Source organism: Enterovibrio makurazakiensis (assembly GCF_050336585.1).
Lineage (GTDB): Bacteria > Pseudomonadota > Gammaproteobacteria > Enterobacterales > Vibrionaceae > Enterovibrio > Enterovibrio gelatinilyticus.
Map to the genome: position 1 here is coordinate 1 of NZ_JAKJSE010000026.1, position 57,671 is coordinate 57,671.

Below are 57,671 nucleotides of genomic sequence, written 5' to 3' on the forward strand. Positions count from 1 at the left end.
ATTAATAAGTTAATACAGCCAATAAAAAAGTCACACGCATATTATTTATTTTTTCAATCGAAGCCATCGAAATAATTCCTTTTATATATTTTCAATTTTCCTCCTACAATCACCACAGTGAGTGCTTTTTTGGACATTTCGCGGCATGCAATCTGGCATGACAAATGTATGTGGTTCGACTTAATCATTGATAAACAGCCAGTTGACACTTAATAAAGTCTTCACCATGGTTCGAATTCAACAGAAATCGCTTCATCCCCTCAGATGTAGTGAATACAAATTAAGACATACTCTTACATTGGAACCTGAGGCAGGAAAATTAAATAACATCAACCCTTTCATGAACACACGAAGAAACATGAGAGTTTAATTCAATCACTCACCAATTCTCATAACACACGCAAGAATATAAAGGAGATAAATATGTTCAAGCGCACGTTACTTTCAATAACATTAACAAGCCTGCTTGTGGCTGCTCCCGCTTTTTCTCAAGGAGAGCCAAAATCAAATCAATTCTGGTGGCCAGATCAACTCAACCTAGCGCCACTCCGTGACCACGACAATTCCTCCAACCCCTATGGTGAAAGCTTCGATTACGCCACTGCATTCGAAGCCCTTGACCTCAACCAAGTCAAAAAGGACATTGCCACTGTTCTCACCACCTCGCAAGATTGGTGGCCTGCGGACTATGGCCACTACGGACCTTTTTTCATTCGCATGGCATGGCATGCGGCAGGCACCTATCGCGTGAACGATGGGAGAGGCGGTGCTGGCGGTGGTCAACAGCGTTTTGACCCACTCAACAGCTGGCCGGACAACGGTAACTTAGACAAAGCTAGGCGTCTGCTATGGCCCGTTAAGCAAAAATACGGTGCCAGCTTGTCTTGGGCTGATCTCATGGCATTAACAGGCAATGTATCTCTTGAGGCCATGGGCTTTAAAACCTTTGGTTTTGCCGGAGGTCGTGAAGACGACTGGGAGCCAGACCTCGTGTATTGGGGACCAGAAGAGGAAATGCTTGCTGACGAGCGGCGAGACGAAAATGGCAAGCTAAAAGAAGGGTTAGCTGCCGTGCAAATGGGGCTGATATATGTGAACCCAGAAGGCCCAGGCGGTGTCCCCGACCCACTCGCTGCAGCCAAAGATATTCGCCATTCGTTTGGTCGAATGGCCATGAACGACGAGGAGATCGTTGCACTTATTGCTGGCGGTCATACATTCGGTAAAGCACATGGTGCTCACAAACCCGAAGAGTGCGTAGGCCCTGCTCCCGCAGGCGCTGCCGTTGAAGAACAAGGCTTCGGCTGGAAAAACAAATGTGGCACAGGAAAAGGCGGTGATACCGTCACTAGTGGTCTTGAAGGCGCATGGACAGTAACCCCAACACAATGGACGACTAATTATCTCGATAACCTTTTCAACTTCAACTGGGTGTTAACGGAAAGCCCTGCTGGTGCAAAACAATGGATCCCGGATTCAAAAGCAGCAGCGCAATTGGTGCCAGATGCGCACGACCCTCGTAAGCGCCACGCTCCAATCATGTTTACGACGGATATTGCCATCAAAGAAGACCCTCAGTTCCGTGCCATCGCAGAACGTTTCCGTGAAGACCCTGCGCAATTTGAACTGGCCTTTGCCAAAGCATGGTTCAAGCTAAATCACCGTGATCTTGGCCCTCGCGCCCGCTACATCGGTGCTGAAATTCCAGAAGAGATTCTTGTGTGGCAAGACCCTATCCCAGCCGTTGATCACCCTCTGATCACCGAACAACAAGCCAATACCATTAAAGCCAGTATTCTTGCTTCCGGCCTCACTGTTCCCGAGCTTGTAAGAACTGCATGGGCAGCTGCAGCCAGTTACCGAGGCACAGATATGCGTGGTGGCGCGAACGGTGCTCGTCTTGCGCTGGCTCCTCAAAAAGACTGGCCCGTGAATGATCCTAAAGAGACAAAGAAAGTCCTAAACACGCTCACAAACATTCAGGAGAAATTCAACAAAAACGCTGGTGATACCCAAGTCTCTCTTGCCGATGTCATTGTGCTAGGCGGTGATGCGGCGATTGAAAAAGCAGCGAAAGACGCAGGTTACCCGACTGACGTACCATTTACGCCTGGGCGAATGGATGCCACACAAGCCATGACTGATGTCGAGTCCTTTGCTGTGCTCGAACCGACAGCTGATGGTTTCCGCAACTACTATGACGGCACCAAGAACTATCGCTCCCCTGCTGAAATGCTGGTAGAACGTGCAGACTTGCTGACACTAACCGTACCAGAAATGACGGTACTGGTGGGCGGCATGCGAGCCTTAGATGCCAACAGCAACGGATCTGACAATGGCGTGTTTACCAACAAACCAGGCACACTCAACAATGACTTCTTCATCAATCTGTTAGATATGTCCACCAAGTGGTCACCTTCTGCAGACCAAGAAGGTATCTATGTTGGGCATGACCGTACCTCTGGCGACCAAAAATGGACCGCAACCCCCGTTGATCTGATTTTTGGTTCAAACGCCGAGTTACGTTCTATTGCCGAAGTGTATGCCTCAGACAACGCGCAACAAAAATTTGTTGATGATTTTGTTATGGCATGGACCAAAGTGATGAATAACGATCGATTCGACGTAAATTGAGTACTCCTTCACAAAAAATATTACATTCGAGATGATCTTGTCACTTTATAAGCACCGCTAAGCGGTGCTTTTTTCACTCCTCATTTTATGATGCGGCGGAACAACACCCACTCCAACAAACAGTTACCTTTAAGATATAGATAGGCTACAGATGCTCTGCTTAATTTCACAACACTGTTTTGCAGAAGTACCCGTACCCACACCATAACTCTGGGATTAGGATTAAATGGAAACTCGATGTGCAGCATTAAGCATGTGCGTTGAGTCCATGCATTTCAACATTGAGGTCACACAATGTGGAAAGGAATTCGAAGTCTCATTGCTAAGGTGTTCCCTATGACAATCTCAATCCATCCCGCTGTTAACAACGGCGTTCAACACATCGACGTTGACGGATTTGCCGGCGGAAAACTCACGTGCAAATGCGCATCAGATCCTGTCGTCGTTAATGTTTCCGCACAAACCGCATTTAACCATGTCTGCGGTTGTTCAAAGTGCTGGAAACCTGAAAACGCGCTTTTCTCACAGATTGCCGTCGTCTCAAAAGACAGCGTCGCGATCGAGCAAGGAGCGGACAAGCTGCACATCATTGATGCCAACGCTGCCATTCAACGCCATGCATGCCAAGACTGTGGCGTCCACATGGTTGGGCGAATTGAAGATAGTAATCATCCATTTTATGGTCTGGATTTTGTCCATACCGAACTATCAAATGAGCAAGGTTGGTCAGCACCAGAATTTGCCGCATTTGTTTCCTCAATCATTGAAGCAGGTACGCCCCCAGAGCAAATGCCAGCTATTCGTGACCGACTAAAAGAACTTGGCCTCGAGCCTTATGATTGCTTGTCGCCAGCTCTGATGGATATCATTGCAAATCATGTGGCTACGCAACGAGCTGGCGGGTAACAAAGCGCGATTTCCTGACTCAGTAATGACAAATAAATCAGACAGTGCAGACATTTATAATGCACTGTCTGATTTCAATGATTTAATCAAAATATACCCAATCAACCTCAAGATGCAGAGTTCAGGTTGTTTGGGTATATTAGCGCTAACCCCACACTCTTATGAGTCCGGCTTTTCACTAACGCCCAACATTACAAAGAAAAAATACAAAGCCTCACACATACTCTGATTGCCTGATAGGTTTATTGTCACGATTATCAGACAACAAACAACCAATCACTAATGTACAGTTTCTTTGGCACTTCTTTTAAAAGGCAAAGGGACAATGTTCAATTTATTCAAGCAACAAGGTGTTTGGCGAACGCTGATGACGCCCGTCCGCGCCACAGTCACTCTCATAGAACGAATTATTGTTTTCCTCACCGGCTGGATCCGTAGCATTCTAGAAACAGGGGAAATCACCTTCAACCTCGAATCCATCGGTCTTTCAGAGGCTGAAGCTCGCAATAAATGGCGCGATGATCGTGCTGGCGTTATCGCTATGGCTCGGCGAAACCAGATCAAAATTGAACAGGGGCTCCGCCTGCGTGACCTCAATGGTGATTTAGTCCCTCCCTCCAAAGAGCGTTATGATTTTCACGTTGTCATGGGCAAAGGCTATTTTCCTATTGTCGGGAATTTGCTTATTCCCGCCGGCGCAGGAACCTTTCAAGGGCAAGGTTGTTTTGTCAGACGTAAGGCGCTTTTTTCTGCCGTTAAGAGTGTGACCACTCACCCAACCGCACTGTGTCCGATTGGCGGCACTGACAACGACGGACTCCTGACTCAATGCGGATCAAGCCGAATATTTGATTTTGCCGTTAGCGGATGTTTGAAAGATCCAGGAGACGGAGGGAACGGTATTGTCTTGGGCCACACTCCTCCAGAACCCGACATTGCAAAATCAGCACCACCGACATCGCCACAGTATTGGGCGGGTCAGCCCAATAGAACACCACAAAAACGATTTGGCGAACCGCAAGTTTGGTCCGGCTTAACCTCATTTAGACTCAAAAACAGCGCTGGTGACACCGAAATCACCGTTCCAGCCCGAGGCTCTTACAGCACGTCAAAAGACGTATTACTTGATGACACAGTTGATATTCCGTTGGTGAGATGGGTACGCGCATTCTCCGCAGACGGGAAAGAAATCGCACGCTATGCCAACGTGGGAAACACGCTTGCAGGCAAGCCTGTAGGTATCAGTGCCGATGACCGACAAACGACCAGTAACCCCCGCCCACAAGGCGAGACGCGGGTGTACCACAAACCCATTAAACCGTCAGATCAAACAACCACTGTTATTGTTCCAGACGGCCTTCCTTCGGCAACCAAAACCGTTGAAGTCTCTTTCTATCACTATATTTCCCATTACACAGTGTTGTCGCAAATGACACCGTATCTTCCTGGTAACTATTACACCGTTGCACGGGCATCCTACAATGCCTTCGCCAATATTGTGGTAGAACACATGCCTTGGAATGGATTTGTTGGTGTAGATGGCGCTTACAACACACTCATCAACATGATGGCACGTTCGAATGGCCTTGATGGCTGGTTCTTTCCTGGTGGTTACGAAGATTACATGCACAACAGCTTTATAGGTTGCGCAGGCGTCAACAATGTAGGGTGGGCCTTGTTTATGTCGGAGGCGCAGCAAGGAAGCAGAAACCCGGCTGACGCCAATCGTTGGCCAAATCCACAAGGACAGTTAGAAGTTCATCGCAAAATCACCTATATCGCCTCTTCAAACGATCTCGCTAACTTCGATGGTTACGGGAATCGAAATGGTGCCCTGTACATGGGCGCAAATTCAAATTCCATGCAAACGGGAAGCATGGAACATCACTTTGATTCGAACAATATTGACCCATTTGGTAATTCATCAACAAAAGACGAAGCGGATTGGAACCCGATGCGATGGACCAGTCTCGTGGTATTCACCGCGGAATCACGACGAAACGCCATTGTTATTACCAGTACACCGACAGATTCGCGACGGGTCACCTACTGCAAGACGCGACTCACACAAGAGTCCCCCTCTTCAAGTAATCCCGACAGCAACATTTACAGTGGATTAACAGGCAACCACTACTGTCACCCACGTCCTGACGACTTTGGCTCCTTGCTCGAAGTACGCCCACCGTCCATTGCGCACTTGCACCTCACCCCCTATGACGAGAATGAACGCGTAGCAGGCGATCTTCCCGCACAACGTGGTGGCGTTGGAGAACTACAGGCATTATTTTCAGGTACTCGAACCGTATTGTTCCGTCCTTGGATATACGACATCACCCCACTCAAAAACCAACTTCCTTATGGTTGGAAAGTGGTGTTTTCCGCCAAAGATAAAACGCTGCCCGGCGCAGGGAAAGATGTCGCATTGTCAGCAGACTCCATTGGTATCGCAGGGCAACACCAACTTAATACCCTTTACTTCGACACACACACCCACAACTTCAAAGGACGCACCATAGAATCTGGCCGTGTGTATACCGTGTCTGCAGATATTTCGTTTCTTAGCGATCGCTTTGACGACATCAATATGAATTTACTGAGTGTGTCCGCTAACTACCTATTTGATGAGGTCAAAAAAACCTCGGGCACCCCTGCAGAAAAACTGCCAGTGACGCTGCTGGTGATGCCAGCGCGGATTCGGCTTTGGGAAAACGCCAAAGGCGCGAAAAAATTCTATGTGGAGATCCCACTACTGAATACTGACAGCAGAGACGTTTCCTTTCCCGACAACGTTAACCACATGCAATATTTTAAAATTAAGGTCGAAACCGCCTCGGTCGATACATCGCTTAATCGAGATGCTGATCAAGATGCCCAGCAAGACATCATGCAAGAAGATGGTGACATTCTATTGAAAGATGCGAGTGTTACTCAAAGTCGAGATGCCTCAAGCTGATACGATGACATAGGGTTAAGAAGTCGCGCCACTTAGAACTTGGTGCGACTTCGTCTTCTTTCCATGCATACAACAGGATGACACGTATGTTGATCAGATTTAGCTGCAAGGCTTACGCCGATATCACCATGTTTGGTGAAGTTGGCTTACAGATGTTGAAAATGATGGGACACAGCGAAACCGTGCCCGGCGCAATTTTAGCCGAAGATGTTCCTGCTGCTCTGGGTAACCTTTTCGACGCCATTGAAACGGAAAAAACCAAATCGGCGGCTGCGCCTACCAGCAGCGATGAAGACGAAGAAGACAGCTTCATCGAATCTCCCGTTAGTATCGGCCATCGCGCAATCCCGTTAATAGAATTGCTCACCGCTGCGGCGAATGATAAATGCGATGTCATGTGGCAGGATGCGACAAACAGTACGTTTCTTTAGTCGCCGATGCCTCATCGCTAGAGTGTTTGAATAAGATAAAAAGCACCGATGATTTGGTCATCCGTGCTTTTTTTGTTTGTCTCTAATTGGTGCTCTTAGCGAGCCTTACTACGCCCACTTCACCGACTCAGGCAGCGTCTGCTCTAATCCATACAAGTGACGAATCAACTGCGCTTCATGGGTAGTTTCATGTTCCAACAAATACATGAGTAAACTTTCTCGTTCCAGCGTCCATTCATCAACTTGTGATAGCGCACTTTCAAACGCTGCTTCCGAAGACACCAATGCTGCTTGCACATCACCCCGATTTTCGGTGGATGATAACGAACAGGTAAATCCCGCCCAATCCCCCACTGACAATGCGTTTGCATAACTTTCGCGTGCGCCGACAATACACCACATATGCTCACCCACCGTCTTGTTTTTCGACACCTCAAGGTGCGAGTTAAACAATGCTGGGTCGAGTGTTTCTACAAGGTCATTAAGTGATTGAAAGCGCTCTCGAAGATGCTGCAAAACCATGTCTCTCATTGTCTTTCCTTGAGGTCAACTAGCCAAAACCACCATCAATCATAAAGGCTGAATCGTCAGATAAAACAAGAATATTACGAGAGTGTCCCGGACTTCGACGAAACTCTCACCTCAATTCCGTCACCGGTGTACACGGTCGCCCTTGTGCATTCCCGCTAGATGGTCACAGGTTCGTCAAATGCTTTGCCCCACAGTTTTAGCGTATAACTTCTATATGCTGGTACGTAGTAAGGGTCGCTTTCAATGATAGCCTTAGCACGATCAAAGCTCTCGACTTCCATGATCCAGAGACCACCGACGAACACGCCTCCCTCTTCATCTTTCAAACCGCCACCCACCAAGATTTCCGATTGGTTAGCTTTCAGAAAATCCAGATGGGCTTGCCCATGCTGCTTACGGTGCGCAAGCATCTCGGGTGTATCGGTGAATACTGCGACAATTCTCATGCATCTCTCCTTAGTGGGTGTCGGTGTTCGGCGTTTTTCCCATGCCATAATCTCTCACCACATCCGCAACCCGAATTCGGTAATCACGAAACAATCGATCCTTCCCTTCTTGCTGCGCAATTTGGTGCTGTAAATGCTCGCGCCACTGCGAAATTGCCGCTTCCGTCTCCCAGAAAGAAAGCGACAATATCCGTCCTTCCTTGGTCATGGATTGAAAGCGCTCGATAGAGATAAATCCTTCCACTGCCTCCAGCGACTCTCGTAGCGATGCCGCCATATCAAGATACGCTTTTTTGTGTTCGGGATAAGGTTCAACTTCAAAAATTACCGCAATCATTTTTTAACCCTCACATCTTGTTTGTAGGTCGCTTCCACAACCCGAATAAACGATCGTTTCTCTGAGACGATAAAACGCTCTTTATTGGCAAACAGAAAATTCCGCTTACCCGCTTGGTCTGAACATAATCGCTCTCGGTAAGCTTCGTACTCGGCAAGGCTAGAAAAAGTGATCAGCCCAAAAGCCACATCATTTGTCCCCTCGTGAGGTAAAAAGTAACCCAACAAGTCGCCACCACATTGTGGAATAATCTTGCCCCAATTCTTGGCGTACTTTTCAAACTGACTCAGCTTGAAAGGGTCAATTTTGTATTCAATCAAGCACGTAATCTTCATCACTGACGTTCCTCTGCAATCCATTGAGCCACCAGCCTAACGCGGCAAATTGGCGCATGCTTCGACCGCGGTCGAAGTAAACTGGGCTTTCTGTTGCTACCCTTCTTTCATGACATCCCTTAAGCGCAAACGCACTCGGACGCGAATCATGGAACCCAACATCACACACATCGCCTCGCTGATTGCAGATGACGCCCGGTCAAAAATGTTGATTGCCCTGCTTGGCGGCAAGGCATTAACCGCGACCGAGCTTGCGCTAGAAGCGAATATTACGCCGCAGACTGCCAGCAGCCATTTGGCAAAATTAGTGGTGGGGGATTTATTGGTCGTAAGAAAACAAGGTCGGCATAAATATTTCCAGCTGGCAAACTATCAAGTCGCTGAGTTACTAGAACAACTAATGAACATCACTGTGCCACTCACCATGGTGCCAACAGGCCCAAACGACCCGAGTCTTCGTCATGCTCGAGTCTGCTATGACCATCTTGCCGGAGAAGTCGCGGTCCGTCTTTACGATGCTCTCGTGGCGCAAGACCTCATTGTCGATGCCCATATTGAGGCCACGCTCACTGAGCAAGGAAGGCAGTTTTTTCAATCACTCGGTGCCGATATCATCGAGCTTGAAAAACAAAAGCGGCCCTTGTGCAAAGCCTGTATAGATTGGAGTGAACGACGAACGCATTTGGCAGGTAGTCTAGGGAAATGGTTATTGAATGACGCGTTGGACAAAGATTGGTTAGTGCGGATACCCGACTCAAGAGTCGTCACACTAACACCTTCGGGCATTAGGGCGTTCTCCAAAATCTACAATATCCAATTGAGTGTTGTACCTTGCAAGACAGGCTGAACATCACTTCGTTTATTAAGGAACTCTTCACCGTGCATGACAGTTACTGTGTGTCGCAATCACGTTGTTTCGTATAACAAATAGTTAACCTAACGCATTGACATCTCATCTACTCCATATAAATATGATTGCATGAAAATCAATCATAGAACGCCACGAGTACGAATTATCATCATTCCATAGGAATGGTGGGATGCTTGGCGCACGGTATATTTTACGAACCCACCTTCTCATCGAGGTGGGTTTTGTGTATCTGCCTCATGGGAATCATTTCACGTTAAGGAGATAACATGAACAAAGTCGCCGTTTTCGGTAAACCGGGCAGTGGTAAATCCACCATGAGCAAAGCACTCTCTTCGGCAACGGGCATTCCACTACATCCCCTTGATGCCATCGTATACAAGAAAAACGGTGAGTTTGTAGAACGCCAAATCTTTGATAAAGCGCATGAAAGCATAATCTCTTCAGATCAGTGGATAATCGATGGGCTTGGTCCGTTAGACTCCTTTAACAAGCGCTTAGAAGCCGCAGACACCTTGATCTATATTGATCTCCCTTACCCAACCAGCTATTGGTTTGTCACTAAGCGTCTTCTTAAAGGGCTGTTCGTGAAACCCGAAGGTTGGCCTGATGGGAGTTCAGTGCTTAAAGGTTCATTAGGCAGCTATAAGTTTCTTAAGCTTTCCCCTAAATTTTGGAATGATGATTTCACCTCTCAATTAGAAAGCTTATCGAGCCATAAAACCGTGCATATCATTCGAACTGCTTCAGCGCTAAACGCCTTTGTTGCGGAACTCAAAAAGCCCCAAGCAATCCATAGCTAAATCCCCCTCGTTCACAAACAGAAAATCAGCCCACATGGGCTGATTTTTTGTAGCAATCAATGTATGTCAGGAGGTTAGAAGCTCCGCTACATCAAGTCAGCTTTATCCGCGTCAGCTATTTGCTTCTGCGCTTTGCCTGATTCCACCTGAAGCAAATCAAACCACTTCTTGCCGTCTTCTACGTTCTCTTGGAACCATGTATAAACAGGCGCTGCAGATTCTTGAAACTTGGCTTTTTCAGCAGGAGTCGGAACATACAAAGTACCGCCAGATTTCTTGAATGCTTCATACGCAGCAATAGATTTACGCTTCGGTGAGGCAAACGTCGCTTGTTGCAGTGCGCGGAAACCATCAACAATCACTTTGCGCAATTCCACTGGCATATCCAAGAAAGCTTCATTGTTCATGTACCACAGTGCTGACATGTATGCATGACCATCCAACGTGACATATTTCAGCCCTGCTTCTGGGAACTTCATACCCATGATGTCAGTGATACCGTTTTTCGACCCTTCAACCACACCCGTCTGGAATGACGTGTAAAGCTCAGGCCACGGGATTGGGGTTGGGCTCGCGCCGAGTGCTTTCACGAGCTCTTGTGGCAAATCAGCCACCACGGTGCGGATCTTCAACCCTTCCAAATCACTGGGTTGCTTCACGGTACGTTTGGTGTTGGCAAAGTTGCGCCAACCGCCCGTATTACCGATCGCCATGAGGCGAAGTTTGTCATCGGTATCTGCGAGAATCGCTTTACGCAGCTCACGCACAAAATCACCTTGGAACACCGCTTCTGCCGTGCGGTCATCAGGAAGTACATAAGGCAAATCCAGCACCTGAATGTACGGGAACATGTTAGCCGCACCGCCAGAGGTAGATATGTAAACGTCGACAGAACCGTCTTCAACCGCTTGGATACATTCAGTACCGTTGCCACACAGTTGCGTACCAATGTACAAATCGACCTTAATTTTTCCGTTAGAGTGAGCCTCTACAAAGTCTTTGAAAACAACTAAACCATCATAGTCTTCGTCGTTTTCATTGGAATTCGCCACAGCACGAAGGTTAAAGTCTGCCGCCATTGCGGGAACAGACAACGCTGCGGTAGTCATGAGTCCCGCCAACAGTGCCAGTGCACTTCCCTTAAATGCTTTACGCACCTGATTTACTGTTTTATTCATACTTCACCTTTCACTTCCGTGATCCTCAGCTTTCGCTGCACTTGTTAAGGTAAGAACTCACGTTCTCGCTGGTTAATGTCCCTCTGTCACTACGCCAAACCCAACCAACGTGGGATTGTCATAGAGATAGACGGGAAAAACGTAATGAGGAAAATCACTGCCACTTCAACCGCTAGGAACGGCAATATGGCGCGTGACAATGTTTCAACTTTCACACCCGATACACTCGATGCCACAAACAGCACTAAGCCCATAGGAGGCGTCGCCAAGCCCACCGTGAGGTTCACACTCATGATGATGGCGAAATGCACAGGATCGATGCCCAAGCTAATAAATACTGGAGAGAGAATTGGCCCCAAAATGATGATGGCTGGCCCTGCATCGAGGAACATTCCAACAATGAACAACAGAATGTTGATAAGAAATAGGAGTATCAGCGGGTTCTCACTGATGGTGAGCGTCCACGCGGCCATTTCTTCTGCCGCATGAGAAAGCGACACCACGGTTTTGAACGCCAGTGCGGCGCCCACCAGCAGTAAAATCACCGCCGACGATTTCGCACTGTTGGTGAAAATCTCAGGAATGTCCTTCAACGAAATAGTTCGCAGCACGAACATGCCAACTACTAAGGTATAAAGCACTGCCACTGCTGAGGCTTCTGTTGGTGTAAAGATACCGCCCAGAATACCGCCCAGAATGATCACGGGGGTCAGCAACGGCCAGAACGCTGATTTCGTTGCACTACCGCGTTGTCGCCACGTCGCTTTTTCACTGGCAATGGGTAAATTCTGACGCTTTGCCATCGCCGCGATAAGCAGCATCAAGCCTAGGCCAATCATCAAGCCTGGAATCACGCCCGCTGCAAACAGGGCTGCAACGGAAATTTCCATGGTGTAAGCGTAAATAATCATGATGCCGGACGGCGGAATAATCGGACCGATCACAGACGACGCCGCGGTCACCGCTGCTGCAAATTTTCGCGAGTAACCGTTCTTTTCCATCGCGGGGATCATCATTGAACCAATTGCAGAGGTATCTGCAACCGCGGAGCCCGATAAGCCCGCAAACAGCATGCTCGACATGACATTCACGTGCGCAAGGCCACCACGTACGTGTCCAATAAACGATTGGGAGAAATTCACCAAGCTTAATGTGATGCCGCCACGATTCATTACTTCACCGGCGAGCATGAAGAAAGGAATGGCCATTAGCGGGAAAGAATCTATACCGTTGTAAATATTGCGGAAAAGCAAGGGGATATCACGATCCATACCTTCGACGTAAAGCATGATACCCGGTGCTGCCAACAGGGCGAAAAATACGGGCATGCCGATAAGCAGCAACACCAAAAATAGGGGTAAAAAGAAAATCAACATTTACAACCACATCCTTATGTCAGTCATTCTTTTTGCTCATCCTTATTCTGCAGACGCAGTTTGAGGCGTCTCTTTTCGCTCAAGAAACGTTTTAAGAAACAATTCGATATTGGCAAGCAACATGGTGCCAAAGCACACAGGCATAGCGAGATAGATCCAAGCGCGCTTTAAGGGGAAAGAGGCTGCACGAGTACGAAAACCACGATCAAAGAATTCAATGGCGACCACAAACAATTGCACGAGCACTGCAAAGGCCAACGCCAACAAAATGATTTTGATGATACGCGCCACAGAGAAGGGCACGTAGTTATAGAGCATGTCGATGGAGACAAACATGCCTTTGCGGTAGGCATTGCCTGCGACCAGCGCCATCATCCAGATCATCAACGCACGAGCCACTTCTTCCGGCCAAGGTAGCGCGGAATTGAACACGTAACGGCACACCACTTGTAGCAAGATACTGGCGACCATCAATGCCACTAACACCCATGCTACCGATGCACCAATTTTGCCTATGCGGTCATTAACGTTTTCAAGTACCGCAAGTGTTGACCCCAAAACTGCCATTAGGCGACTTCTCCCACCCGTCCAAATCTGCTGCGTTCAAACACTAAGCCGACACTTTCCTGCTGTGAGCTAAACTCGGTCACTTTTCCCAACAAAATGTCGTGGTCACCTGCAGCAATCACACCGTTTAAGTCACAGTCGAACCATGCCACAGCACCTTCAATAATCGCGCGACCACTTGGCGCACGTTCGATGGGGACGCCATTGAAACGTTCTTCGTGACTATCGCGGCAGAATTTCATGGCTAGCTCTGAATGCTCCACCGCCAACACACTGACGGTGTAACCACCCGACTTCAGTATAGGTTCCTTGGCTGACGAGGTTCGATTGATGCTCCACAGCACAATAGCTGGGTCTAGCGATACAGAATTGAACGACGAACAGGTCAAGCCAAAATCGGTATCATCATGGCGTGCAGTAATCACAGTCACACCCGTTGCAAAACATGAGAGTGCATTTCGTAGTTCGCGGCTCATGCCACCTCCTCCCCGGCAGCTGCCGTCCACATTTCAAACCATGTTTCTCTATCAATCGTCACTTTCAAAGCATCACTCGCGCTACGAATACGTGACAAGTTATTGGTGCCAAGCACGGGCAAAATACCGGCAGGGTGAGCAAGCAACCATGCCGTCGCGACAGCATCAATACCGACACCAAATCGCTCCGCTTCACGCTCTAGAATCGGTTTCACGCGCAAAGCCGCTTCTCCATTTCCAAAGAGTTCTCCACCCGCAAGCGGTGACCACGCCATGGGCGATACACCGTATTGCTGCATGAACGCCAAAGTGCCATCGGTGAAGCTGTCGCGTGTAAGCAAATTCATTTCGATCTGATTCGTGACGAGGGGATGAGACATGCCTGATTGCAGCAAATCCCAATCCCAGCGTTGGAAATTCGACACGCCCACCGCTTTCACCAACCCTTCGTTCACCAATGCATCTAGCGCCTGCCCTGTTTCATGGTGATCCATGAACGGGTCTGGTCGATGTATCAACAGAAGGTCCAGATGATCGGTATGAAGGTTTTTCAACGACTGCGTCACTGATTGGCGAATGTGCGCGGCAGACGTGTCATAGTGTTTCACGCGACGATCTGGGTAGTTGTCCGATAGCAACATGATGTCGCATTTACTCACTAACTGAATTTGATCGCGAAGCGAAGGGGTCGCTGCCAATGTTTGCCCAAACACGGCTTCACACGAGTAATCACCGTAAATGTCAGCATGATCGAATGTCGTGATACCTTGTTCTAAGCAAGCATCCACTTTGGCGCGGACATGCTCTTCTGACGTGTCACTGTCATCCGATAAACGCCATGCGCCATAAACAATACGGCTAAATGCCGACAGGCTTGGGTGAAGTTCGCTGTATATCATTTTCGCTCTCCTACACCCAACGGTGTTGCTGGCGTGGTGGCAGGAACGCGCCCATATTCTTCAGGAAGTGAACACGTTTTCAGTTCTGGTAGAATTTTTTGGCCGACAATTTCACATTCGTCTTTGTGTGGATAGCCAGAAAAAATAAAGGCACTAATACCCATCTTTTTGTATCGCTCAATCTTACTGAGCACTTGATCGACACTGCCAACCAATGCCGCACCGCATCCTGAACGTGCGCGTCCTACGCCCGTCCACAAATTCGGTTCAGTGAACCCAAACTGGTCAGATTGATCGCGTTGCTGAGATTGCAGCGCCACCCCGAGACTTTTTGCATCCAGTGCACGCTCTTTGATGGATTGACCAAAGTTATCGTCAAGTTTCGAGACAAGCGATTCTGCATATTCACGCGCTTCTGCCTCGGTATCGCGTACCACCATGTGTACTCGCAGACCGTAATCTAAGGTTCGGTTATGGCGTTGTGCGACTTCGTTGACGGCTCGCATGCGGCTTTCCAGCATGTCTTCGGTTTCAGGCCACATTAAATACACGTCACATTCCGAACCACATAGCTCAAGCGCGTCTGGTGAGTAACCACCGAAGTACAACAATGGGCCGCCGTTTTGCTGATATGGACGCACAGGGTCACTGGCAATTTCACTTAGTTTGTATATTTCGCCATCGTAACGGATTTCATCTTGTGTCCATGCTTGGCGCAAAATATCGACCACCTCTTTCGAACGGCGATACCGAAATGCGCTGTCTGCTTTTTCACCTGGAAAATCAGAAGAGATCACATTGAGTGTTAAGCGCCCCTTCATGATGTGGTCGAGCGTTGCTACTGAGCGCGCCAACATAGCGGGATGCACTTCGCCACAACGAATGGCTGCCAGCATATTGATACGCTCAGTTAGCGGTGCCATGGCGGACGCGAAGGTCAGAGTATCTTGGCCCACTTGATAAGACGACGGACACAATATATTGCGAAAGCCTTGTTGTTCGGCCATCAACACAATGTCTCGGGTATTTTCCCAACTGCTGCGCAGTCGACCTTCTGGCACACCTAAATAGCGATAATCGTCACTGCACAAGGGCGCAAACCATGAAACCTCTGAGGCATCCAGTCCTGCACTTGTGATGGGCACAACACTCATCATCAATCTCCTGATATTCGGTAAATTAGCCAACGCGCTGTTATTAATTTTTGCTTTTATGCGCCCTGTTACTTGAGTACATTCACTCACTTCAATTGCAAATGAATAGTGAATGAATTGTTAATAAATGCTATAAGATACTCAGGAAAAGTAAATCAATAATGAATGAATTAGTTTAAAGTTTTACCTCTATAACAGAAAAACCGTGACTAACTAGCTAATATCAAACTGATTATTTTTTTTGAGAATTTTTGTGATGAGTGAATCAACCCGATTACCCCTGTTCATTCAAATAAGTGAGTTGTTGCGTAGGGAGATTTCTGCAGGCTATTGGTTACCTGGAGAACGCCTACCAACCGAAGCGGAACTGGCCAAGAAGCTCGGCGTTGCCGTGGGCACATTAAGAAAAGCCCTCACTGAGCTTGAAAGCAATGGGCTATTGGAGCGTAAACAAGGCTCTGGCACTTATGTGAAAAACGCACCGGATAGCAGTGCCGTGTATCACTTTTTCCGACTTGAATTAAAAAGTGGTGGTGGCTTACCAAACGCCGATGTTTTGAACCTTGAGCGACATACCAACACCTATGTCGCGTCATTGTTGGGGCTACCCTCTAATGCGCCGCTGTGGCGCTTCAGGCGCTTGCGTAAATTGGATCAACAGCCTGCTGCCATGGAAGAAATATGGATTGATGGTCGCCACAGCGAACACATTCCTCGAGAAGACGTGATTGAGTCTTTGTATGTGTTCTACCGTGAAAAGCTCGGATTTTGGATTTCAAAAGTACAAGACAGCATCACGGTTGATCATGTTCCTGACTGGAAACACCCCGACTTCAAACCGGATGTCGGCAGCGCATGTGGTTATATCGAAAGGCTCAGTTGGTCAAATCAAGATCGCATCGAAGAGGTGTCGTTTACTTGGTACGACCCAGAGACAGTGTGTTACGCAGCGAGATGGACGTAACGCCTATCGCCCTACATCCACAAGATACAGTATCAACAATAAAAACAAGGACGACTGAATGACAGACAAACATCCAATCCGATATGGGATCCTCGGTTGCGGCATGATGGGACAAGAGCACATCCGCAATATCCAGCTTCTCGATCACGCAGAGATCACCGTGTTAGCTGAACCCAACGCAGAGATGCTGGAAAAAGCGCACGCGCTTGTCCCCACAGCTCGGACTGTTTCGGATCTGGATGCCTTGCTGGAAGCTGACGATGTAGATGCGCTCGTCATCGTCACCCCAAATTTTCAGCATGCTGAACAACTGCTAGGCATCATACGTCGTTGCAGCCTCCCCATTTTAATTGAAAAACCCATCTGCACAGACATTGCCGATGTTACGCGCCTCAGTGAAGCCGCTGCCAATTACCCCGCTCCTATATGGGTGGCGATGGAATATCGGTACATGCCACCCATCACGTTATTGCTGTCATTGCTCAATGATGACGATATTGGGCAACGACACCTCTTTTCGATTCGTGAACACCGTTTCCCATTCCTCCACAAAGTGGGGGATTGGAATCGCTTCAACCATAAAACAGGCGGCACGTTGGTAGAAAAATGCTGCCACTTTTTCGATTTGATGCGCCTTATGGCGAACGCCAATCCAGTGCGTGTGTTTGCTTCAGGCAATCAAGCGGTTAACCATCTCGCCGAGCAATATGAAGGACAAGCTCCAGACATCATCGACAACGCCATGGTGACCATAGAATTTGATAACCACACCCGCGCTAGCCTAGAACTTTGCATGTTTGCGGAAGGCTCCCGCTATCAAGAAGAGATTTGCGTGGTCGGCGACAAAGGTAAAGTCGAATGCTTAGTGCCGGGGCCGGGACGCTTCTGGCCAACAGACACGTTAGGTGATGCACCCGTGCCGCAGGTCATTGTGAGTCCACGTGACCCTAAAGGCCCGAAAGTGATGGATGTGCCCGTTGACCCTGCCCTGCTTGAAGCTGGCGATCACAACGGTTCAACCTTCTATCAACACCAGAAATTCCAACGTGCCATTTGGGGAGAACAAGAAGTGGAAGTATCGCTATCCGATGGCTTGAAAGCTGTTGTGATTGGATTAGCTGCGCAAGAGGCCATTGCGTCACACAACGTGGTGACGTTTCACAATGACGGTTTAGGCTTTGACACGCTCTGATTTCTCGCGCTGGTTCAATGTAAATTTATGCAAATGATAATCGTTATCATTGAAATGCACATTGAACTGGCTTATTGTGGGTGAAAGTTAAGCAGTCTTAGCAATACGAGACATCAACCACGAGATCAAGAATGAAAAAACCTACGCCGACCTCGCTTGTCGTTGAATCGACCGAACGAATCACGCCCAATATGCAGCGCATCGTACTGCATGGAAGCGGCCTTGCGCGTTTCCCTGTGGATTGCGAAGGCGGCTATATCAAATTAATGTTTACGCCTGAAGGCAGCACCGATCTCAGCACCCTCGCCGAGGGTGAGCGCCCTGTTCTTCGCACCTACACCATTAGGGCTATCGATTTAAAAGCCCATACGGTCACCGTCGATTTTGTTCGTCATGAAGTGATGGATTGCGGGTGCGGACATGCCGCGCGCTGGTCGATGACCGCCAAAGAAGGCGACACGATTAACATCGCGGGGCCAGGTACCATCCAAGCCATTAACCACGAAGCTGATTGGTTTTTCATGGTGGCAGACATGACGGCATTACCGGCTCTGTCAGTCAAAATTGCTGCGCTACCCAAGCATGCCAAAGGCCATGCTGTGATTGAAGTGTTATCAGAGGCTGATATTCAATACATTGATGCGCCGGAAGGCATGACGCTCACATGGGTGATCAAAGGGCAAAGCGGCACGTTAGCATCCCTCGTTCAAGAACAAACATGGCTCGAGGGTGAAGCGTCAGTGTGGTGCGCCTGTGAGTTCGACACCATGCGAACGCTTCGACAATACTTCCGCAATGATAAAGGCGTGGATCGCGACAACATTTACATCAGCAGCTATTGGAAAAATGGCGTCACGGAAGAAGGCCACAAAGTGGCAAAACGTGAAGATGCAGAAGCAACAGCATGATGCCTGCATACCTAGCACCTGCCTCCAAAGACAAAAAAGCTAGCGCGAAACGCTAGCTTTTTACTCGTCAGGCTCAGTCCCAATATTACTTGCGGTAGTCCAACGCCAGCTTTTCGGCCGCCTGCTTGGCAATCGGGTTCAACACCTCAGAATCTACTGCATCAAACAAGCTTTCTTTCATGTCTAAAGACCAAAAGCGACGAATGTGAGACGCCACCTCATCAATCGTATCTTCTTGCTCTCTGCCATGAACGAGGTTGTCAGCAATCTGGTTTGCCATATCATACAATCGCTGATTTCGGACAAGCTCTCCATGTAATTCATGCGCCATTTATGACTCTCCTTCCTGTGTTGCTGCTGACAAATGTGCTTGCTGTTGCTCGTCGAATTGCTTGAATCTCGCCTGCCAATCCGCCTGCTCTACCGCCACTTTAACTTGAACGGCGGTCACCTTGTATTCAGGACAATTGGTGGCCCAATCAGAATTGTCTGTGGTCACCACATTCGTCCCCGACACGGGATGGTGGAAGGTGGTGTACACCACACCTGGCTGCATACGGTTGCTGATTTTCGCCGGCAACGTCACTTCACCCGCTCGGCTCGCAACACGAACGGGAGAACCGTCATTGATACCACGATCTTCTGCATCAAGTGGGTGGATCTCAAGCACATCTTGTTGATGCCATTGAGAGTTTTCCGTGCGTCGTGTCTGTGCGCCGACATTGTATTGCGACAAGATGCGCCCAGTGGTTAGCAACAATGGGAAGCGTTTGTTCACTTTCTCTTCCGAGGCGACATAATCAGTCACGACAAAGCTACCTTTTCCCTTCACAAAGTTACCAATGTGCATGGTTGGTGTTCCTTCAGGCGCCTCATCGTTACACGGCCATTGAATCGAACCTAGCAGATCCAATTTCTCATAGCTCACACCATGAAACGTCGGTGTCAGCCTTGCGATTTCATCCATAATTTCAGAAGGATGGCTATAGTTCATCTCGTACCCAAGTGCATTAGACAACGCCGCAGTTGCTTCCCAATCCGCTTTGCCTGACAAAGGTGCCATCACCTTACGAACGGGCGAAATACGACGTTCCGCATTGGTAAATGTGCCGTCTTTTTCCAAGAACGTCGCACCCGGCAAGAACACATGCGCGAACTTCGCAGTTTCATTTAAGAAGATATCTTGAACGATCAAGCACTCCAGCGCCGACATTGCCGCCTCTACATGCTGAGTATTCGGATCAGATTGTGCGATATCTTCGCCTTGCACATAGAGTGCCTTGAAGCGGCCTGCCACGGCGGCATCGAACATATTAGGAATACGCAGCCCCGGTTCACTGTCGATCGGAACGCCCCACTCGCTTTCAAATAGCGCACGAACTTCTGGATCAGACACATGACGATAGCCCGGCAGTTCATGTGGGAATGACCCCATATCACAACTGCCCTGCACATTGTTTTGACCGCGTAGTGGATTCACACCCACGCCTTCACGACCGAGATTCCCCGTCGCCATGGCAAGATTGGCAATGGCCATTACCGCAGAGCTACCTTGACTGTGTTCCGTAACGCCTAATCCGTAGTAAATCGCGCCATTACCCGCTTTGGCATACAGTCTTGCCGCTTCGCGGATCAACATTGCTGGTACACCGGTTGCCCCTTCTAATTCCTCGGGAGAATAGGAAGCTTGGGCGATGAATTCTCGCCATTTGTTATAGGCGTCCGCCTCACAGCGCTCTTCGATGAATGCTGTTGCTTCCAACCCTTCACTGACGATCACGTGTGCTAGCGCATTCAGCACTGCAACGTTAGTTCCGGGGCGCAGTTGTAAGTGGTATTGCGCACGAACATGTGGTGCATTCACTAAGTCTATTTCGCGTGGGTCAATAACAATGAGCTTCGCCCCATCGCGTAAACGGCGCTTAAGCTGAGAAGCAAACACAGGGTGGCCATCTGTTGGGTTCGCGCCAATCACGATCACCACGTCGGCTTGTTGAACCGAATCGAACGTTTGTGTCCCTGCCGATTCACCCATCGTGGTTTTTAGTCCATAACCGGTTGGGGAGTGGCACACTCGGGCACAGGTATCAACGTTATTGGTGCCAAATCCCGCCCGAATAAGCTTCTGTACCAAATAGGTTTCTTCATTGGTACAGCGAGAAGAGGTAATGCCGCCGAGCGCGTTCACACCATGTTGATCTCGAATATTAGTCAGCCGTTGGGCGGCAAACGCGATGGCTTCATCCCAACTGACTTTTTTCCAAGGTTGGTCGATAGAGTCTCGGATCATTGGGTCGAGCACGCGATCCTGATGCGTGGCATAACCAAAGGCGAAACGCCCCTTCACGCATGAATGTCCTTGATTGGCTTTTCCATCTTTGTTGGGAACCATGCGCACAAGCTGGTCGCCGCGCATTTCTGCTCGGAATGAACAGCCAACGCCACAGTAAGCACAGGTTGTGGTGCGAAAATGGCTCGGCGTGCCTTGCTCAATCACACTGTTTTCCGTCAGGGCTGCGGTAGGGCAAGCTTGAACGCAAGCACCACACGACACACATTCCGACTCCATAAAGTTGCTGTCCCCTGCAACGATACGAGATTCAAACGCACGACCATCGACAGTGAGCGCATGTTGCCCTTGGATCTCTTCACAGGCACGCACACAGCGCGAACACACGATGCACTTACTGGTATCGAAGGTGAAATATGGGTTCGACGTGTCTTTTTCCATATTCAGGTGGTTTTCACCGTCGAATCCATAGCGAACATCACGAAGCCCAACAGCACCTGCCATGTCCTGCAATTCGCAGTCACCATTCACGGCACAGGTCAGACAATCAAGCGGGTGATCGGAAATATACAGCTCCATGACGTTACGGCGTAACTTCTGCAGAGCAGTGTTTTGCGTGGTGACCACCATGCCTTCCGCAACGGGTGTGGTACATGAAGCAGGCTTACCGCGCATGCCTTCAATATCCACAACACATAATCGGCACGATCCAAACGCCTCTAGGCTATCTGTTGCACACAATTTCGGAATTTGAATGTTCATGGTAGCGGCTGCACGCATCACGGATGTGCCTTCAGGCACAGTGACAGGCCAACCGTCAATCGACAACGTGATGGCTTTTAGATCTTCACCCTTGATTTCGGGTGTACCAAAGTCTTTGCTGTCTTGTTCAATGGGAATGTAGAACTCAACCATTGTTTTGCTCCTTGCCGCACTGTTCGTGCTGGCACAACTAGATAATCGAAATCCTATTGGTCTGGCTGTTCAGCCAGTCCAAAATCAAGAGGAAAATACTTCAGGGCACTTTTGACGGGATAGGGCGTCATGCCTCCCATGGCGCACATGGATCCTAGCTCCATGGTTTCGCACAGTTCGCGCAATAAAACCTCACGCTCCGCCTTGGCTTCGCCCGTCTCTGCCATCAGTTGATCTATTACTTCAACGCCGCGCACCGCACCAATTCGGCAAGGTGTGCATTTCCCGCAAGATTCAATGCTGCAAAATTCCATGGCAAATCGCGCCATCTGACTCATATCTACCGTGTCATCAAACGCCACAATACCACCATGACCCAACATGGCTCCCTTGGTGGAGAGTGCTTCGTAATCCATGTCGGTATGCCACTCGGACACGGGCAAATATGCCCCCAGCGGTCCACCTAGCTGAGCGGCTTTTAATGGCCTTCCCGTTTTGCTGCCACCACCAAATTCGTACAACAATTCGTGAATAGAAACCCCAAACGCCAGTTCGAACAAACCGGCTTGTTTAAGGTTACCTGCCAGTTGAACGGGTATAGTGCCGAGCGAGCGACCTTGTCCGAAATTTTGATAATATTCAGCGCCTTGTGCCATTATTGTAGGAACCGACGCCAGAGAAATGACATTGTTAATCACAGTCGGTTTACCAAACAGCCCTTCAATGGCGGGTAGCGGCGGTTTGTTTCTTACCAATCCTCGCTTGCCTTCCAAGCTCTCCATTAGTGACGTTTCTTCACCACAAATATAGGCGCCAGCACCGACCCGCAATTCGAGATCAAACGAACAATGGGAACCCAAGATATTGTCGCCCAGATAGCCTTTGTCCCTCGCGATATCAATAGCTTGTTGGAAAATGTCGCAGGCCTTAGGGTATTCAGATCGCGTGTACACATAGCCATGGTTGGCTCCAACAGCGAGTGCACAAATGATCATGCCTTCAATCAAGGTAAACGGGTCACCTTCCATCAACATACGGTCAGCAAATGTCCCCGAATCCCCTTCATCAGCATTGCAAATGACATACTTCTGACGATCATTTTGATCCGCTACCGTTTGCCATTTAATCCCTGTAGGAAACGCCGCACCGCCTCGCCCACGTAGACCGGAGGTTTTTATTTCATCCAAAATACCTTGCGAGGTGAGCGCGAGGGCTTTATCAAGCCCGACAAAACCGCCGTGCTGTTTGTAATCATCAATATCTAGCGGGTCGATAATGCCAACACGCGCAAACGTTAGCCGTTGTTGTTTTTTCAGGTAAGAAATGTCTTCGGTGAGCCCAAGGCACAACGCGTGGTTTAACCCAGCGCTGCCCTTGTCATCTGGGTCAAAAAAGCGAAGTGCCAGCAAGGCATCAACGTCATCTGGCGTGACGGGGCCAAACGCGACACGACCTTGCGCGGATTCCACTTCTACCATTGGCTCAAGCCAAAACAAACCACGAGATCCGGTACGAGTCACCGCAATGTCTTCACCCAAATTGGCGGCACTATGCAAGATATGATCAGCAACTAAATCGGCTCCTCGGGAAACCGATGATGTATCCAGCGGAATATAAATGCGATAACTCATGGTAACTGCACCTCGATAACCTGTGTCAGAAGACCATTGAGCAAGAGATCAAACTCCTCGTCCGTCATCTCGCCATAGATTTGGTCATTCACTCTCACTGATGGAGAATTCATGCAGTTGCCTAAGCAATACACTGGCTCTAATGTGAAATTGTTATCCGTTGTGGTTTGGTGATAGTCGATACCTAATCTTGAGCACGCGTGTTGTTCAAGCGATCTTGAACCCATCGACTGACAGGACTCGGCACGACATATCTGAATAACATTTGCACCCGGCGGGGAATGTCGAAACTCATGATAGAAACTAATCACACCGTGCACATCAGCATCCGACAGATTTAGTCCTTTTGCTATCACTGGCACAGCCGAAGGAGGCACGTATTTCAACGTCCCTTGTATGTGATGAAGAACGGGCAATAACGCTCCAGCCTTAGACTTAAGCGCATTGATAGCCTCGTTAACAGCGGCGTGTTCCTGTTCAGTCAGTGAACTTGATAACGCACCACTGGATGGTGAATGCGACGCAGAGTATTCCATTTGCCTTCCTTGCTAAACAAACTCGTCCTCCTTAGTGTAGTGGCATTTCACCTACCTCCTGTTCACGAAATGAGACCATTTCTGGCCATTTTCCGCCCCATTCACACCACCTCCCCCCACATCAATTGACTAATAAATCAGCACTTTTTCATCTAACCAGTCACAGTTTGGCCAATTATTACTCAATAACAATTGACAGTTTACGCAGCAAGATAAAAACTAACTTTTGTTTACTTTATAAGCAGATGTTAGGTGAGGTTTAAATGACAAACCGCGAAGACCAGATACTGCAATTGATCAAAGATGATCCCTTCATTCAGCAGCAGCAAATCGCTACCTTGTTGAATATCAGTCGATCTTCGGTTGCCGTACACATCATGAACATGACGAAAAAAGGCTTGATCCGTGGTAAAGGCTACATTGTCGACCAGAAGCGATATGTCGTGGTCATCGGTGGGACAAACATTGATGTGGTCGGTCAGCCTCAGTCTGAACTGATACCTCGAGACTCTAATCCTGGGCGAGTTTCCCATTCACCAGGAGGTGTAGGGAGAAACATAGCCGAGAACTTGGCGCGGCTAGGCACTGACGTCAAATTGATTTCCGTGGTTGGCGATGACACCTATGGCAATCTTGTGTTGAGTGAGACACGACGTGCAGGTGTCGATACACGCACGGTAAATATCCTCGAAGGGCAAACCACGTCGACCTATTTATCTTTGCTTGACCATGACGGTGACATGCTTGCTGCCGTTTCGGATATGTCGATCCTTGATAAATTAGACGTATCCATTATTGGCCGACATGCAGAGATGATCCGCCATGCCGAATCCATCATTGTGGACACAAACCTCAGTGAAAGCGTCTTGGCATATATCTTCAGCAATTTTGGCGATCAAGCTATCTATCTTGATACCGTATCTGCAACCAAAGCGATGAAAGCACGTCCTTACCTAGCCCATATTCACACGCTGAAACCAAACTTGATCGAAGCACAAATGATTTCTGGCCTGCCCATAGAATCCAAATCCGATATCAATAAAGTGGCCGACTGGTTTATTGCTCAAGGCGTGAAAAGACTTTTTCTCAGTATGGGCGCTGATGGCATTCTATTCCGTACTCTACGCCACGAACGGCTGATTCAAGCGCCGAGCACCACGATCATCAATGCAAATGGCGCAGGAGATGCTTTCTTAGCGGGTCTTGCCCATGCCCAAGTAAACGGGATGCATGAAGATACCGCCGGTGATTTTGCGATAAATTGCTCAGGACTCGCCATGGAACACATCAACACGATTAACCCTGATATCACCGAACTTTTGGTACAACAACGCATGGAAGGCGAAAAATGCTAAATCCTTATATTGATATTCACCCAGACGTTAAAGCCGCGATAGATTCGGGACAACCCGTGGTCGCACTCGAGTCCACCATTATTTCCCATGGCATGCCTTACCCAGAAAACGTGCAAACCGCGTTGCGTGTTGAACAAGCGGTTCGCGACAACGGAGCCGTGCCAGCCACTATCGCGATATTGAAGGGGCGACTAAAGATCGGACTTTCTGAAGACGAAATTACTTATCTTGGTCAGCGTGGCCTCGATGCCATCAAAACCAGTCGCCGAGACATTCCGTTTGTTGTGGCTAACAAGCAAGACGGCGCCACAACCGTCGCATCCACGATGATTTTGGCAGACATGGCGGGTATCAGAGTCTTTGCAACGGGCGGTATTGGCGGCGTACATCGTGGCGCGGAGACCAGCTTCGATATTTCCGCAGATCTAGAAGAACTGGCACAAACCAATGTGGCTGTCGTATGCGCCGGCATCAAATCGATTCTAGATTTGGGGCTAACGCTGGAATATCTTGAAACCAAAGGTGTACCCGTCATCGGCTACCAAACCGATACTCTTCCAGCGTTTTACACACGAGAGAGTGAGTTCAGCGTCGATTATTGTCTCGATTCGCCGGAACAAATTGCATCGGCCTTGAAAGCCAAATGGGAGATGTCTCTGTGCGGTGGCGCAGTCATCGCCAACCCAATCCCAACAGAACATGCCATGCCTTCTAAACTCATGGACAGTGTCATTGACGAAGCTATCAAGGAAATGGAACAGAAAGGCATTAAAGGCAAAGACTCAACACCATTTTTACTTGCGAAAGTGGCTGAAAAAACAAAAGGCGATAGTTTAAAGGCTAATATCGCCTTAGTGCTGAACAATGCCAAACTCGCCGCAAACGTAGCAGTCTGTTTCAGTAAGTCCTAGGGTCGGTTGACCTTTGGTGATGGTTTTTGCAGCAGTTTGTGGCGGCTTTATACAAGGCAGAGGCTCCGATGTGTAGCTGGCCTAGATGGGAAGTCGATAACACGCCGCCCAAAGGGTTCAACTTCGCGTCCCGTGCTAAAAGCGCTTTATGCTTTGTTGAGCGTATTTGCTTAGAATGCTAGGCGGCACACACCTCGCCTCGCCTAAAATGCTTTTAACTAGAACAAAATTTAACCACTAAAGATCGACAGACCCTCGTGATACGAAAGCGCCTTGAAACAAGTCAACATCAACGCGTTACAAGGCGCTAATTGCTAGGCGCAAATATGCAACTCATTGTCGCCTACACAGCAGAAAAATCATTACACGTCTAAACACATTGCTTTCACCCTATTTGACCCAACGTACTTCTTAACCGATATCTTGTGCCACAAATCGTCGTATTTTAGAGAATCACATCCTCAATTGAACATTTCTTTACTTTCCTATTTTACTTTTACATAGACCTCATCTACGCAAGGGAGAGAGGGCGCTGTTTCGTGCTGCTGAAACCTCTATGAACTGTAATTAATTCGAGTGAAAACGGTTATCGTTGTTACCCCATTTGGGAGGGATCCAACTATGGGCTCAGTATCCGCACTACCACAGATTAAAAAAATCGGCTTCTATCTTTGCAATGGGTTTACCATGCTGGCGATGGCTTCGGCTATTGAAGTGCTTAGAATGGCAAACCGACTCTCTGGCGAGAATCTATATGAATGGTTTACGTTAAGCGAAAATGGAGAACCCGTCTCCGCCAGTGACTCGCTCAGCATCAATGTTGATCACTCTATTTCATCCCCACGCGATATGGACATCGTCATTGTGTGCGGTGGTGTAGATATCGAACAGAATTATCCGAGGCAACTCCTAAGCTGGTTAGCCATGCAAGATAGAAAACATAAGACACTGGGAGCGATTTGCACCGGCAGTTATGTGTTAGCTAAAGCAGGTTTGATGCAAGATAAAGTCTGCTCTATACACTGGGAAAATCTAGCAGGTTTCCAAGAAGCGTTCCCCTCAGTCAGAGTCAGCAACAAACTGTTTTCCCTGGGTGAGAAAAGAATGTCCAGTGCTGGTGGTACTGCCCCTATGGACATGATGCTAACCATGGTAGCTAAAGAGCATGGCAACAAACTCAGCGCCGCCATCTCAGAAATGTTTATGTGCGAACGCGTCAGAAACAGTGAAGATGTTCAGAAGGTGCCACTTCGCAACCTCATTGGCACGGCTCAACCTAAGCTTCTGGAAACCGTGTCACTCATGGAAGCAAACCTTGAGGAGCCCTTTTGCATTGATGAACTGGCTGCATTAGTAGAGTTATCTCGACGACAATTGGAGCGCCTCTTTCAGCGCCACATTCAGTGCTCCCCTTCCCGCTATTATCTGCATCTGCGATTAAGCCGCGCGCGTCAACTGCTCAATCAAACCAACTTATCGATCATCGAAATCTCGATTGCTTGTGGGTTTGTCTCAACACCTCACTTTAGCAAATGTTATCGGGACTACTTCGGCATTCCTCCGCGTGAAGAGCGTTTGGGGCTCAAACATAGCGACGTACCAACTGGCGTTCATGGAGCCGCCTTGGTCACAAGTGATGCCCAAATCGCCGTTTAACGACGTTCGACATAGCATTCGATCTGCGTCCACGTAGTTGTCGCCGCGCCTACCGCCCAGATATACCCAAGTGGCCTAAATATGCTCAATTTCAGGTTTCTTGGGTATTGTTATCATGGCTTTTTTAATTGAGATTCCATTGAGACTCACTTATTTAATCCGAGCTGTTTAAAAATTGACCAGCCATTGAAAACTTCTAGCTCACTCACATTCGATGCTAACAAAACTAGACGGTTTCGATATCGCAATAGGAAGGAACATGCATAGAAAAACCCGTGATAACACCGCTCTTTTTCGGTCAATGAATAAAGTCTTCACTGTTTAAACTCCTTGCCTTAACTGTCTAATTTCCCTCAGCTATAACATCGAATCATAAATGACATCTGTATTAATTAAATGTTACCCAAAGGGTTATCCACCGTTTCTGTGGGTAACTTTATTTGCGAAGCGTAATATACTGAACAATCATGACTATTTTTCTATTCAGAACAATTTGCGACCAAAAACATAGAACATACAGTGAAATTTTCCCGATTTCTCAATGACATATAACCTGTCTAAAACTGCAGGCAAACGGAGGGGATTGATATGAATACAGTTTTAATTACGGGTGCCGCAAGGGGTATTGGCCTAGAACTGGTGAAGCAATTCTTAGAAAGTGGTAGCCAAGTTTTTGCCACCTATCGTGGCAACACACCACCCGCCTCTTTGACTGACTTGCTGTCCACTAATCGACTCTCTCTCAGACCGCTAGAAGTGACAGACCAAAACAGCATTGATGCCTTGACTGCGCTACTGGAAGGCATCTCTATCGATATTATCATCAATAATGCAGGTATCATTGGACCGCAGGATCAGTCCTACCACAATATGGATGTAAAAGGCTGGCTTGAAACGTTCGAAATCAACACGGTTGCCCCGCTGATGGTAACCAATGCATTACTTCCCAATCTGGCCATGAGTGATTCACCACGAGTCATTACCATATCAAGCCAGATGGGTTCACTCGAGCGTGAAGCGAAAGGCATGATCGCGTACAGAAGTTCTAAGGCTGCGGTTAACAAGGTAATGCAGGTGCTTGCGTTAGAACTCAAAGAACAAAACATTACCGTTTGTCCTGTGCATCCTGGTTGGGTGAAAACCGACATGGGTGGAGACAACGCTGATATATCAGTGCAAGAAAGCGCACGAGGAATTCTGAAACTAGCAAGAAATATAACAATTGCAGATACAGGAAAGTTTTTCACATGGGAAGGGACAGAACACCCATGGTAAATCGGATTTAATTAATAGCGCCAATATGAATGGCGCTATTATATTTATTTTAATAAATACTGTTATGCAGTCATTTCTTTTTCAACATCAAAAACAGGCTTTTTATTTGTATTGATAGATACTGTTTTTGCTTTCATTGCTTCTGGAATAACTTTCAGGAGACTAATGGTCAACAAACCATTCTCCAAATCCGCGCCTGTGACTTCTACAAAGTCAGCAAGGTTGAATTTACGCTCGAAGGTGCGGTTAGCAATACCTTGATAGAGGAAGTTTTTGCCTTCCACTTTGTGCTTTTCACCACGGATTGACAACACTCCGCGCTCAACATTAATGTTAAGCTCTTCTTGTGTAAACCCCGCCACAGCAAGGGTTATCGCGTAGTTATTCTCTTCAAGCGATTCAATATTGTACGGAGGGTAACCACCCGCAGCACTTTCTGCGCGGAAGGCGTTATCCAACAATGACGCGAAGCGGTCAAAACCAACTGTGTTACGGTATAGCGGTGTCAAATCGATAGTTTTCATCATATATCCTCCAATGAAGCGATATTATTTATTTAATACTTGGGTTATCAAAAGTCGCACGAAAATCGCCACAACTTCCTCACCGATATATTTGGAGTCATACAATGTATCTTTCAAGCCCTTCAACGAAATTAATTCACCTAAAACCCTAACCCCATGAATAACAAAAACATTAATACAAAGAAAATTCGAGGAACCCATGGGGTAAACATATTATTAACATCTGTGTATTGGGACGGGGATTTCATATTTCAAGTAGCGATAATAAATTAATAGATAACGCTTTTCACGAGGGAATTTTTTAATGCAGACATACCGATTTTCCTCGTATCTTCCTCACAGACCCTGTGCATACACGTATTCAAACAAAGGGATTGCACAGCGCGTTTTGACTCAACATTCAAACAGCTAAATTTAGAAGCACACAGCACCCCCGCAACAAAAAGTCTCTCCAACTCATCAACGCCAATTTCTATCTGCACCTTTGGAGGTAATTCGCTGTCTGTTTCTCTTCTTTGCACATTGCTGTCTACACCAATGCGCCGGCTGGCATCTTTTGTTGGCCGCATTTGCTTTCTCCCCTCTAATATATATTTACATTAGATGAGAATGAATATCATTTCAATGAATTTACGGTGTAAATTTCAACCACGCGGGTGAGATCAAAGTGACTAAATGTAGCGTCTAGGCGTATCGCCCGTCATTTTTCGGAAGAAGCTAATGAACGCGCTGTCACTGGAAAAAGAGAGCGAGTCTGCCACCTCACACACTCTCGTACCTTCAGAGAGCCTTTCAATTGCTGCTTGCAAACGCCACTGTTGACGCCAAGATTGGTAAGGCATCCCCGTTTCTCTTGTGAAGATTCGGCTGATCGTTTTTGCGCTAGCGCCAATGTGAGTCGCCATATCAATTAAGTGCTCAGGCAGTCGCTTTCCTTCCATGACGTCAGTTAGCCAATCCGACAAACGACGATCTGTCGGAAGCTTCAACGAAAAATACTCCGGCTCTGCAGTATTAAGCTCTTCGCAAAACAATGACAAAATCGTCTGCTGCTCTTCTATCGATTTATCCCACTCCCAATAAGCCATACGCTCAATCAACTCACGAAGAAGGCCATTTACCGCAAATATTCTTATCTCTTGAGGAAGGCTAGATGAAACACTGCGATCGACGTATAAGGAGCGATAAGCAACGACATTTCTCATCACCGCAGAATGTTCAGTACCCGAAGGGATCCACGCCGCTCTAGATGGAGGTAATACACACCAAAAGCCATCAAGCCTTATGCTCATACACCCAGAAGACGCGAACAAGAGTTGGTGCTTCCGATGCCGATGTACACCCGCATCATGCTTACCCACTTGTGCTGCCACACCAACAATCAAGTTGTTGATCTGATCAGCATTGAATCTTGTTGTTTCGTTAATCTCTGCCATCTATACCAAACTTACCCTTAAAACTCGTGAATCAGTACGAGCATAGAGAGGCAATTGGTTTACTTTTCGTAGAAGAACGGTGAGATCAGGTTGTGTAGGGATTCAGTTCAATAAGTCAGATTGCAAACCTAAAGAATCGCCCGCAATACAGCGGGCGAGTAGAGACATAGCGATATATTCGGTGGGATCCTACACTTTTATCGCCGTACAAAAGCTGACATCAGCATGTTGTGTTTGTGGATCAAAGCTATGGTACAGCTCAAAACAAGGGCGATTATCATTTTCAAACCCTGATTCAATAACATCAGCCATAATGTCATCCCACGCAGAAGCGTATTGATTGAAATCCGTCATTGTCTTTCGCATCACACCGTAATTGCCTCCTGGAAAATCTTGAAGCTCAATCCCGGGCATCACGTCCGTATCCGCTGGCACCATTAAACAGATATCTGTTCGACACTTCTCTGCTGGGGTGATTTCAGGATTATCATGGTAGATAAAGATGCTAGTACAACCTGCCAGCCCTTTCGGCCCAGCCCATTGATAAAGTCGGCCCGCAGCCTCGTCATATCCTTCCCCATAAGGACCTGTGACACGAACAAAAGCCAAGGTTGCCGGTTCAAAAGTTTGCGTTTCCATATATTCACTCCGTTGTTTTGTGTTAGTGGAGCCAGTATATGGATAGCTATCATCGCCAGCGTTTCCAATCTTGCGCAAAGCGTGTCCAATCTTGCTGCTTCGAGATAACTCTGAAAATGCTGCTAAGTTGGGGCAATCTCTAAACGCACTAGGCGAAACCCCAAAATGTTGATTAAAGGCTTTTGCTAGGCTTTGAGAGGATGAAAACCCATAGTCCAAAGCCACATTCATCACGGGTTGTTTGTTCTTAAAGAGATCATCCGCAGCGGATTCCAGCCTTAAGCGCCGAATATAGTCAGCCAGTGTTTCTTTCTGTACGGCTTTGAATGTGCGATGAAAGTGATACGGGGACAAGTTTGCAAGGGCAGCCACCTCAGTGAGATTCAACGGATCATTGAAGTGTTTTTCCAAATAACGAATAACAGGGCGCAACCGTTTTTTATAGTCCACTTTCATCAATGCTGTCTCTTTTCTCGATTTAACAAACACGCACACTATCGAACACGTTTTAGCCAAGCAAGTTCAACCGCTTGAAATCTGAGCTACATCATTTGAAATTCGACACGCCACACGTCAATACTCTCTCAGCGTATAACATCGAGAAAATGCGGTGAAAAAACCAGCTCGACGAGAGCAGAGTCACCAAATAAGAGGACTTCGCTTCAATATGCAAATGGTTTATGTATAGTTCCGAACATTGAGTTGTAGACAGTGAAGAACCATGGATTTCGAACAACACTTAGATCGTGCACACCAAGTACTTCTAAAGAAAGGATTTTCTGGCGCGGCCATCAATCCCATCATCTACCGTCTTGCACGCAAGGTGGGTATCAAACTACCACCACCTCAATTCGCGCATTTTGGCGCGAACATTCTTGCAGGCACTTTGTGGTTTGGCACGCTATGGGGCGTCATCATGTGGTTTATGCAATGGCAAACACTGGGGGTTTCCCTAAGTTACGCCGTTAATGCATCACTGATCACAGGGATGTTCTTTGGTCTATTGATGTCGATTTGGTACAGAATTAGCGCAAAACGTAAGTCCGTCCCTAGCTGGCAATCGCTGGCTGAATAGATTGTCTGGTCTGCCAGCTATCTCATTTGGGGGAATGGATCGCTGGCAGATCAGCACTAAAAAAGCACGATGGCATCATCGTGCTTTTTATCTCTGCGAGACCTGTCCGAAAACAACTCACTAACACGACTAGAATCTGTCGCTTATTCTTCAATACCTCGCAATCGCGCACTGCGTCGGCGCAAAAACTCTAGCGTCGTCAGCAAAGCAATCGAAAGCACCACCAACAAGGTTGCCGCCGCGAGAATCGTTGGACTAATTTCCTCACGTATTCCCGACCACATCTGGATCGGTAAAGTACTTTGCTCCGGACCCGCAATAAACAACACCACGACGACCTCATCAAACGACGTGATAAATGCGAACAAGGCACCCGAAATCACCCCAGGTGTCACCAATGGCAAGACCACTTTAAAGAAAGTTGTCACTGGATTTGCACCTAAGCTTGCTGCTGCGCGAGTTAACGAGTGATCAAACCCGCTTAGTGTTGCGGTCACTGTGATTACCACAAAAGGGATCCCTAATGCAGTATGAGCCAATACAACACCCACATACGTGTGAGTAAGTTGGAAACGGGAAAAGAAGAAGAACATCGCAGCTGCCGATATAATCAGTGGCACTATCATTGGCGAGATCAAAATCGCCATGACCAAGTCCTTATAAGGCATGTAGCGGCTTGATAGCCCCAATGCAGCAATTGTCCCTAATACTGTCGCTAGAAAGGTCGAAGCAATCGCAACAATAATGCTGTTCTTAACGGCTGATTGCCAAGCATCCGAAGTAAAGAAATCTTCATACCAGCGCAGTGAATAGCCCGCGGGGTCGAAACTCAACATCTCTTGCGTGAATGTAAAATAAGGCTGAGCATTAAAACTTAGCGGTAAAATAACCAGCAACGGACCAATCAAAAACAAAAATATTGCTGCACAAATCACGCGGAAAACAACAAACCATACTTTTTCGCCGGTCGTCGCACATTCTGGTAATGCCATTGTTATCCCTACCCTAACTTCACGTTGTCGACGCCAACTAGACGGTTATAAAGCCAATACAAAATCATCACGACCACCAGCAAAATAGAAGCGATAGCCGCAGCCAAACCCCAATTCAAAGACGTTTGCATGTGGTAAGCAATGAAGTTGGTAATAAATGTGCCGGTTTGCCCCCCTACTAGAGCAGGAGTAATGTAGTAACCAATTGAAAGGATAAACACCAAAATCGAACCTGCGCCAATGCCTGGTAATGTTTGAGGGAAATAGACTCGACGGAATGCCATCGCTTGCGTTGCGCCCATCGAACGCGCAGCACGCATATAGCTTGGTGATATAGTTTTCATCACAGAATAAAGCGGTAAAATCATAAACGGCAGTAAGATATGCGTCATCGCAATCAAGGTGCCTGTTTGGTTGTAAATCATTTGGATCCGACTTTCGTCGTCTAACACCCCTGCTCCCACCATCAGGTCATTCAGCACGCCTTGCTGCTGCAAAATGGCAATCCAAGTTGCGGTTCGAACCAGCAATGATGTCCAAAATGGCAGAAGAACCAAGATCATCAGCATATTGGCTTTTTTAGGTGGCAAGTTAGCCAGCAAATACGCAATGGGGTAACCCAATAACAAGCAAAGGAAGGTGATAGACATGCTCATGTAGAGCGTGCGCCAGAACAGAGAGTTATAAATTTGCAGATATTCAGGTTGAGCAACAATGTCACCGTTGTCGTCATACCTAAGATCGACGGCATTAAGGTAGTAAGACAAGGTATAAGGCGATGACTCGCGCTCGATCAGTTTCCAAACACTAATATCCCCCCAGCGTTTATCCACTTTTACCATTGCTTCTTTGTATGGTCCATCCGTCATACGTTTTGATTTACGCGCCGATTTCATGATCAACGAGCGCATACCTGATTTCTCGTAGTTTAAACGAGAGGCAGCCTTACCAATATTTCTCGCTTCAGCGCCAATTTGTAAATCTGACACCAACGCGGCATACACTTCTTCACTCGGTAACTCGTTACCATCCCAGCTTTCAAGTGCCGCCGTGGTTTGCGGCAGATAAGTATGTACTTCTGGGTTTTCAACACTGCGTTGTAGCATGTCAAAAATAGGGAGCACGAAGGCGATGAGCAAAAACGCCAACAATGGGGCGACAAGCATAAAAGCTTTGATTTTATTGCGACGAATCGAGCGCTGTTGGCTCACGCGTAGTGATACACCGTCTGCCGTTTTAATGTCGTTGGCTGTACTTCCTTGCACCACACTCTCCCTACTTAACGAAACGCAAAAGGCAGGGATCGCGAAAAACGATCACCCGCCAATACTTCAATTTATTGCGCTAACCACGCATTAAAACGCTGAGCTAGCTCATCACCGTTATCCGCCCAGAACTCATCATCTTTCGGAATAGCCGTTGCGAAGTTAGGTCCGTATGTTGGCATATGTGGTTTCATGTCAATGCCAGTGTCCGCGTGCGTTGTCACCATAGCTGCTGAGGAGTTACGCGCTGGACCATAAGAAATGTATTTTGCTTGGTCAGCCAAACGCTGTGAGTCAGTAGCAAAGCGCAGATAATCTTTCACTTTGTCCATTTTGCCTTTTGGCACAACCCAACCGTCTAGCTCAAATACCTGACCATCCCAAATGATGTCGAACGGTTGTTTCTCGTTCACTGCAGCATTGAAGATACGGCCATTGTATGCAGAAGCAAACGCAACTTCTTTGTCCGCCAATAGTTGTGGCGGCTGTGCACCTTCTTCCCACCAAATAACTGAGTCTTTAATGGTATCGAGCTTTTTAAATGCACGCTGAACACCTTGCTCAGTACCGAGCACCTCGTAAACATCCGACGCTGGTACACCATCTGCAATCAGAGCCCACTCAAGGTTGTTAATTGGCTTTTTCTGAAGTGAGCGCTTGCCTGGGAAGTTTTTCAGGTCAAACACATCCTGAATCTTGCTTGGTTGATTGCCAGCAAACATCTCTGAGTTAAACGCAACAATATTGGAGTAAACAATAGAAGGGACGAAGCACTCACTCAGCGATCCAGCAAGGAAATCTTTGGTTGCCGCAGTACCATCAGGAGCAGCAGCCAATAAAACATCGTGATCAAGAGGCTCAGCCAAACCTTCATCACACGCAACAATTGCATCTGATGGAAGAATATCAACCAAATCCCATGTCACATTTCCAGACTCAACTTGCGCACGTAGGCCCGACAGGCCGTTTTGTGCTTTATCAATGTTAACAACTTTTTGACCAGTCTTCGCTGTCCATGGTTCGTGATAGGCTTTAGTCTGGCTTGCAGTATATGCACCACCCCAAGAAACAACATTGAGTGATTCTTCAGCAGCCATTGCCGTAGAAGCAACACCCGTAAAACCAGCCAGAATGGCAACATGTAACGCGAGTTTTTTCATTGTATTCATCCTTAATTCTTTCGCATATTGATGTCTGAGCAGGATAAGGACTCCACTTCTTAGCCTAAAATTAGGCGAAAGAAAAACGACGTTCCTGACTTGCTCAATCTTTTCCCGATCTTTATATCGTTTTCATTTCCGGCAGAGCATTTTCGTTTCAGCGCTAACGCACGAGCCTTTGTTGCAATTAAGAAGCATCGAGCGCTCTACAGTCATCTTGCGACCAACCAATACTGATCATGTCACCACGTCGCAAATCTGGGTGACCTTCGGCATTCGGCGTTTTAATAATAAACTCGTCACTGTCGCAGACCTTCACGCGAGTTCGCAGGTGATCACCGAGGTAAATAACTTCTTCTACCTTGGCATCAAAAATGTTGGGTAACGCCCCTTGCGCAGGGTTGATAACAATACGCTCTGGTCGTAAAGATAAAGTAGAGATGTCACCCGCCTTATTCACAGCAACAGGATTGGCGGTAATGATGTCGCCATTGGGGACTTGAACCTTGCAATGGTTGTCATCTAGCGACAGCACGTCACCTTTCAAGCGGTTGTTCTCACCGATAAACTGCGCAACAAACGCATTGGCAGGACGCTCATAAAGCTCTTCAGGTGTCGCCAATTGCTGCACAATGCCATCGTTAAATACAGCAATGCGATCAGACATCGTGAGGGCTTCAGATTGATCGTGGGTGACGTAAATCATGGTCACACCCAAATCTTCTTGAATGTGTTTGATCTCGTATTGCATCTCTTCGCGAAGATTTTTGTCTAGAGCACCAAGCGGTTCATCCATCAAGACCAACTCGGGTTCAAACACCAAAGCACGCGCGACAGCAACACGTTGCTGCTGACCACCAGACAAATGTGCGGGGCGACGATGACCAAATTCAGAAAGACGAACCATATCGAGCGCTCGCTTCACTTTCTTTTCAACATCGGATTTGGACATGTTGCGAACTTGCAAAGGGAACGCGAGGTTTTCTTCCACTGTCATGTGAGGAAAAAGCGCGTAGTTTTGGAAAACCAATCCAATGCCACGTTTGTGTGGCGGAAGTGTTTTGATCGGATTGCCGTTGAGAAAGATGTCACCATGGGTTGGCTGTTCAAAACCCGCCATCATCATGAGAACCGTCGACTTTCCTGATCCTGAAGGACCAAGCAGAGTGATGAATTCACCTTGCTCGATATCCATTTCGAACCCTTTGACCACCAACGTTCTACCATCATAGCTCTTTTGGATATTATCGAACTTTACGAAGGGAAATGGTGAATCCTTTGAATATTCATCCTGTTGCATCTCTCGAGCATTCCTTACACCTCTAAACAAACATAAGCGTATAACATGCCCGTAACATTGACCAAAACGCATACTGACTTGTGAGAGACTGATCAAAGCTATCTCATGCAAAAGTGCACTTCTCTCAACAAGAAAATCAACCAGTTAGCGTAATAAGATCACGTTTATAAACAAGGAGTAAACATCAGTTGCACCGCCTTTGCTATCCTGAACACAGATATACAAAATCACCTTACTTCGATTGTTGCGAGATATTATCGGTCAAAGCGCATCAAGTCGTGACTTCCCTCCCTACTCACGAAGTCTGTCAGCTATATGATTCAACTCTGTATTCTTTTGTTTGAGGCGATAAAAATGTTTGTACGGTTAACTCCTTTGGCTTTACTTGTTGCTCTGTCTCCGTTTGCACAAGCCGACGAATGTGGCGATGTCACCATTGCCGATATGAACTGGAATTCGGCGACGCTGATGGCACACGTTGATCAGTTCATCCTTGAAAACGGATATGATTGCAACGCGGAACTCGTTCCCGGCGATACCATGCCAACAGGCGTATCTATGACGGAAAAAGGAGAACCTGACATTGCGCCCGAATTTTGGAGCAACTCGCACAAGGACATGCTCCAAAAAGGCGTAGATGAAGGCAAACTTCGATTCGCTGGCAAAGCTTTTTCTGAAGGCGGCGAGGAAGGCTTCTGGGTACCGAAATACATGGTCGATAAGCATCCTGAACTAGCTACCATCGAGGGCATTAAAGCCAATGCAAAACTCTTCCCTCACCCAGAAGATGATACAAAAGCAGCATTCATGACCTGTCCTTCAGGCTGGACATGCCAGATCACTGCAGGACATCTGTTTGATGCTCTGAATATGGAAGAATCTGGTTTTGAGCTGGTTGACCCCGGCTCTGGTGCAGCGCTCGCTGGCTCTATCGCTCGCGCATACGACCGCGGGAATTCATGGTTAGGTTATTACTGGTCACCAACGCCTGTATTAGGTCGTTATGACATGGTCAACGTCGATTTCGGTGTAGAGGCAGATCCGGCGCACTATGAAAGCTGCATTACCCAAGAAGACTGCGAAAACCCAAAAGTAACGGCCTACCCGCCGTCGGCAGTGAATACCATCACCACAGAGTCTTTTGCTCAAGAATCACCAGCGGCATATGAATACATTTCTAAACGTGCCTACGCCAATGCCGACATGAGCGCCATGATGGCATGGATGGAAGAAAACCAAGCAGACGGAGAAATTGCGGCGTTTGAGTTCTTGGAATCCTACCCACATGTTTGGACCCAGTGGGTACCTGAAAATGTGGCAGATAAAGTGAAAAAAGCGCTGTAATACTCCTGAGGTGTTGGTGGCGAGGTTCGCGCCAAGATTTCGCCAACAATAAGCAATAATGCAACAAACAGATCAAAAAACGGCTTAAGGGATTATCCCTTAAGCCGTTCTTCATTATATGTATGAGTTTCATTCAACGACGACAATGTCACTCACGGACTTGAGAATTACTCGACCGTTATCGTGATGTAATTGGTAACAAACGGAACAATGGTTGCTTCACCCGTTGCGTGATAATCCGTTCCTGTTTTTTCACTTTCCAATTTAAAGTAATACGTCCCTGACGCGATAACTCGGCTTTGATAGTTACTCGAGTTAAAGAGCACTTTATCATCTAAAAGCCAGCCTTCAGATGTCACTTCATAAAGATAGCCATCACAATCCACTGCACCGATACGAGGGTGAACACAACTTTGCAAATAGATTTCAGTTTTTGACTTGGGATTTTTTTGCGTCTTGGTGATTTCGATTGAACCATAGTCTTTCTTAGTTCGAGTCGCGTTAGTGGTGTAAATGGCTTCTTCTTCAATGGTGTACCCTTTATCGCTATTAATTACTGGAGCACTGCCAACTGAGCCCAGCACCCCATTAATTGCGCCATTCACACCTTCATTAACCACTTGACCCAAATCATTACTCGCGCAACCCGTCAACATCATCGTCAACACGATGGCAAATGTTTGTTTTTTCATCATCTTTCCCTTTACGATTGTCATCCCTCGCCAAGCTGAGAAGCCTAACATTTGTGCAACAAGATGAATATTCGTACAAAAGGCAACTATAACAAAGTAGGATGTGATCGCATTAGGCAAGCACAGGTCGACATACATTGTAATCATTGATGTGCGCTATGCATCAAAACCAATCCATTAAAGCATCGAATAAGTCATAAACTAAAAAAAATCAATACGGTGAATTGATAGGTGATGGTGGAGAAGCGTACTTTCTGTCTATACCATCACCTTTGACGCCGCTTCTACCCTTTTCGAAACGCTAATATTTCTTCAATATCATCCGTTTCTCGGAACAAAGTTAGACCTTGATCTTGACGTTCAATCGCTACGATCGACATTCTGTCAGCCAATTCATTGCCTTCAATGCCAACGTGGCCGTTCACATGATAGATAGTTATATTAGATTTCATTGATTGATACAGCGCGTAGGCAGACTGAATAATGTCGAGGTTTTTAATCTCGCCACCGGCCTTTTTCCAACCTTTTTTCTCCCACCCTTCCGCCCACTTAGTCACGCAATCAATGGCGTACTTTGAGTCACAGTAAATCGCCACGGACTGTTTCTGGGCCAGCTTCTCTTGCGCGAGCATAAACGCTTGCTCTAATCCATGCAGCTCTGCGGTGTTGTTTGTTCCTAGCTGTTGATAATGGCCATACCACAACTCACTAATAACGTTGTTTTCGTACACCGCAAGCCCAGTGCCTGCCTCGCCTGGGTTTGGCTCACACGCGCCATCAGTGAAAATCTTAATATCAAAAGGCATGTCTGTGATTTGTGCTTGAGTCAGCGCTGCAGGCTTAGCTTTCGCTGCGGTTTTGGCGGCAGAAGGCTTATAGGATGCAGATCCTGCTTTACCACCGAACGCGGCTTCTGCCTCAGCAAGTGACGGAAATGATTTGAATTTTGCACCTTGAAAGCCATCAACTTGAGCTTTGCACTGTGCCCAGTCAGTGTAAATGCCACTCTTACGACCTTTCCACACAACATAATATTTTTTAGCCAAACCGAATCCTTACTTAATCATTGAGGGAAAACAGTGCCAGTGTTTTGAATACTCTTTCATACAGCGATTGCCTTACCAATGTCATTATTCATAAATCTGCAGCAGACGCTATACCCAAACAACCTGAAGATGCAGGTTGTTTGGGTATCTACAACAAGAACTGGTGCATAGGTATATGTAAATATCTCATGGAATCTTCACAGACAAATGCGCTAGGCTGGGATAAATATTCAAGGCTGAGGAGACAAGGATGGACAGCCCAAAAAAACCGATTAATGCGCATAAAGCGTATCACGCACATGTGTACTTTGATGCAAACACATTGGACGCTGCAAAGCGACTATATGAAAAAACCAAAAACGCGTTTTCACTCAAACTCGGACGAATACATGAAAGACCCGTTGGCCCCCACACAATGTGGAGTTATCAGGTGCTTTTCTTTGATACCGATTTTGACTGCTTCATTCCTTGGCTGGATGAGCAACGTGACGCGCTCAATGTATTGGTGCATGCAAGTACCGGCAACGATCTGGCAGACCACACACAGCACGCCTACTGGCTAGGAAATGCCGTAGAGCTCGACCTACGTGGCTTTTAAACAAAACACAGAATCGTTTATGAGACAGGCACTAAAGTGCCTTTCTCAACACTGGCTCCTTGACGCCATTCGTTATAGCTTCGAGGAGCGCTTTAGTCACGATTCAAGGAATCGACTAAGTATTAATATTTAACAAATGGAATTCTCCTATGACAGATTTATCATTGCAGTGTGATTGCGGCGCATTAAAAGGCACGGTCAAGAATGTATCACCCAAGAAAGGCAACCATATGGTTTGCTACTGTGACGATTGTCAGGGCTTCGCAAAGTACATTGGCAGTGAGGAGAAATGGTTAGATGAATTTGGCGGCACAGATTTATTCCAACTGGCTCCTTCGCAAGTTGAAATCCACCAAGGGGCAGACCAACTGCGCTGCATGCGCATGACACCCAAAGGCGTTTATCGCTTCTACACAGCTTGTTGTCACTCCCCCATCGTAAACACCATCAGCAGAAAGATGCCGTTTGCAGGCATTCCGCTCACCGCGCTTCATGGTGAAGGCAAAGACGCCGCTGTTGGCCCAGTGAAATGTTATGTCATGGGCAAATTTGCCAAAGGCACACCACCGACGAACCCGCACCCTAAGTTTTCCTTTGCCTCACTCGTGGCCGTGATGTCATTCATGCTCAAGAATAAAATTCAGGGAAACAACGTGCCAACGCCGTTTTTCAATGACAACGGCCATGCCGTCGTAAAGCCAGATAAACGCGATTAATACCTAGAGATTCTGGCTAGCCGTGATAAAGCGTAATGCACAGAAAGTGGTCTTTACCGTCGTAACTATTAGTACCGTTAACTAAAGTAGTATTTCTCCCCTAAACAGGTAGAATCACGCCCCCAATCGAGTTGCTGATAGACTTTTACCATGCACACAGACGCACCGTTCACACCAGACGGGCTATTTACCCGCTTTAACGTCGATATCGATCATCTCGAATTGCCGAGCGCGTTTACCTTCCCGTTTTACTATCAGCCACACCCGCTTTGTGTGCTTGCTGCGCAAGAACTGCAGCAACACCTTGCCACGCAAATCGATTGGCAGCATGACTTTGGGCTGAACCACGAGCACGCACTGGATGGCGAAAATACGGCAGAAGGCACAGGCAAAATGTTTGGCGTTTTGCTGGTGCGCTCTCCACGCGGAGAGCTCGGCTATTTCAGTGCATTTTCAGGCAAGATTGCTGATCAAAACATCCTGCCGAATTTCGTACCGCCTGTGTTTGATATGCTGGCCGAGGAATGTTTCTTCCAAACCGAATTGGAAGCGATCACCGCCCTTAACGCGCAAGTCACTGCCCTTTCTGCCAACCCTCAAATATCGCACTTGAGTGGCAAAGTAGCGCAATACAAAGCCGACTACAAAGCGCTAGAGCACCAACAGCGCCAAACCATGATTGAAGGACGCGCAGAGCGTAAACAGCAGCGTCAGCACGCTGAAGCCCACTTGACGGGCGAGGCGTTGAACGCCGCGCTAGAGCAACTTGCCAATCAAAGCGTTGCCGAGAAAAACGACCTCAAGTACCTCAAGATGGCATGGGACGATAAAATCGATACCCTTCAATCTGAGTTAACTGAGCTAACCGCCGCAATCGACCATGCGAAGCTGCAACGTAAAACTTTGTCGAACGCCCTGCAAAACAAGCTGTTTGAGCAATATTGCTTCCTCAATGCGCGCGGTGAAGAAAAATCTCTCAAAGACATTTTTGCCCCAACGACCAGCCCAACTCCACCCGCTGGCGCAGGGGAATGCGCTGCGCCGAAGCTGCTGCACTATGCCTACAAACACGGGTTTACCCCGCTCGCGATGGCGGAATTTTGGTGGGGGTCTTCACCAAAATCAGAAGTGCGTCAGCATAAAAAGTTCTACCCATCGTGCCACGGCAAGTGCAATCCCATTCTGGGGCACATGCTGGAAGGGTTAACGGTAGACCCAAACCCGCTCGAAACCAACTGGGCAGAAGACAAAGCGTTAGAGGTGGTTTATCAGGACGAGGCCATCATCGTGGTGAACAAGCCCTCAGGCCTGCTTTCCGTGCCGGGCAAAACCATCAAAGACTCCGCATACACTCGAGTCATTGCGCTATTTCCTAACGTTGAAGAGATCTTTGTCCTTCATCGATTAGACATGGCAACATCCGGCTTGTTGGTGTTTGCCCTTACTCGACGCGCAAACAAAAACCTGCAAAAGCAGTTCATCACCCGTGGTGTTGAAAAGCGCTATGTCACCATGGTGGAAGGTATTGTTGAGCAGCAAAGCGGTGAAATTAACCTGCCGATGCGCGGCGACCCTGACGACAGACCCCGCCAATTAGTCTGCTTTGAACATGGTAAATCCGCGACAACCTATTGGCAGCTGATTCAAACCGAAAATGGTCAAAGCAAGCTTCACATGTACCCCAAAACAGGTCGTACTCATCAACTCCGCGTGCATTGCGCCCACGTCCAGGGCTTGAACATGCCTATGGTCGGCGACGGTTTATATGGAGAACCCGCAACCCGCCTTCACCTGCATGCCGAACAGCTTTCGTTTGATCACCCCTATACACACCAACGTATGACATTCAATGCAGAGTGTGAGTTTTAAGTACGCCAATCAAACTCACTATAGTCGCCGCCTGCTTCTTTTTAGCGTCACCATTACTTCAGTAATTGCGGCGCTTTTGAAATACAGGCGGCTAGTAGTTCATCAATCGTCTCTTGGTCATTCAGCGCACGTGATACCACGACCCCGCCAATCAATAACGCTGCCAATGACAAAGCGCTTTTCCGGTCGGTGATACTCCCATCAGTTTTGCTTTCCAATATATCGATCATCCCTTGAAACACACGGGTATAAGCATCCTTTGTCTCGCCATTCTGGTTTGGCGTATCGGTTGCAAATGCAGCAAGTGGACATGGCGAAAACTTTTGGTCGACATGCTCATGGCAGAGATAAGTACTCACTATTTTATCAACGCTCAAAGCACCTTCTGATTTTCTAAGGATCTCTGCCAACGGACTATGTTCCGTTGCTGCAGAAACAGCTTCTTTGTAGAGTTCTTGCTTGGAGTCAAAATGCGCGTAAAACGCCCCATGTGTGAGTTTTGCATCTTTCATCACATCACCCAGTGAAACACGATTAAAACCCTTCTGTGCAAAAAGCTTCACTGCACTTTTTAAAATTTTCTGTTTCGTTTCCTGTTTTCTCGATTCAGGCCAAGGCATGGTGACTCCAGAATATTATGTTGAACATATAGTCAATCATCTTAATCTCTTCCCTATTCAGAAAGAAAGCTCGGCATCGCTTCTTTCTAGACACTCCGCATTTTCAAATTGATTTATCTCCAAACTACGTAAGGGATCAACACGATGAAAAATCTCACTACACTATCAAAAGGTAACAACCACTGCGCAGTCTCACCCGGTCGCTTGGATGCCATAGACCAATTCACATTCACCCATGAAGCGGTACCGTTCAAAATTGAAGGCAAGGTATTTGTGAGCGAAGCGCTTGGCATGTCTGGCGGCATTCTCTCACTCAACAAGCTTGCCCCCCATGCATCCATGCCTTTTCATCACACCCATATTGAACATGAAGAGATCTACATCTTCATCGACGGTAAGGGAGAAGTGATGATCGACAATGATCGTTTTGAAGTAGAACCAGGATCGGTCGTGCGTGTTGCACCAGAAGGTGTTCGCTGTTGGAGAAATTTGGCTGATGAGCCGCTCTACTATGCCGTTTTGCAAGTTAAGGAGGGTGAAAAGGTTATTAAAACGACTATTGAAGATGGAAGAGGTGTAGATCGCCCTGTCGTATGGTAGCTATAAATAAACGCTTCTTGGATGGACGCAGTCAGGCGTTCATCCAAAGATGTGTGAGACAACCAGAGGAGCAGCAAAACAAAGTTGCGTTGAACTCCAACTCACACATCATCAAATCACTCACCTAGCAAACCGCGTTGCTCTCTCGCATCTTCAATACCACCCGCATTAAACACGTTCTGATAGCCTTCAGCCTTGAGCGCTTTCATTGCTTTTCCTGAACGAACGCCACTAAGGCAATACAGGCGAATTTCTTGATTTTTATCCGGGTATAGCGCCGTCACTTCTTTCACGATATCTGAATGGGAGAACCTGACGTCGCCGGGAATGTTATCGAAAAAATGCTCCGCCGCACTTCTCGTATCAATCCATACCGCCTCAGCATTTACAGCCGCACTCAGCACCATAGCCACGAGACCGATAACAATACGTTTAGTATTAAACAACGTCATGACACTCACTTCCTATCTACTCAAATATGCTTTGCTCTCACTCATTCTTACATTATCCGCCATCAATAGGCAGTTTGTTTAATGGATAGAGAGCGATGAATCACAGCGATGACACTCAGATGGCAGCCCATAATGACGAGTCAATACATGGGCGGACTGTGAGTAATTTCTTTGGTGCAGTGTAAGACATGCGCTCAACAAACTTCCATATGCCGTTGGAACCATTCTTGGAAAAAGGCGATAAATTTATGCGTCTTGACTGGCGTAAATGCGCGTTCAGGGTAAACGGCACTAATATCAATACTTGAAGGATAACAATGGGGAAGCAAAGTCACTAAGTCGGGAGTAGCATTTTTAAAATACGCAGGTAAAAAAGCGATGCCCTGACCGGTTTCAACCATCTGCCGCACAAAATAAGTGCTGTTCACCCGAACTTTCTTCGGGATCGTCACTTTATCGGTCCCTTGGTCGTGTTTGAAAGTGAAGACGGTATTTTTCACATAAGTGTGCCCTATAAACCTATGTGTGACGAGATCAGACGGTTGTAGAGGTTCGCCGTACTTTTCGATATAACTTTTTGAAGCCAATAAGTGCGTTACCATCTCTCCAATATTCTTTCGGATAAGAGAAGAGTCGGGCATTGTCGTGCTTGCCCGAATACACAAATCAAACCCTTCCTCCACCAGATCGACGATGCGATCGTCAATCAGAATATCTAAATCAATGTCAGGATAAAGCGCCATAAACTCCGTGCAGCATGCCGCGGTATTCTTCTCACCCAAAATGCTTGAGAAACTGATCCTTAACCTGCCGGAAGGTGTTCCTTTCAATTCGGTTAGATTCGATTCCGCCACGGAAATATGTTCAAGAATTTGCTGACACTGCGTTAAATACACTTCCCCAGCTTGCGTCAAATTAATAGAACGCGTTGTGCGTTGTAGAAGGCGTACTCCGAGTTCGCCTTCTAAATAAGCCATTTGCTTGCTGATGTAAGAAGGCGACACACCAAATTCAGCCGCTGTACGGGAGAAATTCCCAGCTTCCGTAACGCGAACAAACGTTCGCATGGCATCGAGTTTATCCACTCATCTGTTCCATATTGGAATAATTGTTTCCATATTATCCCTATTTTTAATCTTTATTGGAATAAATATGATAGCGCTATCAAAACGAAGACACCTAGAAACCGACACAATTGAAGGGTAACAATATGAAAGCACTGCGTATTACTGACTATGGTCAAATTTCAATGGAATCAGTCAACCGCCCTGTTCCAGGAGAGGGTGAAGTGCTGGTTAAAGTCGCTGCGGCAAGCATTAACCCCGTCGACTGGAAAATCGCAAACGGTGATTTGGCGGTACTTGTTAACCAGCCACTGCCATTAACGCTAGGATGGGACATGGCTGGCGAGGTGTTGGAGCTGGGAGCAAACGTCAATGCATTCAATGTTGGTGACCGCGTGTTTGCAATGCCTGTGATTGGCTACGACGGTGCCTTTACCGAATATTGCATTGTTAAAGAATGCCATCTGGCAAAAGCGCCAATCTCCGTCGATTTAGTCGCAGCCGCTGCGCTCCCATTGGTGAGCTTAACGAGTTGGCAGGCAATGTTTAACGCGGGTCAGCTTGAAGCAGGTCAACGTGTTCTGATTCATGCCGGAGCAGGTGGCGTCGGCCACATCGCTATTCAATTAGCTAAAGCCAAAGGCGCTGTCGTTATCACAACCACTTCGGAGGCAAATGCAGAATTCGTTGCCCAACTCGGCGCAGATGAAATCATAAACTATAAAGAAGTAGATTTTGAAACCGCGCTAGCTAACGCGAAAGTGGACATGGTGTTTGATACTTTGGGCGGTGAAACGCAGTTTAGATCGCTGAACGTGCTAAAACGTGCCGGAAAGCTTGTATCGATCACTGGCTTAACACCTGAGACAGAGGCGAAAGCCAACATATTGGGCATATCCGCTGAGTTTGTCTTTGTTCAGGCCAATGGTGAGCAATTGCGCCAAGTTGCAGAATTGGTAGACACTGGTCAATTGACCGTGAATGTGGCACAAACCTTTTGCTTTGAAGATATCACCACCGCATTTGATATTAGCGCTCAAGGCCGCGTTCGTGGCAAACTGGTGATGAAGATCTAGTCATCACATCGAACATCTAGGGTGCTCAGTCGAGCGCCCTATTTTGTTTACACCATCCATGTAACATTGCCGTTATCCCATGTTTCATTTTTTACGCGGTAAGTGGTCAACCTTCTTTCATCTTCATATTAACCCTATTCAATATGTATCACTTCAGGGTTTCATAACCCGGTGACAATTTGATTCTGAGCTTTCCCTACAGAAACTGATAAAAAGCACATCACTGATGTCCCTCATTTAAGCGAGTAAGTATCTAGTCATTACATAGCTAGCTTCTCTGTTAAAAACGAAGAAAACAGTAAACGAAGCAGTCATATTTTGACAGAAGAACCAAATGACAAATCTGTACCATTCGTAAAATGCCTCTATTGTTGTTTCAATCATCTCGTTCAATACACGGTTAGTCTAAGGTCGGATCAACCGCTTCAAAACATGGTCGAAAAATTGGGCATTTTCTCAATCTTGAATCGTGACATATCCAGTTAAGACCAATATTGTGAACGTGTTAGGAGAAGCCCTACAGTCACATCGGTCATCATTTATCAGTTGGATAATATTTTAAACGGAGCATGTATTGAGAGAGTTGGAATGTTACAAAATCATAGAGCCAGTCAGCTCAAATGCGATCGGTCATTGGATCAGAGATTACCCTCTGTATGAGAAAATTGTTGGTTATTCAAACCTTGGTCATGTTTTCCTATTTAGCCCTAGCCAATCTGACTATGCGGTTTTTTACCCATTCAAAGCAGCGGCTAAGTCTTATGGAACCTTCAATTCTACATCTGAATTCGAACAAGAAATACTTCAAGAGGAGGGTTTTAAACATTTCGTGTTGAATGAAGATCATGTTCGTGAGATTAGTAAGCTTATCGGTATTTTAAATGAAGATGAAGTGTACATACCCAGACCATATCCATTCTTGGGTGGTAATGAAGAGGTAGAGTCATACGAGAAAGGGAATGTTTGGACAATGTTAACCCTAGTCAGTCAATTATTGGCAGATAGCGCTTAACAAGAGACCATGGTGTCAAATAACCAATTTCTGATTGTATTTTTAACCTTTGACTTCACGATCAATAGATTCAGTTAGTTATACAAAACATATAACTAACGTTAACTACTAAGTTATATTACCAAGGGACAATATGAGAAATTTAAAAAATTGGTTAGCTGTTGTCATACTTTTATTTTCAACAAGTGTATGGGCTAACTCTCATGAAAAAACAGCAAATGAACTTTTAGATGTAATGGAAATTAATAAGATATTGTCTGAATCTATAAACGCAACGCTTGAATTACAGATGAAGTCTCAGCCAAAAATGAAACCGTTCGAAGGCACAATGAGAGCATTTTTTTCAGAGTATATGAGTGGTGAAAGCCTAAGAGATAGTTTTACCGAATTATACATGAATACTTATACCGAAGAGGAAATGAAGGAACTGATAGCCTTCTTTAAAACACCGACAGGTAAAAAATCAATACAAATGACGGCACAACTTACAGCAAAAGGTGCTGAAATCGGTCAGAAAAGAGTGATGGAGAATGCGCACGTTTTACAGCGAATGATTAAGGAAGAAGCAGAGCGTATAAAGTTAACTCAGAACCAATAATGATCACTCAACTGCCTAACAAATAGAATAACCAGAGCACTACACAGGGAAATGACTCGGATATAGGCGGCCTGAGCCATATTTATAAAACTTTGCCAGAGCTGGATAGGAAAATATTCAACTTACGATTTTAATTCACTAAAAGCCTGACACTCGTAAGGTTTATAACCATTTCCACACAAAAATGCAAAAATTCTTGCCATATTAAAATGCTCTATTTTTGCTAAACATACATATAAAAGGAGTTTATTAAGATGGGTTTTTTTAGCAAATTTTTGAGAAGAGAACTAGATAATCGAAATAAGTTCTCTCTAGAAAAAATTATTTTAACCACTACCCAAGCTAATTTAGATGACCTTAAGGAAAGGGTCGACGAAAAAAATGTGAATGAAAAAATCATTGTAGATAAGAAAATCCGAATGGAGTGTACGCCCCTAGAATACGCGATTAAAGTAGAGAACTTAGAAAGCATAAAATATCTAATAGAGTTAGAGCCCATCTTTTATCATCGAGTAGAAATCAACTTAGATGAGATATGTAAGGATTTAAAAAACATTCAAGTTATAAAGTTTCTTACAGAAAAAGGGGCGAATTTTAATACATTTAAGTATTCATTTGGCAAACAAGACATACCAACCGCTGTCGCATTAAATTTTAATGACTGTAATACAAATAACGCTAGCATCGGGTTTTATCAAAACATTTTATTAAATGACAACATAAATTTCAAAGTTGATTTTTTACAAGAGTTAGATGAATTAGGGATTAGTTGCAACCCCAGTGATTTTTTCACGCCGTCTGAAGCATGCATAATTGGATGCAATACAATTGATGTAACGAGAAAGATTCTGAGTGATCATGGTGGAGATTTACGCGATCTATTTAGTTTAGCTATAAAATTGCAATGTTGTAATGAATTTGCCATGACTGAAATGATAAAGTTATTTGTAGATGAAAAAGGCATTGTTCTTGAAGAGGAAAGATCAGGTAAAGTTACTTTATTTGATGAGATCTATAACTTCTGTAAAGATAAACCAGAAATAATGTTTGAGGCATCAAAAAGGCTTGATTCTTACGAAGGCTGTGAAGAGAAGATTTATTCGACATTAACTGAAAAGCAAATATCAATGCTGAAAGGGTTAGCACCTCCTCCAAGTGATAAAAAGATATTTTCAGCAAAAAACTATTCAGAGACATCAGCCTGTTTAGAAATGTGTCAAAATTTAAACAGGGATGTGCTTGATCATTTAGTATTTAATGATTTCAGAGTCAAGCATAAAATAGATCTTATTGCTAGCTTCATAAGTTTGGGTGGGAATATAAATGTCCTTTATACAGAAGCAGAACTTTCTGATGGTGGTGATAATGCAAATCTCTTGTTTTCTTTAATTTATTCTGAAATGGACAGAAAATTAATACAGTTTGTAGTAGAGCAAGGAGCAGAGATTGAATGTAATGGATTTAGCGCTTTGTTACCCGCAGTTAACAAATTTCAATTACCTTTAATCAGGCTACTATTGGATGTAGGAGGAAATCCAAATTATCAAGACATATATGGAAATGCTATTATACAAGCAATGTATGAGTGGAGTTTTCATGATTTCACAGAATCGGAACGTAAGACTATTATGGACTTGCTTCTAAACGCTGGGTTGAATTTAGAAGAGTCTTACTCAATCAATGGAACTAATCAGACGGTTCTTGAATATATTATCCGAAGGGATAATAAATTAGTAATACCGATACATTTACTTGAGAAAAACAAAAACTTCATACCACAAGGGAAAGATCTTATACATTTCCTCATATCTAAATATGTAGCCATTTCACATAAGAAAAAGCTAATAGATCACAATCCTGGTTACAAGTATTTCTTTGACAAGTATAATGAAGAAGGTTCTATACTCGACCTTTTCTTTATCTATGACATAAAGGATGGCGATGTTCTTATTGACTATATTTTGGAGTGTCACCCTGATGTAAAACTAACATACATGCAAGCCTTCGGTTTTACGCCAAATGAGAGGAGTATGTGTTTTACAACTTATATGAAGCTATTTGAACGTAACCAGCATTTAGTAAACAAAACATATAAATTTCCAGATAACGATCGAGAATACTCACTACTCCATTATTTCATATCAGGGGTTAGGTTTGATCGTCTCTATAAAAACAAAAGAAAAGGCATAGATGAGTTAATAGACACCATAGATTTCTATGTCAGTCTCGGCGAAGATATAAATTATCGCGGAAAAGTAACTATAGTCAACGCTGGTGAAGGGTATTCTTGTGATAGTTCTTTACTACAAAATATTTCTTTTAAAATGACAAGCCATCTGTATGTAGACCTGCCACTTCTTGAGTGTTTTTATCGAAATGGCTTTGATGTTGAAAAGGCGGGTGGTGGCGAAAATGAAACACCATTATTAGAACTTCATAGATATAATCTAGGATCATATACAGATGAGCAAGAAATGTTGCTTGTGGAAATTTTTGATTTCTTTTGGAATAAAAAACCGTTTGATTTGGAAACTAGAAGCACCCCCTATGATAACTTTCTTCTCGCGTACTCTAAGGCTGGATTATCAAGAGTCGTAGAATGGTTATTGATGAAAGGAGCAGATATTCATGCCATCGGAGGGTTTGACAATTCCCCTGCACTTCATAAAGCAATATCTAATTATCCGAACATTCCTCCAGCATCTAGAGCGAGAACAGTAGAAGTTCTTATTAAAAATGGTGCTAAGATAGAGGAATATTGTAATGCTGACCATTTTACCCCATTGATGTCTGCATCACATTATGGATCCAAAGAATGTGTAAAGACATTGTTAGAAGCAGGCGCGAACCCAAATGCATTTTCAAATGAAGGCTATACTGCATCAACGTTGGCATCTATTGGTACTGCTTCCTATGATTTAAAGTCTCGAGTGGAAAGTAACCAGTCTAATATATTGAGGATGTTAGTTAAATATGGTGCAAATATCAACTTCCCAATAATAGATGAAAATAATTTAATACACTCATTCCCACCACTTCATTTATCGGTACTTAAACAGCGCAAAGAAATCTTTGAAACATTAATTTTATTAGGAGCAGATTTAGATCTTCAAGAGAATAGTATTGGATCTACACCTTTAATGCTGGCTGTTGAGCAAAGTGATATATATTTTGTTAATCGAATATTGGAATCCCAAATCGATCTCACCAAAATTAACAAATATGGCGAGAATGCACTCTACTATTCACTATTTCGAGAAGATGAAGAGTTAGGGTTAAAGCTATATAAACAATTAAGAAAATCTGGCGCTAAATTAGTCGACATTGAGAAAGGAAGAAACTTGCTTCTACTCGCTGCATTTCACTTGAAAAGCAGTTTCTTAGAGGTGCTTAGTGAAGAAATCGATATAAATTCAACTGATGATTATGGAATGACGGCATTGATACAATCGATCGTGGCTGATGAAGAGTATGACTGTAAGAGAAGAGAGGCGTGTGTTAAGAGCATCATTTCATTAGGAGGTGACACCAATGCTGTTGATGAAAGTGGAAAGACGCCACTTATCTGGGCGTTGGAGCGCAATCTTAGGAATATCGTAGATATCTTAGTTTTGGGTGGTGCCTCTACAGATTTGTCACTCTCTTTAGCGAAGGAGTATCAGAGAGAAGAAAGAATTATTTCAGCATTAGAAACAAAAAAACGTTTCTAAACTAGCAGGAATCTACTTTCATAGGTGATATTTTTTATCGCTATGAAAGTAACATATTGGCATATATCTAAAATGAAGATATTCGAATGACAAATACGACTACACATCCGATTAAAATGTGTTTTAAAAAACCTAATAAAAGCTTAACCCCACTTCTTTTGTTTGTTTTTCTTACAGCAACAACAGGGTGTATTGTACAAGAGTCTACCAGCACTAGAGATGGTAACAACAGCGTTACAAACATTAAAAATGAAGGAAGTGGTTTAATGACAAAAATGGTAGGTAGTTCAAAAATAGGGTACATTTATTTACCAGAGACTTTCTTAAGATTCCGCGATGCAGTGTCGGAAGGTGTTGCTCAGGATCTGCAGTATTCAGATGGTGGTTCAATATTCACTCTCAATGTATTCCAACATGAAAATCATACTTTAGAATCAGCTGCAAACTCTATTGCTGGTAATTGGGAAATGCAGGGTGTGCAAAATATAGAAGGAGCGAGCATCGATATTAATGGGTATAACTGCCTTCAAATTTACGGAGATTATAATAATGGCACTCATAAAGCGGTTGCTTATGTAATACAAGGTGGTAATCAGTTTGGGAGTATACATTTAGTCACGTTTGAAGGGCCGATAGAGTTTCTAAAAGACAATTTAGGATATGCGGAAACGTTTGTTATCGAATAAATCAGGACGTGAAGAACAACATCATACCCGTCCCAACAAGAAGCATACGGCGTCTCGGCTCTTTGCCAAAGCGCAAACGAGCCGTGGTTGCTGGTGAAAAGTATCCCGAATGACACGCGAAACGCAGTTTCGCTACTTGCTATTAAAAGAACATATCACCAGTTATGACATGCCTGATTTGACTCTTCTTTCCAAAAATGGTCAAACTACTTCAAAGCTCATTTTTTGACACCCACTATGCAGAAACACGAATGGCGTAAAGCCGAAAAATCTCTCTACCTACCCAAAGCGAAACCAGAAATAATCAATATAGGAGAGATGAAGTTCATCACCATCAGCGGACGGGGCAATCCCAACTCATCAGAGTTCACTGGCTATATAGAGGCACTCTATGCGACCGCTTATACCATCAAAATGACCCTTAAAAATTTGGTACCTGCCCCACGAGATTATATGGACTACACCGTCTATCCGTTGGAGGGCGTGTGGGATATTACTGATGAGGCAAAGAAAGATTTTAACGGCACCATCAATAAAGATGACTTGATATTTAAACTGATGATCCGCCAACCCGATTTTGTGACGGAAAAATTCTTTGTCGAGATGCTGGAACTAGCCAAAAAGAAAAAAGCAAACCCACTACTCGAACAAGTGCTGTATGAGTCAATTTCAGAAGGTAAGTGTGTGCAGATGATGCATTTAGGGTCATTTGACGATGAGCCAGCCACCTTTGCCATTATGGAAGCGTTCGCCGAGCAACAAGGACTGATTCGCCACTCTAAGATCCATCGTGAACTCTATATCTCTGACGTGCGCAAGGTTGCACCTGAAAAGCTAAAAACGACACTAAGATTTAGTGTGACGTAATACTTTTCATCTCTAACGCTTCTCGCACAACCAGAAATGACTATCTGGAATTCGCTATTGGTGAAGCATTTTGTCGGTCTCAGCGATGGCTTCTAGAGTAGGATTCCTGAGCTATAGTATTTGATACTAAAACTTTCCCCAACAAGGGCTGTGTGCGCCATGCCCGTTGCTCGAATCTGACCCTTTCGGTCAATCCGCAAAATCGAGCGTTAAAAGCAACCGGCTTTGGCTTGGTTCGTGTGCTGGGGACCTATGCACAAGGCCAGCCTCTTCGTTTCCTTCCCAGCTCTCGCCTTTGAGTAAGGCAACATCAAAACAGTGAAGCTGACGGATATCTTCCTTGCCATTGAATAACCCTGATTCGTTGTCCGACTTACCATCACTTCCCACTCCTAACTTGGATTGGTCAACTACGTTGTGAGGTAACCATTCTGTCGCGACGTTTTGATACGTGGTGACCAAGCGACAAGGGACTTTATCGGTGTGAAAACGGGGACACATGGCTTTATCTATCACCGTTAACCGCAAGCCTGCACGTTTGAGATCAAACAAGCAGCAGAACATGTTCACCAGTAGCTCAATGTCGTTGATCAACATTTGATGCAACAGCGGATCGAGGGATTCCTCTAAGCTTTCACGTACATTGTCTGGCGTGACATTCATTGACGCTCGGTAATGGGGCTTCTCAATGACCAACGCGCTGACGGCATTTTGAACGGCCTCAGGAAGCTCTCGCTCCCAAACCGCAATGTTGGTGTCGTCACGGTAGATATCACCTAACACAGTAGGACACGTTCCGATGGCTTCTCTGCGTGTGAGTATTTCTGTCAAGCGATGCGCCATTGGGGTTGTTTGTGAAGATGAAAGATCAGAATACATGTGGTCACTCCGTGTTGATGAAAGGGTCGGTTATGCCTTTCCAGTGTGCATGGCCTAGAGAAAGCTCATCGTCGCTCAATAGGCACGCATCGAGATCGGACACCATTTGAGCTTGATCTAACCCTTGCCCGATGAAAACAAGCTCTTGACGCTTGTCGCCAAAAGGTTCTATCCATTGCTTTTGAATGGATTCAAGGTAATCGCTGTCTGTCGGCCATTCGTCCTTAGGTACGGCTTTCCAAAAGAGTCCCGCTGCGCCATATCGCGCCATACCACCAGCTTGGCTCCACTGCCATGCAAAGTCAGGGTGGGAAGCTAGCCAGAAATACCCCTTTGAACGCAGCAACTTTCCATAGCTTTCTGTGCGATGAAGGAATTGATGAAATTTTTCAGGATGGAAAGGACGGCGTGCCAAGTAGCTAAAGCTACCAATGTTGTACTCTTCCGTTTCCGGTATATGTTCACCGCGCATTTCCTTTAACCAGCCCGGTGCTTGTTGGGCACGTTCAAAATCAAACAAGCGGGTATTCAAGATCGCATCTATTTTCACTTTGCCTTCTGCAATGGGGATGATCTCAGCTTGGGTATTGAGGCTTTTTAGAATGGCGATTAGGCGCTGCAGTTCGTCTGGTGATGCTAAGTCTGTCTTGCTGATCAGAATAACATCGGCGAACTCCACTTGATCGACAAGGAGGTCGGCGACACTTCGCTCGTCCTCCTCGCCCAGCGATTCTGCCGTTTCGGTGAGATCTTTGGCTTCGTCAAAATCCTTCAGAAAGTTAACGGCATCGACCACTGTGACCATGGTATCGAGCTCGGCTACATCAGAAAGTGAAACGCCATCGTCATCCGTGAATGTGAAGGTTTCAGCAACAGGAAGGGGTTCAGAAATGCCTGTAGATTCAATCACGAGGTAATCAAACTTTCCGCTGTTGGCGAGTTTAGAAACCTCAACCAGTAAATCTTCACGCAAAGTACAACAGATACACCCGTTACTCATTTCAACGAGCTTTTCTTGGCTGTGATTCAGCGATACTTGGTCTTTCACTATCGCTGCATCTATATTGATTTCGCTCATGTCATTCACGATGACGGCGATTTTCTTTCCGTCAACATTGTTGAGTAGATGGCTGAGGATGGTGGTTTTGCCCGCCCCAAGAAAGCCAGATAGCACTGTTACCGGTAATTTATTTAGTGCAATTGACGACATGGATATACACCTCGGCCTAATTTTATTTGATATGTTATAACATAACATTTATAACAGGAAAATTGTCAATTCCAAAATCTCTGGTGGTCGGCGGAAAGTCCCTTGTGTGATCGAGGATCGAACTAGGTTTGATTCAGTGAGCACTTTTTATCTGAAAGGTGTTTGCTTTTCTTCATGCCTTCTTAGCAATGAGCAACCGCTAAAAAGTAAATTGCGTTAGCTTAGTTATCTGCGTATTCGTCGCTCACAGAGCGAGTTGAGACAATAGTTTGATAGGGATATCACGATGTTTGGTGACACACTTTCAGCGGCATTAAGGTTCACGGTTAGGCACAAAATGGTGCTGTTGCGCATCACCATTATCCCGATTTTGTTGGCGATATTGTTGCAACTAGTTGCCATGGAATTACAGAGTGAACTGTTTAATTGGACAGTCATGTTCATTGAGGCTTTGCTTAGTTCAATCATCGCCATCAACGTCCACCGCATTGTACTGAAGGGCGAAGACTCCGTCCCTCACTGGGGGCGTTTCACCATTGGCAAGATAGAGCTGTGGTTTTTTGCTCATTATCTTAGTCTTTGGTTCGGTGTTTATGCGATCTTTTTGCTGACACCGCTTATCGGTTTTGTCGCGGGAGTATTGGCGATTGTTGCTGGAATTATATCTTGCCGTTTATGTATAGTGTTTCCAGCAATTGCACTTGGGAAAGGCGT

54 protein-coding genes (1 of these 54 running past the window's edge) are annotated in these 57,671 nt (G+C 46.0%); 26 read left to right on the top strand and 28 right to left on the bottom strand.

The features are described from left to right. The first annotated feature begins 423 nt into the window (after positions 1 to 423). From katG to L4D06_RS19140, 4 genes are all read left to right on the top strand, one after another. The gene (katG, locus tag L4D06_RS19125; protein ID WP_429740728.1) at positions 424 to 2,634 is read left to right on the top strand and encodes a catalase/peroxidase HPI; all 2,211 of its coding nucleotides are present in this window, start codon (positions 424 to 426) and stop codon (positions 2,632 to 2,634) included. A gap of 336 nt (positions 2,635 to 2,970) precedes the next feature. Continuing rightward, the gene (gene gfa / locus L4D06_RS19130) at positions 2,971 to 3,540 is read left to right on the top strand and encodes an S-(hydroxymethyl)glutathione synthase (protein WP_429740729.1); all 570 of its coding nucleotides are present in this window, start codon (positions 2,971 to 2,973) and stop codon (positions 3,538 to 3,540) included. Positions 3,541 to 3,865: 325 nt separating this feature from the next. Continuing rightward, entirely contained in the window at positions 3,866 to 6,493 is a 2,628-nt protein-coding gene (locus L4D06_RS19135) for a hypothetical protein (RefSeq protein ID WP_429740730.1), read from the top strand. 86 nt (positions 6,494 to 6,579) lie between these two features. Next, positions 6,580 to 6,924 carry a DUF1840 domain-containing protein gene (locus L4D06_RS19140; protein ID WP_274164577.1) on the top strand — a complete coding sequence of 115 codons (345 nt, stop codon included), beginning with the start codon at positions 6,580 to 6,582 and terminating at the stop codon, positions 6,922 to 6,924. A gap of 108 nt (positions 6,925 to 7,032) precedes the next feature. Here L4D06_RS19140 and L4D06_RS19145 read toward each other — a convergent pair whose 3' ends face one another. The 4 genes from L4D06_RS19145 to L4D06_RS19160 form a co-directional block, all read right to left on the bottom strand. Continuing rightward, entirely contained in the window at positions 7,033 to 7,455 is a 423-nt protein-coding gene (locus tag L4D06_RS19145; RefSeq protein WP_429740731.1) for a hypothetical protein, read from the bottom strand. A 155-nt stretch (positions 7,456 to 7,610) separates the two neighbouring features. Further along, on the bottom strand, positions 7,611 to 7,901 hold the full coding sequence (locus tag L4D06_RS19150; RefSeq protein ID WP_429740732.1) for a YciI family protein: 291 nt from the start codon (positions 7,899 to 7,901) through the stop codon (positions 7,611 to 7,613). Positions 7,902 to 7,911: 10 nt separating this feature from the next. Then, the gene (locus tag L4D06_RS19155; RefSeq protein WP_429740733.1) at positions 7,912 to 8,238 is read right to left on the bottom strand and encodes an antibiotic biosynthesis monooxygenase family protein; all 327 of its coding nucleotides are present in this window, start codon (positions 8,236 to 8,238) and stop codon (positions 7,912 to 7,914) included. After that, entirely contained in the window at positions 8,235 to 8,573 is a 339-nt protein-coding gene (locus tag L4D06_RS19160) for an NIPSNAP family protein (protein WP_429740791.1), read from the bottom strand. The genes L4D06_RS19155 and L4D06_RS19160 overlap by 4 nt, the downstream gene beginning before the upstream one ends. 148 nt (positions 8,574 to 8,721) lie before the next feature. Here L4D06_RS19160 and L4D06_RS19165 point away from each other — a divergent pair, with 148 nt between their 5' ends. Continuing rightward, entirely contained in the window at positions 8,722 to 9,420 is a 699-nt protein-coding gene (locus L4D06_RS19165) for an ArsR/SmtB family transcription factor (protein WP_429740734.1), read from the top strand. Between the two features lie 290 nt (positions 9,421 to 9,710). After that, positions 9,711 to 10,244, top strand: coding sequence for a P-loop NTPase family protein (locus L4D06_RS19170; protein ID WP_429740735.1), 534 nt, complete (start codon positions 9,711 to 9,713; stop codon positions 10,242 to 10,244). 86 nt (positions 10,245 to 10,330) lie between these two features. Here L4D06_RS19170 and L4D06_RS19175 read toward each other — a convergent pair whose 3' ends face one another. From L4D06_RS19175 to L4D06_RS19200, 6 genes are all read right to left on the bottom strand, one after another. Next, a complete protein-coding gene (locus L4D06_RS19175; RefSeq protein ID WP_274164583.1) occupies positions 10,331 to 11,422 on the bottom strand; it encodes a TRAP transporter substrate-binding protein in 1,092 nt (363 codons plus the stop codon). An 89-nt stretch (positions 11,423 to 11,511) separates the two neighbouring features. Beyond that, on the bottom strand, positions 11,512 to 12,798 hold the full coding sequence (locus L4D06_RS19180; RefSeq protein WP_274164584.1) for a TRAP transporter large permease: 1,287 nt from the start codon (positions 12,796 to 12,798) through the stop codon (positions 11,512 to 11,514). A gap of 42 nt (positions 12,799 to 12,840) precedes the next feature. Continuing rightward, positions 12,841 to 13,365 (bottom strand): TRAP transporter small permease, encoded by a 525-nt coding sequence (locus tag L4D06_RS19185; protein ID WP_429740736.1) that lies wholly within the window; start codon positions 13,363 to 13,365, stop codon positions 12,841 to 12,843. Continuing rightward, a complete protein-coding gene (locus tag L4D06_RS19190) occupies positions 13,365 to 13,841 on the bottom strand; it encodes a flavin reductase family protein (RefSeq protein WP_274164586.1) in 477 nt (158 codons plus the stop codon). The genes L4D06_RS19185 and L4D06_RS19190 overlap by 1 nt, the downstream gene beginning before the upstream one ends. Beyond that, on the bottom strand, positions 13,838 to 14,740 hold the full coding sequence (locus L4D06_RS19195) for an aldo/keto reductase (RefSeq protein WP_429740737.1): 903 nt from the start codon (positions 14,738 to 14,740) through the stop codon (positions 13,838 to 13,840). The genes L4D06_RS19190 and L4D06_RS19195 overlap by 4 nt, the downstream gene beginning before the upstream one ends. Then, the gene (locus tag L4D06_RS19200) at positions 14,737 to 15,897 is read right to left on the bottom strand and encodes an LLM class flavin-dependent oxidoreductase (RefSeq protein WP_274164588.1); all 1,161 of its coding nucleotides are present in this window, start codon (positions 15,895 to 15,897) and stop codon (positions 14,737 to 14,739) included. The genes L4D06_RS19195 and L4D06_RS19200 overlap by 4 nt, the downstream gene beginning before the upstream one ends. A gap of 253 nt (positions 15,898 to 16,150) precedes the next feature. Between L4D06_RS19200 and L4D06_RS19205 the strand changes: the two genes are divergently transcribed. From L4D06_RS19205 to L4D06_RS19215, 3 genes are all read left to right on the top strand, one after another. After that, complete coding sequence (locus L4D06_RS19205) at positions 16,151 to 16,858, top strand: GntR family transcriptional regulator (protein ID WP_274164589.1); 708 nt, start codon at positions 16,151 to 16,153, stop codon at positions 16,856 to 16,858. 58 nt (positions 16,859 to 16,916) lie between these two features. Then, positions 16,917 to 18,050: a Gfo/Idh/MocA family protein gene (locus L4D06_RS19210; protein WP_429740738.1), complete on the top strand. Its 1,134-nt coding sequence runs from the start codon at positions 16,917 to 16,919 to the stop codon at positions 18,048 to 18,050. Between the two features lie 131 nt (positions 18,051 to 18,181). Next, positions 18,182 to 18,958, top strand: coding sequence for a siderophore-interacting protein (locus tag L4D06_RS19215; RefSeq protein ID WP_429740739.1), 777 nt, complete (start codon positions 18,182 to 18,184; stop codon positions 18,956 to 18,958). 85 nt (positions 18,959 to 19,043) lie between these two features. Here the strand turns inward: L4D06_RS19215 and L4D06_RS19220 are convergent, their stop codons facing one another. Genes L4D06_RS19220 through L4D06_RS19235 form a run of 4 tightly spaced genes read right to left on the bottom strand, consistent with a single transcriptional unit; the run spans position 19,044 to position 24,330 of the window. After that, positions 19,044 to 19,289, bottom strand: a complete 246-nt coding sequence (locus L4D06_RS19220; RefSeq protein WP_274164592.1) for a formate dehydrogenase subunit delta — start codon at positions 19,287 to 19,289, stop codon at positions 19,044 to 19,046. Next, entirely contained in the window at positions 19,290 to 22,163 is a 2,874-nt protein-coding gene (gene fdhF, locus L4D06_RS19225) for a formate dehydrogenase subunit alpha (protein WP_429740740.1), read from the bottom strand. It abuts the gene before it with no gap. A 53-nt stretch (positions 22,164 to 22,216) separates the two neighbouring features. Beyond that, positions 22,217 to 23,794, bottom strand: a complete 1,578-nt coding sequence (locus tag L4D06_RS19230; protein WP_274164594.1) for a formate dehydrogenase beta subunit — start codon at positions 23,792 to 23,794, stop codon at positions 22,217 to 22,219. Then, positions 23,791 to 24,330 carry a formate dehydrogenase subunit gamma gene (locus L4D06_RS19235; RefSeq protein ID WP_274164595.1) on the bottom strand — a complete coding sequence of 180 codons (540 nt, stop codon included), beginning with the start codon at positions 24,328 to 24,330 and terminating at the stop codon, positions 23,791 to 23,793. The genes L4D06_RS19230 and L4D06_RS19235 overlap by 4 nt, the downstream gene beginning before the upstream one ends. A 263-nt stretch (positions 24,331 to 24,593) precedes the next feature. Here L4D06_RS19235 and L4D06_RS19240 point away from each other — a divergent pair, with 263 nt between their 5' ends. The 4 genes from L4D06_RS19240 to L4D06_RS19255 all read left to right on the top strand — a co-directional run bounded on the left by L4D06_RS19240 (position 24,594) and on the right by L4D06_RS19255 (position 29,527). Beyond that, positions 24,594 to 25,685, top strand: coding sequence for a PfkB family carbohydrate kinase (locus tag L4D06_RS19240; RefSeq protein ID WP_274164596.1), 1,092 nt, complete (start codon positions 24,594 to 24,596; stop codon positions 25,683 to 25,685). Further along, positions 25,679 to 26,596: a pseudouridine-5'-phosphate glycosidase gene (locus tag L4D06_RS19245; protein ID WP_429740741.1), complete on the top strand. Its 918-nt coding sequence runs from the start codon at positions 25,679 to 25,681 to the stop codon at positions 26,594 to 26,596. Before L4D06_RS19240 ends, L4D06_RS19245 begins: the two co-directional genes overlap by 7 nt. A 621-nt stretch (positions 26,597 to 27,217) precedes the next feature. Continuing rightward, positions 27,218 to 28,252 carry a choline metabolism transcriptional regulator GbdR gene (gene gbdR, locus L4D06_RS19250; protein WP_429740742.1) on the top strand — a complete coding sequence of 345 codons (1,035 nt, stop codon included), beginning with the start codon at positions 27,218 to 27,220 and terminating at the stop codon, positions 28,250 to 28,252. A 588-nt stretch (positions 28,253 to 28,840) separates the two neighbouring features. Then, positions 28,841 to 29,527: an SDR family oxidoreductase gene (locus L4D06_RS19255; protein WP_274164599.1), complete on the top strand. Its 687-nt coding sequence runs from the start codon at positions 28,841 to 28,843 to the stop codon at positions 29,525 to 29,527. 62 nt (positions 29,528 to 29,589) lie between these two features. Here L4D06_RS19255 and L4D06_RS19260 read toward each other — a convergent pair whose 3' ends face one another. The 3 genes from L4D06_RS19260 to L4D06_RS19270 form a co-directional block, all read right to left on the bottom strand. Next, positions 29,590 to 30,051: an Hsp20 family protein gene (locus tag L4D06_RS19260; protein ID WP_429740793.1), complete on the bottom strand. Its 462-nt coding sequence runs from the start codon at positions 30,049 to 30,051 to the stop codon at positions 29,590 to 29,592. Positions 30,052 to 30,722: 671 nt separating this feature from the next. Further along, on the bottom strand, positions 30,723 to 31,487 hold the full coding sequence (locus tag L4D06_RS19265) for an AraC family transcriptional regulator (protein ID WP_274164601.1): 765 nt from the start codon (positions 31,485 to 31,487) through the stop codon (positions 30,723 to 30,725). Between the two features lie 189 nt (positions 31,488 to 31,676). Then, complete coding sequence (locus L4D06_RS19270; protein WP_274164602.1) at positions 31,677 to 32,582, bottom strand: AraC family transcriptional regulator; 906 nt, start codon at positions 32,580 to 32,582, stop codon at positions 31,677 to 31,679. A gap of 265 nt (positions 32,583 to 32,847) precedes the next feature. On the opposite strand from L4D06_RS19270, the gene L4D06_RS19275 reads away from it, so the two are divergent. Next, entirely contained in the window at positions 32,848 to 33,201 is a 354-nt protein-coding gene (locus L4D06_RS19275) for a DUF6404 family protein (protein WP_274164603.1), read from the top strand. Positions 33,202 to 33,344: 143 nt separating this feature from the next. Here L4D06_RS19275 and L4D06_RS19280 read toward each other — a convergent pair whose 3' ends face one another. From L4D06_RS19280 to L4D06_RS19295, 4 genes are all read right to left on the bottom strand, one after another. Beyond that, positions 33,345 to 34,193, bottom strand: coding sequence for an ABC transporter permease (locus L4D06_RS19280; RefSeq protein WP_274164604.1), 849 nt, complete (start codon positions 34,191 to 34,193; stop codon positions 33,345 to 33,347). An 8-nt stretch (positions 34,194 to 34,201) separates the two neighbouring features. Then, entirely contained in the window at positions 34,202 to 35,458 is a 1,257-nt protein-coding gene (locus tag L4D06_RS19285; protein ID WP_274164605.1) for an ABC transporter permease, read from the bottom strand. A 71-nt stretch (positions 35,459 to 35,529) separates the two neighbouring features. Then, a complete protein-coding gene (locus L4D06_RS19290) occupies positions 35,530 to 36,618 on the bottom strand; it encodes an extracellular solute-binding protein (protein ID WP_274164606.1) in 1,089 nt (362 codons plus the stop codon). 187 nt (positions 36,619 to 36,805) lie between these two features. Beyond that, on the bottom strand, positions 36,806 to 37,918 hold the full coding sequence (locus L4D06_RS19295; protein ID WP_274164607.1) for an ABC transporter ATP-binding protein: 1,113 nt from the start codon (positions 37,916 to 37,918) through the stop codon (positions 36,806 to 36,808). A gap of 354 nt (positions 37,919 to 38,272) precedes the next feature. On the opposite strand from L4D06_RS19295, the gene L4D06_RS19300 reads away from it, so the two are divergent. After that, the gene (locus tag L4D06_RS19300) at positions 38,273 to 39,262 is read left to right on the top strand and encodes an ABC transporter substrate-binding protein (RefSeq protein ID WP_429740743.1); all 990 of its coding nucleotides are present in this window, start codon (positions 38,273 to 38,275) and stop codon (positions 39,260 to 39,262) included. Positions 39,263 to 39,429: 167 nt separating this feature from the next. Here the strand turns inward: L4D06_RS19300 and L4D06_RS19305 are convergent, their stop codons facing one another. Next, positions 39,430 to 39,954 carry a hypothetical protein gene (locus L4D06_RS19305; RefSeq protein WP_274164609.1) on the bottom strand — a complete coding sequence of 175 codons (525 nt, stop codon included), beginning with the start codon at positions 39,952 to 39,954 and terminating at the stop codon, positions 39,430 to 39,432. A gap of 284 nt (positions 39,955 to 40,238) precedes the next feature. After that, entirely contained in the window at positions 40,239 to 41,000 is a 762-nt protein-coding gene (locus tag L4D06_RS19310; protein ID WP_429740744.1) for a ribonuclease H1 domain-containing protein, read from the bottom strand. Positions 41,001 to 41,250: 250 nt separating this feature from the next. Here L4D06_RS19310 and L4D06_RS19315 point away from each other — a divergent pair, with 250 nt between their 5' ends. The 3 genes from L4D06_RS19315 to L4D06_RS19325 all read left to right on the top strand — a co-directional run bounded on the left by L4D06_RS19315 (position 41,251) and on the right by L4D06_RS19325 (position 44,183). Next, the gene (locus L4D06_RS19315; RefSeq protein ID WP_429740745.1) at positions 41,251 to 41,598 is read left to right on the top strand and encodes a DOPA 4,5-dioxygenase family protein; all 348 of its coding nucleotides are present in this window, start codon (positions 41,251 to 41,253) and stop codon (positions 41,596 to 41,598) included. A 149-nt stretch (positions 41,599 to 41,747) separates the two neighbouring features. After that, a complete protein-coding gene (locus L4D06_RS19320; RefSeq protein WP_274164612.1) occupies positions 41,748 to 42,314 on the top strand; it encodes a DUF6151 family protein in 567 nt (188 codons plus the stop codon). A gap of 150 nt (positions 42,315 to 42,464) precedes the next feature. After that, positions 42,465 to 44,183: an RluA family pseudouridine synthase gene (locus L4D06_RS19325; protein ID WP_429740746.1), complete on the top strand. Its 1,719-nt coding sequence runs from the start codon at positions 42,465 to 42,467 to the stop codon at positions 44,181 to 44,183. Positions 44,184 to 44,236: 53 nt separating this feature from the next. On the opposite strand, the gene L4D06_RS19330 is transcribed toward L4D06_RS19325, so the two are convergent. After that, entirely contained in the window at positions 44,237 to 44,803 is a 567-nt protein-coding gene (locus L4D06_RS19330; RefSeq protein ID WP_429740747.1) for a TetR/AcrR family transcriptional regulator, read from the bottom strand. Positions 44,804 to 44,947: 144 nt separating this feature from the next. Here L4D06_RS19330 and L4D06_RS19335 point away from each other — a divergent pair, with 144 nt between their 5' ends. Further along, positions 44,948 to 45,403: a cupin domain-containing protein gene (locus tag L4D06_RS19335; protein ID WP_429740748.1), complete on the top strand. Its 456-nt coding sequence runs from the start codon at positions 44,948 to 44,950 to the stop codon at positions 45,401 to 45,403. Positions 45,404 to 45,519: 116 nt separating this feature from the next. Here L4D06_RS19335 and L4D06_RS19340 read toward each other — a convergent pair whose 3' ends face one another. Together L4D06_RS19340 and L4D06_RS19345 are read right to left on the bottom strand one after the other, a co-directional pair. Next, positions 45,520 to 45,855: a rhodanese-like domain-containing protein gene (locus L4D06_RS19340; protein WP_274164620.1), complete on the bottom strand. Its 336-nt coding sequence runs from the start codon at positions 45,853 to 45,855 to the stop codon at positions 45,520 to 45,522. Positions 45,856 to 46,049: 194 nt separating this feature from the next. Further along, entirely contained in the window at positions 46,050 to 46,940 is an 891-nt protein-coding gene (locus tag L4D06_RS19345; RefSeq protein WP_429740749.1) for a LysR family transcriptional regulator, read from the bottom strand. 125 nt (positions 46,941 to 47,065) lie between these two features. Between L4D06_RS19345 and L4D06_RS19350 the strand changes: the two genes are divergently transcribed. The 6 genes from L4D06_RS19350 (at position 47,066) to L4D06_RS19375 (ending at position 54,868) form a co-directional block, all read left to right on the top strand. Further along, positions 47,066 to 47,995, top strand: coding sequence for an NADP-dependent oxidoreductase (locus L4D06_RS19350; protein ID WP_429740750.1), 930 nt, complete (start codon positions 47,066 to 47,068; stop codon positions 47,993 to 47,995). 574 nt (positions 47,996 to 48,569) lie between these two features. Further along, positions 48,570 to 49,007, top strand: coding sequence for a T6SS immunity protein Tdi1 domain-containing protein (locus L4D06_RS19355; protein WP_429740751.1), 438 nt, complete (start codon positions 48,570 to 48,572; stop codon positions 49,005 to 49,007). A 133-nt stretch (positions 49,008 to 49,140) separates the two neighbouring features. Further along, positions 49,141 to 49,605, top strand: coding sequence for a DUF2059 domain-containing protein (locus tag L4D06_RS19360; RefSeq protein WP_429740752.1), 465 nt, complete (start codon positions 49,141 to 49,143; stop codon positions 49,603 to 49,605). A 254-nt stretch (positions 49,606 to 49,859) separates the two neighbouring features. Then, positions 49,860 to 53,315, top strand: coding sequence for an ankyrin repeat domain-containing protein (locus L4D06_RS19365; RefSeq protein WP_429740753.1), 3,456 nt, complete (start codon positions 49,860 to 49,862; stop codon positions 53,313 to 53,315). A gap of 86 nt (positions 53,316 to 53,401) precedes the next feature. Then, entirely contained in the window at positions 53,402 to 54,001 is a 600-nt protein-coding gene (locus L4D06_RS19370) for a hypothetical protein (protein ID WP_429740754.1), read from the top strand. A 237-nt stretch (positions 54,002 to 54,238) separates the two neighbouring features. Beyond that, the gene (locus tag L4D06_RS19375; RefSeq protein WP_429740755.1) at positions 54,239 to 54,868 is read left to right on the top strand and encodes a GyrI-like domain-containing protein; all 630 of its coding nucleotides are present in this window, start codon (positions 54,239 to 54,241) and stop codon (positions 54,866 to 54,868) included. Positions 54,869 to 55,057: 189 nt separating this feature from the next. Here L4D06_RS19375 and L4D06_RS19380 read toward each other — a convergent pair whose 3' ends face one another. Both L4D06_RS19380 and zigA read right to left on the bottom strand, forming a co-directional pair. Further along, entirely contained in the window at positions 55,058 to 55,747 is a 690-nt protein-coding gene (locus L4D06_RS19380; RefSeq protein WP_429740756.1) for a DUF1826 domain-containing protein, read from the bottom strand. Positions 55,748 to 55,751: 4 nt separating this feature from the next. Further along, a complete protein-coding gene (gene zigA, locus L4D06_RS19385) occupies positions 55,752 to 56,957 on the bottom strand; it encodes a zinc metallochaperone GTPase ZigA (protein ID WP_429740757.1) in 1,206 nt (401 codons plus the stop codon). Between the two features lie 286 nt (positions 56,958 to 57,243). Here zigA and L4D06_RS19390 point away from each other — a divergent pair, with 286 nt between their 5' ends. Beyond that, positions 57,244 to 57,671, top strand: the 5' portion of a protein-coding gene (locus tag L4D06_RS19390) for a hypothetical protein (protein ID WP_429740758.1). It continues 241 nt past the right edge of the window; 428 of the gene's 669 nt are visible here — the first part of the coding sequence; its start codon is at positions 57,244 to 57,246; the stop codon falls past the right edge of the window.

Bases quoted from the DNA above. Each gene is read 5' to 3' on its own strand.
- katG (WP_429740728.1), top strand. From the start codon at position 424: ATGTTCAAGCGCACGTTACTTTCAATAACATTAACAAGCCTGCTTGTG.
- L4D06_RS19220 (WP_274164592.1), bottom strand. From the start codon at position 19,289: ATGGCGCATGAATTACATGGAGAGCTTGTCCGAAATCAGCGATTGTAT.
- L4D06_RS19365 (WP_429740753.1), top strand. From the start codon at position 49,860: ATGGGTTTTTTTAGCAAATTTTTGAGAAGAGAACTAGATAATCGAAAT.
- L4D06_RS19260 (WP_429740793.1), bottom strand. From the start codon at position 30,051: ATGAAAACTATCGATTTGACACCGCTATACCGTAACACAGTTGGTTTT.
- L4D06_RS19170 (WP_429740735.1), top strand. From the start codon at position 9,711: ATGAACAAAGTCGCCGTTTTCGGTAAACCGGGCAGTGGTAAATCCACC.
- L4D06_RS19180 (WP_274164584.1), bottom strand. From the start codon at position 12,798: ATGTTGATTTTCTTTTTACCCCTATTTTTGGTGTTGCTGCTTATCGGC.
- L4D06_RS19330 (WP_429740747.1), bottom strand. From the start codon at position 44,803: ATGCCTTGGCCTGAATCGAGAAAACAGGAAACGAAACAGAAAATTTTA.
- L4D06_RS19270 (WP_274164602.1), bottom strand. From the start codon at position 32,582: ATGAAAGTGGACTATAAAAAACGGTTGCGCCCTGTTATTCGTTATTTG.
- L4D06_RS19300 (WP_429740743.1), top strand. From the start codon at position 38,273: ATGTTTGTACGGTTAACTCCTTTGGCTTTACTTGTTGCTCTGTCTCCG.
- L4D06_RS19200 (WP_274164588.1), bottom strand. From the start codon at position 15,897: ATGATGAGTGTTGTGCCCATCACAAGTGCAGGACTGGATGCCTCAGAG.
- L4D06_RS19280 (WP_274164604.1), bottom strand. From the start codon at position 34,193: ATGGCATTACCAGAATGTGCGACGACCGGCGAAAAAGTATGGTTTGTT.
- L4D06_RS19295 (WP_274164607.1), bottom strand. From the start codon at position 37,918: ATGCAACAGGATGAATATTCAAAGGATTCACCATTTCCCTTCGTAAAG.
- L4D06_RS19240 (WP_274164596.1), top strand. From the start codon at position 24,594: ATGACAAACCGCGAAGACCAGATACTGCAATTGATCAAAGATGATCCC.
- L4D06_RS19210 (WP_429740738.1), top strand. From the start codon at position 16,917: ATGACAGACAAACATCCAATCCGATATGGGATCCTCGGTTGCGGCATG.
- L4D06_RS19335 (WP_429740748.1), top strand. From the start codon at position 44,948: ATGAAAAATCTCACTACACTATCAAAAGGTAACAACCACTGCGCAGTC.
- L4D06_RS19175 (WP_274164583.1), bottom strand. From the start codon at position 11,422: ATGAATAAAACAGTAAATCAGGTGCGTAAAGCATTTAAGGGAAGTGCA.
- L4D06_RS19140 (WP_274164577.1), top strand. From the start codon at position 6,580: ATGTTGATCAGATTTAGCTGCAAGGCTTACGCCGATATCACCATGTTT.
- L4D06_RS19245 (WP_429740741.1), top strand. From the start codon at position 25,679: ATGCTAAATCCTTATATTGATATTCACCCAGACGTTAAAGCCGCGATA.
- L4D06_RS19190 (WP_274164586.1), bottom strand. From the start codon at position 13,841: ATGAGCCGCGAACTACGAAATGCACTCTCATGTTTTGCAACGGGTGTG.
- L4D06_RS19265 (WP_274164601.1), bottom strand. From the start codon at position 31,487: ATGGCAGAGATTAACGAAACAACAAGATTCAATGCTGATCAGATCAAC.
- L4D06_RS19290 (WP_274164606.1), bottom strand. From the start codon at position 36,618: ATGAAAAAACTCGCGTTACATGTTGCCATTCTGGCTGGTTTTACGGGT.
- L4D06_RS19315 (WP_429740745.1), top strand. From the start codon at position 41,251: ATGGACAGCCCAAAAAAACCGATTAATGCGCATAAAGCGTATCACGCA.
- L4D06_RS19375 (WP_429740755.1), top strand. From the start codon at position 54,239: ATGCAGAAACACGAATGGCGTAAAGCCGAAAAATCTCTCTACCTACCC.
- L4D06_RS19185 (WP_429740736.1), bottom strand. From the start codon at position 13,365: ATGGCAGTTTTGGGGTCAACACTTGCGGTACTTGAAAACGTTAATGAC.
- L4D06_RS19150 (WP_429740732.1), bottom strand. From the start codon at position 7,901: ATGAGAATTGTCGCAGTATTCACCGATACACCCGAGATGCTTGCGCAC.
- L4D06_RS19275 (WP_274164603.1), top strand. From the start codon at position 32,848: ATGGATTTCGAACAACACTTAGATCGTGCACACCAAGTACTTCTAAAG.
- L4D06_RS19160 (WP_429740791.1), bottom strand. From the start codon at position 8,573: ATGAAGATTACGTGCTTGATTGAATACAAAATTGACCCTTTCAAGCTG.
- fdhF (WP_429740740.1), bottom strand. From the start codon at position 22,163: ATGGTTGAGTTCTACATTCCCATTGAACAAGACAGCAAAGACTTTGGT.
- L4D06_RS19380 (WP_429740756.1), bottom strand. From the start codon at position 55,747: ATGTATTCTGATCTTTCATCTTCACAAACAACCCCAATGGCGCATCGC.
- L4D06_RS19360 (WP_429740752.1), top strand. From the start codon at position 49,141: ATGAGAAATTTAAAAAATTGGTTAGCTGTTGTCATACTTTTATTTTCA.
- L4D06_RS19145 (WP_429740731.1), bottom strand. From the start codon at position 7,455: ATGAGAGACATGGTTTTGCAGCATCTTCGAGAGCGCTTTCAATCACTT.
- L4D06_RS19340 (WP_274164620.1), bottom strand. From the start codon at position 45,855: ATGACGTTGTTTAATACTAAACGTATTGTTATCGGTCTCGTGGCTATG.
- L4D06_RS19195 (WP_429740737.1), bottom strand. From the start codon at position 14,740: ATGATATACAGCGAACTTCACCCAAGCCTGTCGGCATTTAGCCGTATT.
- L4D06_RS19325 (WP_429740746.1), top strand. From the start codon at position 42,465: ATGCACACAGACGCACCGTTCACACCAGACGGGCTATTTACCCGCTTT.
- L4D06_RS19215 (WP_429740739.1), top strand. From the start codon at position 18,182: ATGAAAAAACCTACGCCGACCTCGCTTGTCGTTGAATCGACCGAACGA.
- L4D06_RS19205 (WP_274164589.1), top strand. From the start codon at position 16,151: ATGAGTGAATCAACCCGATTACCCCTGTTCATTCAAATAAGTGAGTTG.
- L4D06_RS19235 (WP_274164595.1), bottom strand. From the start codon at position 24,330: ATGGAATACTCTGCGTCGCATTCACCATCCAGTGGTGCGTTATCAAGT.
- L4D06_RS19305 (WP_274164609.1), bottom strand. From the start codon at position 39,954: ATGAAAAAACAAACATTTGCCATCGTGTTGACGATGATGTTGACGGGT.
- L4D06_RS19155 (WP_429740733.1), bottom strand. From the start codon at position 8,238: ATGATTGCGGTAATTTTTGAAGTTGAACCTTATCCCGAACACAAAAAA.
- L4D06_RS19350 (WP_429740750.1), top strand. From the start codon at position 47,066: ATGAAAGCACTGCGTATTACTGACTATGGTCAAATTTCAATGGAATCA.
- L4D06_RS19230 (WP_274164594.1), bottom strand. From the start codon at position 23,794: ATGAGTTATCGCATTTATATTCCGCTGGATACATCATCGGTTTCCCGA.
- gfa (WP_429740729.1), top strand. From the start codon at position 2,971: ATGACAATCTCAATCCATCCCGCTGTTAACAACGGCGTTCAACACATC.
- L4D06_RS19320 (WP_274164612.1), top strand. From the start codon at position 41,748: ATGACAGATTTATCATTGCAGTGTGATTGCGGCGCATTAAAAGGCACG.
- L4D06_RS19135 (WP_429740730.1), top strand. From the start codon at position 3,866: ATGTTCAATTTATTCAAGCAACAAGGTGTTTGGCGAACGCTGATGACG.
- gbdR (WP_429740742.1), top strand. From the start codon at position 27,218: ATGGGCTCAGTATCCGCACTACCACAGATTAAAAAAATCGGCTTCTAT.
- L4D06_RS19255 (WP_274164599.1), top strand. From the start codon at position 28,841: ATGAATACAGTTTTAATTACGGGTGCCGCAAGGGGTATTGGCCTAGAA.
- zigA (WP_429740757.1), bottom strand. From the start codon at position 56,957: ATGTCGTCAATTGCACTAAATAAATTACCGGTAACAGTGCTATCTGGC.
- L4D06_RS19370 (WP_429740754.1), top strand. From the start codon at position 53,402: ATGACAAATACGACTACACATCCGATTAAAATGTGTTTTAAAAAACCT.
- L4D06_RS19165 (WP_429740734.1), top strand. From the start codon at position 8,722: ATGGAACCCAACATCACACACATCGCCTCGCTGATTGCAGATGACGCC.